Genomic DNA, 57,671 nt, shown 5'->3' with positions numbered 1-57,671 from the left:
TGTGTCGCACAATCACCAGCTGCATATACATCTTGCACATTCGTCTGCATATATGCATTTACCTCGATGGCCCCTTTATGATTTGTACGTATGTTCGTTCCTTCAAGAAAATCAGTATTCGGCTTCACTCCGACAGATACTAAAACAAGATCCGCTTTATACGTACCTTTATCCGTTTCAACTGCTTCTACTCGTTCATTCCCTTTGAACGCTTTTACATTTTCATTCGTTAAAATTTCAATATGATGTTTATCTGCTTCTTTATGTATATACTCCGCCATATCCGCATCATAAATCGTACCGATATGATCATTTCGCTCAATCATTCTTACTTTCTTACCAAGTTCGACGAATGTTTCTGCCATTTCCAGTCCGATTGCACCACCTCCAATAATCGTTACATCTTCAACTTTACTCGTTTCTAGCGTTTTTAATATGCGCTCAGCATCAGGAATTGTTTTTAAAAGATGAACACCTTGTAATTCCCGTCCCTCCCATTCTGGCATAACAGGACGCACTCCAGTCGCAATTAATAATCGATCATATGGAAATTCAAAGACATCTTTCGTCTTCGTATGCTCTGCATACACCATTTTCTTTTCCGTATCTACTTTCGTTACTTCATGACGCACTTTCGCATCAATTCCATATTTCTCACGAAACGTCTTCACGTTGCGCGCGATTAACTTTTCAGTTGAAGCGATAGCACCACTAATGACATACGGTAATCCACACTGAGCGTATGAATAAATTTCACCTTTTTCTAAAGTTACAACATTTGCATTTTCATCGTTTCTAACAATTTGCATAGCTGCACTCATACCAGCTGCATCTCCGCCAATAATGACATAGTTCACTTTACCACTCCTTCTTTTTTACATATTCTTTACGTTTTCCATATTTTATAGAAATAACACCTACTTCCATTGTAAAGAAAGAGAATTTCATCTTCAAATTTGGTGCACAAACTTATGTATGAATAGGTAACTGTCGTGTCTTATAAACAACATGTTTAATATGCTATAACAGTAACTATTGAAAGTAGGTGAAACATACATGTGCGCTGGTCTTCTCGCTCAGTTTCCAGAGGAACCGAAAGAACCGAAAGCCGCCCTCCCGCTTGAACAAGAATTTACCGTTAATGCAACATTATACAGTGCTCGCGCTTGGTTATCAGACAATGATACTTTCTCTCAAACTATTTGGAAAGCCACTCGCTTTGCTTCTGCATCACATGCTGGTAAGTCCATCTTCCCCGTCGGTACTATTAAAGTTGTAAATGTTTCTGATGATACAATAACGGTTACTATATCATCAGAATCAGATGATGCACTCAAAATAGTCGTTCCTCCTCATTCTGAAGCTGCCTTAACGTCTAGTTCTTTATCTGATGTGCAAGCCAGTACATCCGGGGGAGCAAGTAAAGTCACATTTCTCTTTCATATCTTTTTCTCTAGGGATCCTGGTACAGCTAAATAACGATAGAAAAGGTACAGCAATATACACTGTACCTTTTTCAAGCGCTCTATTCTCTTGATTTGATTAGTTCAATATTATAAGTTTCGATATCTGTTAACGTTCCTGTAAAATAAGGATTTTCTCTATACCAAGACTGTTTTGCAAAATACGCTTGCATATCTTTCGTTTGAAAAATATGGCCATGCCTTGCATATATTTCGTTTCTAGCAATTTTCAACTGCTCTTTCGATAAATATGTTAAATCTGCGCTCGTTAATTTTCGAATATCACTATCAGGAAAGATGAAACCATTATATACATACTCAGTCGTAGGTGGCGGGGTAACATTATAAACAACTGTTTTTTCTGTACTTTTCTTTTGGAATGGAAGATTATAAGACGAAAGTGCCGTTACCGTCTCTACTTTTGTCGTTTCCCGTCCACTTTCTCCATTTCGTTCTAAATAAATCGTAGCACTTCCATCAGTCGCTACAGGCCCCCATGTAATTTCTTCTCCTGCCAGCGCTGTAACTGGTTTTTGATTTACGTACAATGTTGCACCAGGCGCGTTCGTTTGAACTGTAATATATTGACCTTGCAACGTTAAATCTACCGTTACGTTATTTTGGCTTTGTTTCATAAGTACAACCTTTTCCTCACGCAATAGTTTTACGTAGTCATTTTTATATTCTGATTGAAACACTTGATTTCCCGGAAGAAATGGCCCATATTGCTTCTCAAACTTTTTGTCATCTGTCTTATCAATTTCTTTTCCGTTCATTTTTAACGATACGTCTTTTTCATTTGTAAGCAAAGTTGTATAGTACGTCTTCGCTTTCAATTTATAGCGATCAAATATAAAGAAATACTTTCCGTCTTTCGTTAATGAAAAATCAGCTCTTTCTATTCCATCCCGTTGTTTTTCACCTTGTCTCAAGTATTCTCTTAATTCATTTACGTAAGATGGATTTTCTTTTATATATGAAAATAGAGGCGTTACGCTCTCTCTCGTTATCATAATCGATGGATCATCTGCCGTAACGATCTCAGCTAATTTCTCTCCGTCCCTCTCTTGTAAAATCGTAATCATCCGGTCTACTTGTGCCACCTGCGTATAATACGACGATCCGTACAAATACAATCCAATAATCGCTATAACAAATAGCGCTAACAGTGTAATGCCAACTTTTACACCACCGCTCATGTTCTTCTTTACTACAGAACGTCCCCTCTTCGTCCCGCAGTTTTGACAAAATTGCACACCATCTTCAAACTGAACTCCGCACTTTGTACATACCTTCATCCAGTCAACCACCTTTTCATTAGAAGCCAGTTATTCCTTGTGCTAAGGCTTGAATTATCGTGCTAATGTAAGACCAAAGTACAATGAATGTTGCAATTCCAATTAAAACATTCGCAATAATAAGTGTGTAAACGAGATCTAATCCGCCATTGGCTAGTTTTAATACCGCTACAGTTATACTAATCCCTATATAAGTTGTAGCTACCGATAATAATATCGGTAAGAAAAAGATTAATAAGAAACTAAAAAGAAAAGAAAGGACTAATATGACAATAGCCGGCGTCGCTATCGTTCCCCATATACCGAATACTTCAAGAAACGAAAAAGATGATTTCATCATCTTACCACTTACAAAAATAATAAATCCGACAAATAAAGTTAAAATTAATAAAAAGAAAAAGACCGTTATAGATTCTCCAAAAAACGTAGGAGTAGATATATCTGGTGCAAATGTTCTCGTAACTGCTGATGCTGCACTCATCATTCTATAAAAAATACATGCTCCTAAAAAACAAATAAGAATAAGACTTACAATTCCATTTCGCACTTCAATAGCGCCGCTTTTCATAATCGCTGTCGGTGCTTGTAATGCATGTTTAAAAAATTGAAAATAGCCGCTCGCAAACCGCTTCGCTTGTTCTACCGTTTCATTTGGCCCAGTTTTCTTCGCTTGTGCCGCACGTGCTTGTTCCGGCCCTTCTTCTTGACCACTACTTGCCACTACCTCTTCCGTTAACGAATGTCCACAATTCCCGCAAAATTTTGCCTCTGCTGCATTTTCTGTATGACATGACGGACATTTCATTCTCTCATCCCTCCTTAAGCATATACCATATAGGGTGTTACAAGTTCAATATATGACTTTGGACATAAAACATGACTACAAGAAAAAGATTCTGAAATCCTTCTTTCAAAAGAAATTATATATGCTAGCAATCTTGAAAAATAATGCTATTATGAAACAGAACAAATAACATTTTTAACAGATTGGATGAAAGACAATGGAATTGGTAAACTCAATTTTTCAAATATTCCTTACGAGCGTAATCCAATTATTTTCTTTAATTGGCGTTATCATTGTAATTGGATTTCTATTAGGTTATTTAGAATCACTAACACGAATGTATTGGTCGAGGGCTTTCGGAAGAAAAGGATTCCTTTTAACGGCGTGGATTGGTGTTCCGATTCACGAACTTGGACATGCCATTATGTGCGTACTGTTCCGTCATAAAATTGTAGCAACGCAGTTTTTCCCAACAGATACAAGTCAAGGAGCATTAGGTTACGTACAACATCAATACAATCAAAAAAGTGTGTATCAACGAATTGGGAATTTCTTCATCGGCATCGGGCCTATTATTTCTGGTATTACTGCATTAATCCTTTTAATGCGCTATTTCGTACCAGAATCATATTTTTTATTTAATACAACTCTCGAAAAAACGATTGCTTCTACTTCTATTAATGTAGAAATGATCCAAAACATGCTCTTATCGACGTTTGTATTATTGAAAAGCTTATTTACAATCGGCAATTTATTGAATCCTTCCTTTTGGTTATTTTTATTTATCGCCATTTGTATTTCCGCACATATCGCTTTAAGTAAACCAGACATTAAAGGATCAATAGACGGAGTTATCGTCATGTTTATCGTTTTATTTTTATTCAACATCATAGCGGGACTGTTTCAATACGACAGTAACCAGCTAATTGGACAGGTTATGAAATATAATATGTATCTCATTGCGTTTTCTAGTGTAGCACTGCTTTTCTCTTGTCTTTCTACACTCGTTAGTTTTTCGTTTTATAAAATAAGAAGAGGGCGTTCTTTTTGAACGCCCTCTTCTTATTAATTATTCCCCTTATAATCACAATGCTCAACAGGCACACGAGCATGCCCTTCTTCATCGGTACACCATGACTGTGATTGGAATGCAAGAAAGATACCAATCCATTCTTCTTCCTTTTCAAAGTGAATGAGTATCCCTCCGTCTTGCCATATGCCATTATCACCTTTCCATTTCTCTACATTCCCTTGATTCATGTGAATATCATGTATACCGTTTCCTGGTTTGAAATGAAAATAGGAATCTGGTGTATTTTCTTCTGGTCCCCATCTTTCACCAAACGCGTAAATAATCGCTTTTTCTTCTATCGCTCGCTTTATATAACGTTCTATTTTTTCGTTTAAATCATTATCTGCTCCTGCTTTTTCGGGAGGCAAAGGAATCATTTGTTTTGAATCAAATAGATTTCCTCTTACATAATCTAAAGCCACTTTCGGTTCATTGTTTTTTATTTCTGTAAAACCGAATGGTAATGTCGGTAAAATATGAATTGCTTCTGATTTAATATTGTTACTCGCAAAATATAAAACTTCTGACGGATAACTTTGCGATTTTACGTTAATTGCAATACGATAATCTACTCCTACTTCATCTTGTAAATGAACTTGATAATGAGGTGTTTTCCCTTTTCCAATCTTTGATTGTATAACTGTACCTTTTAACACACCGTAGTTTTTTAGGGGCATACATTTCATCTCCTATTCATTTAGTAGAAGCTATTCATATTTAAATCATTATCCACTCATAAAAAAAATCCTCCTATGTTAGGGGGATTTTTAATTTCTCAACATATACCAAACAATAACCTCTACCACTACAAGTAAAACCGCACCAAAGATCATTAACGTCGTCTTCTTTAATAGTTCATTTTCACGGTAAGGGATATTACATAAGTAAGCACCTAATGTAATCCGTGATGGACAAGCGATTGTCGCTACTGATGATGCGGTGTTTTGAAGTGTTGTGACATATTGCCACGGGAGTGCTACGTTTTGTGCGGTTTGCATTTGTAGTTTTATAAACATTGCATTTGATCCTGCGTTACTACCTGTTAAAAATCCACCAATAGCGCCAATAAACGGAGCAACAAAAACGAAAAAGCTTCCAAATGTTTCACCAGCTGTTTTTGCAAGTAATGAATGCATGCCAGATGCACCCATTAGTTCTGAAATGGCGATAAACATTGTCGTTGTAATAGCAAATGGAATCCATTGTTTGATCGTTTGTGAGAATGATTGTTTAATAATATTAGACGGGATGCGGAAGAAAATAATAGTAAATAAGCAAGTCATACCGAGCCAAAATCCTGGTGAATATAGTAACTCTAGTTTGTAAGAGTATGATTTCAAATCAAGAACCGCATATGATCTGAACAAATCATGTAATGCTGGAACGAGGCGAGAAAGTAAAATACAAACTGTTAGAAATATATAAGGGCTAATAATTTTTATAATGGATACTTCTCTCTCCGTTGCAGCCGCATGTTCTGTTATAAGATTTTGCCCACTTTTTCCTTTTAATTTAATGATAAGAAAGCCAAATGTAATCGTAACGATAGAACTTAATATCCCGGCTAGTTCAACACTTACGTACGCATTAGAAAGATATATTCCGAGAGAAAATAATAGAAAGAACCCTACTCCTTCTTTCCACTTTTCTATAACCGCTTGCCAGCCGCCAACAACGTGTAAAGAAAGAATAACGAAGTAAGCAAACATCGGAATACTTAATAGCGCTGTATTTGTACCAAGTGTTGTAAGAGGCATATTTATTAGCTGCGAACCGATAATCGTACCCGTTGCCATTGCGCCCCATGAACTAGCTAGTAAGCCGATGAATGAGAGCAGTACAGCTTGAAATGGTTTATAGCCTAGCGAAAGAAAAATAGGTGCTGCAACCATGAATCCAATACCAAATCCACTTACTGATTCAATAAGCGGGCAAATGCCAAAACACATAAGCAGCATTTGTAATAAGCGATCATGTGTGATTTCTTCTAAAAAACGTGCTACTTGATCGATGTATCCCATTTTGTTCATGAGGTGAAATAAAAAAATACCGAAAAATAAAACGTACCCGACAATAAAACAAATTAACCATCCTTTAATCGTTGCGTGCACAGTTTCACTTATCCCTAATCGAAACGTTGGCGAGAGTAAAACGATTCCGACAGACACTGCATAAGAAATTAACGAGGACCTTAATGACGTTTGTTTAAATAAAAATAAACAAATGAAAATCATCATAATTGGGATAAGCGCCAACAACATGGCCATGTTATCATCTCATTTCGTTTAAAATACAATTTTTAACTATTATATAACAGATGATATAATTTTCAATTGTTTTTACAACAGATTCAAAAAAGGAACCAAACGGTTCCTTTTCATTCACTCCCATTTTCTATTATCCTGAAAAACTGTCTGCTTTCCGACTATTTCTTTCAACACAACAAACACAATGTAAGTACATATTGCTTGCAATATAATATTCCAAAATTTCATTAATGTAAATGAATGAATCCGTAGAAATAATTCGTTTAATAATACAATCGAAACGATACTAAATAATTCTATACTAATTGAAAATAGACATATTTCTAAAATAGACTGTTCTTGAATGCGATTTAAGTTGGAAAAGATGAATACATATCCTAAAAATAGAGCCATTAACTCTATTTTTGTCATGCTAATTAGCCAAGCGTATAGCGGTACAGTTAAAAATAGATATAGTAGTTTACGTCTTAGCATGCCTTCTCTCCCCTTTAATTATATGTATTTTCTGTATATTTTAACATTTATTACGCAAAACAAAAAGAAGAGACTACGCCTCTTCTTTTTGTTTTGTTGCATATATTAATTCACATATTTCTTCTCGCTTTTCATTTTCTAAAAGCTCAATGATCTTACTTCCAACGACAACGCCGTCGCATATTGTAACCATTTCTTCTACATGTTCTTTTGTTGAGATGCCGAATCCAGCGACTACTGGTAAGTTGACGTGTGATTTTACTTTTTCTAAGTAACTATGAATCTCCTCTTTAAAATTTTGACGTACTCCTGTTACGCCCGCTACTGTAACGGCGTATACGAATCCTTCTGATTCACTCGTAATTTTTTTGATTCGCTCAATTGGGCTCGTTACGGTAACGAGTGGAATTAAAGCGATATTCGCCTCTCGAAGGAGCGGCGCAATAATATCTTGTTCTTCATACGGTAAATCTGGAACGATGATGCCGTCTACACCCGCTTCTAAGCATCTCTCAATGAATTGTTCTTTTCCGAATGCGAGTACTGGATTTAAATATGTCATGAGTACAAACGGAATTTGTACTTCTTTCCTTACCTCTATCAATGCTTGAAAAATGCCTTTTACTGTTACACCGCCATCTAGCGCTCGTTTCCCTGCTCTTTGAATCGTTGGACCGTCTGCAACTGGATCTGAAAACGGGATGCCAATTTCAACGATGCTCGCTCCCGCTTCATCTAAAAAACGAATTCTTTCTTTTAATTTTTCAAGACCACCATCTCCGCCCATTACGTACGGAATAAATGCTTTCTTACCACTTTCAAACGCTGCTTTAATTTTTTCTACTCCCATTTTTCACACCTCTTCCATATAACGTTTTATACTCTCTACATCTTTATCGCCGCGGCCAGATAAACAAATGACAAGTCCCTCATCTTCCTTCATTTTCGGAGCTAATTTTAATGCGTATGCGACAGCATGTGAACTTTCTAACGCTGGGATAATGCCTTCTTTTCTCGTTAATAATTGAAATGCTTCTAATGCTTCTTCGTCTGTTATCGAATGATAAGAAACGCGGCCAATATCTTTTAGCAAACTATGTTCTGGACCAACACCTGGATAATCAAGTCCTGCTGAAATAGAGTGAGCTTCTTGAATTTGTCCTTCTTCATTTTGTAGAAGATACATCATCGATCCGTGTAAAACGCCGACGCTTCCTTTCGTTAAAGTCGCTGCATGCTTTTCTGTATGAACGCCTTTTCCAGCTGCTTCTACGCCGTAAAGAGTGACTTCTTCATCGTGTACGAATGGATAAAACATTCCCATCGCATTACTACCACCACCAATACAAGCAACGACTGCTTCTGGTAACTTTCCTTCTAACGCCTCATATTGTTTTTTCGTTTCATTTCCAATTACACTTTGGAAATCACGGACAATTTGCGGGAATGGATGTGGTCCGAGAACAGATCCCATAATGTAGTGCGTATCATGCACATGTGAAACCCAGTAACGAAGCGCCTCGTTTACCGCATCTTTTAATGTACCGCTACCTGCCGCTACACTTTCTACTTTCGCTCCGAGTAATTCCATTCGGAACACATTTAATTTTTGACGTCTTACATCTTCTTCTCCCATAAAAATGACGCATTCTAATCCGAGAAGAGCACATACAGTAGCTGTTGCGACTCCGTGTTGTCCAGCTCCTGTTTCAGCGACAACTTTTTTCTTGCCCATTCGTACCGCAAGAAGCGCCTGACCAATTGTATTGTTAATTTTATGAGCCCCTGTATGATTCAAATCTTCACGTTTTAAATAAATCTTTGCACCTCCGCAATACTCCGTCATATTCTCAGCGAAATAAAGCGGTGTTTCTCTTCCGACATACGTTTTTAAATAATGATTTAATTCCTTTTGAAATGCTTCATCTTCCATCGCCTCTTTATACGCTTCTTCTAGTTCTAATACAGATTGCATTAACGTTTCTGGAACGTATCGTCCTCCATATATACCGTAGTGACCTTTTTCATCTGGATATGCGTAATTCATTTGGAACACTCCTTCGCTTTTTTAATAAATTGTTTTATTTTCTCTACATCTTTCTTTCCTTCCGTCTCTACTCCGCTACTTACATCAACCATATATGGTCGAACAGTTTGAATTGCTTCTTCTATATTAAGAGCGTTTAATCCACCAGCTAATATCGTTTTCTCTCGTAATTCTTTTGGCATATACCCAAGTAATTCCCAAGAAAATGTCTTTCCATTTCCTCCGTGAAACTTTTCCTTCGGGCTATCAAATAATATATAATCCGTTTCATACCCTTGGGCGTTTTTCATATCACTCTCTGAAGTTACTCCTAGCGACTTTATAGACGGAATATTCAATCTTCTAATTTGATAATTGTCTTCATCCCCATGTAGTTGTACATGTGTTAACCCGCACTCATCTGCAATTTTCTGGATCACTTCTACTGATTCATTTACGAAAACACCGATTTTTAACACGTTGGCTGGAAGCTCCTGAATGATTTCTTCCGCTCTCTTTGGAGTGATTTTCCGCTTACTTTCTGCAAAAACAAATCCGAGTGCATCTGCTCCGTATTCGCAAGCACGTTTTGCTGTTTCCATATCAGTGATGCCGCAAATTTTCACTTTCATATGTTCACCTTACAATCTTCAAAAAAGGTACGAATAGAAGATGATGTCATAAGTGCTTCTCCAACTAATACACCTTTTGCTCCAGCTCTTTTAACACGGATAATATCCTCTTTTGAATGAATCCCGCTTTCGCTAATCCAAAGTAATTTCTCCTCATTTAATCGTTTTCCAAGCTTTTCTGTTTGGCCTAAATCGACTTCGAATGTTTTTAAATTACGGTTGTTAATACCGATAACGTGTGGATTTAATTCGATTGCAATTTCTAATTCCTCTTCATCATGAACTTCAACAATTGCTTCTAATCTTTTTTCTCGTACATAGCTATATAGCTCTTTTAATTTCTCTTTCGTTAAAGCTGCTACAATTAATAAAATAATATCTGCGCCAGCTTCATATGCTCTATCAATTTGAATCTTATCGATTATGAAATCTTTACATAAAAGCGGAATGTTACTTTCTTCTCTTGCCGTTTGTAAATCATGAAACGACCCTTTAAAAAATTGACCGTCTGTTAAAACAGAAACTGCTCCTGCGCCACATTCTTCGTATGTTTTCACTTGTTTTCGTACATCAACGTGTAAATTGATATCTCCTTTTGATGGTGACGCTCGCTTTACTTCTGCAATAACAGTAAACTGCTGTAATGCTTCTACGAGTGAATGTGTCTTTCTTTTTGCTTTTACTGGTGTATATATTTCACATAACTCCGCAACTTCCTTTTTCTTCTGTTCTACAATTTTATCTAAAATCGTCTCCACTTTAGTTCACCCTTTCTAATTTTTCGTTGCTTGCTGCAATTAATAAATTTAATTTGGCTAATGCTTTTCCAGAGTCAATGCTATGTGCCGCGAGTTTAATTCCTTCTTCAATCGTTTCCGTTTTTCCATTTGCGAAAAGAGCTAGACCTGCATTTAATAAAACGGTATCGCGGTAAACACTCTTTTCTCCGCTCAATACGCCGACTGTAATCTTTGCATTTTCTTTCGAATCCCCGCCTCTAATCTCTTCATTGTTCACTATTGAGAAACCGTATTTCTCAGGTTCAATACTCGTTTCTACTATTTCATTATCTTTTAAAAGAACTACGTGATTTTCCCCTTGTAATGATGCTTCATCTAAAAAACCACTTCCATTTACGACAAGCGCTTGTTTCCGGCCTAACTTTTGTAATACTTGTGCAACTGGTAATAACATATCTCGTTTATAAATACCCACAAATTGTGTTTCTAAATTCACTGGATTTGTTAAAGGGCCAATTAAATTAAAGATCGTCGGAACATTTAATTCTTTTCTTATTTTCATAATGCGCCTTAATGCTGGATGCATCGCTGGTGCAAATAAGAAGGCAATGCCCACATGCTCTAATAAATAATCAATTTCGTTTGGCGTACTACTAATATTTACACCGAGTTCTTCTAATAAATCTGCACTTCCTGTTTTACTAGAAACAGCGCGATTACCATGTTTTGCAACCTTTACACCTGCGCCTGCCAGTACGAATGCTGATGTTGTGCTAATATTAAACGTTTGGGCACCGTCACCACCTGTCCCGCAATTGTCCATCGCGCCTTGTATATGGTTCGAAAATGGTAATGCCTTTTCACGAAGAGCTCGAACGAGACCGTATATTTCTTCTGCTGTTTCACCTTTCGCTTTCAGTAATACTAAAAAAGCTGCAATTTCACTTTCCAATATGTTTTCATTTAATAAAAGAAGCCCTGCTTTATACATTTCCTCTTCTGTTAAATGTTGCCCCTCCACTAATTTACGAAGATAGTTATTCATACTCTTTCCTCCTCTTTCACTTCGCCTAAAAAGGCATGTATTAACTTTCCGCCTTCTTCTGTTGCGATTGATTCCGGATGAAACTGTAATCCGAAGAGCGGATAATAATTGTGACGAACTGCCATTATTTCTCCGTCGTCCATCGCTGTCGCTAATATGTCAAAACACTCTGGCAAGCTCGTTTGCTCTGCAACAAGGGAATGATAGCGCATTGCTGTTAGCGGCTGCATCACATATGAAAAGATTGACGTTCCGTTATGTTTCACACGCGATGTTTTTCCGTGTCTAATACGTTCTGCTCTAACAATGTCTCCTCCAAATGCAGCTATGATCGCTTGGTGACCAAGACAAATCCCTAATATAGGAACGTTCTTATAAAAATGACCGATGACGTCGATACAAATGCCAGCATCCTCTGGTTTTCCTGGTCCTGGTGAAAGTACAATTCCTCTTGGATTCATCTCTTCTAACTGTTCTATCGTTATTTCATCATTTCTTACAACTACAATTTCTTCTTCATGTTCGCCTAACAGTTGGTACAAGTTATATGTGAACGAATCGTAATTATCGATAAGTACAATCATTTCATTACCTCCAAAAGCGCTCTCGCTTTATTTAATGTTTCTTCATATTCAGCTACTGGATCTGAATCGTAAACGACTCCTGCTCCTGCCTGAACATATGCTTTTTCATCCTTTACGACCATCGTTCGGATGGCGAGCGCCATATCAAGATTTCCTGAAAAACTAACGTATCCAACTGCACCAGCGTATACATTTCTTTTTTCATTCTCTAGTTCATTTATAATTTCCATCGCTCTAATTTTCGGAGCTCCAGAAACCGTCCCTGCTGGTAAGCAATACGCTAACGCATCAAATCCGCTCATTTGTTTTCGCAATGTTCCGTAAACTTCAGATACAATGTGCATAACGTGAGAGTATTTTTCTACTTTCATATATTTATCTATCGTAACCGAGCCAATTTCGCTCACTCTACCAATATCGTTTCGCCCAAGATCTACAAGCATCATATGCTCTGCTCGCTCTTTCTCATTGCCTAACAGTTCTTTTGCGATTTCCTCATCTTCCCTCTTCGTTTTCCCTCTTGGTCTCGTACCAGCAATTGGATTCGTCATCACTTTATCCTCCCTTACTGATAGTAAACTTTCCGGCGAAGAACCGAGTACAACATAATCTTGGAAATCGATATAAAACATATATGGTGATGGATTTGCAATTCGAAGTTTTCGATATAACGCGAATGGATCACCAATACATTCACTTTGTAAACGCTGTGACAGTACGACTTGGAATATATCTCCCGCTCTTACATATTCTTTGGCCATTTCTACCATCTCACAAAACTCTTTTTCCGTTATAGAAGAAGTGAATGATAATGTGGATGGTATTGCATTTACTTCAGCTTCTTCTCCTTGTAGCACTTCTTCTTTGTATACTCGTAGTCTTTCGTATACTTCCTCATAATTTGCTGAATCATCTTCCCTGCATACATATACAAACGACAACTTTTGGCGTAAATGATCGTAAACGATAAACTCACGATATAGTAAAAGGTGTACTTCCGGAATATTTAATGGGTCGTGTAAATCCGCTCCAATGTTTTCATACTGCCGAATGACATCATATCCAATATAACCAACTGCTCCTCCGCAAAATGGAAATGGACTGTCTACTTGTGATGGTGCAACTACTTCTTCTAACACTTGTAGTACGTTACCTTGTAACTTTTCTGCGCGGTCGAAAATCGTTCGTTCCACTTCCGTACCAACGCTTTTCACTTCTCCATAAGGATTACATCCTAAGTAAGAATAACGCCCTTTATCTTGATGAAGCTGTGAACTTTCTAATAAGAATTTCTTCTTCCCTTTCATACGTCTATATAAAGAAATTGGCGTAATGCTATCTCCTTCTTCTTCAGTGATTACTAAAAATGTCTTTCTCTCTCTTTTTTGTTTTATAAATTCTTCTTTCGTCATCATGTCCTTCACCTCGCCCTGAAAAATAAAAAAGTCCTCTACATATCGAAAATATGTAGAGGACGATAAATATACCGCGGTACCACCTCGTGTTGGATGCAAAAGCATCCCGCTTTGTTCAGGTACAAAATTTATACCTTATCCTTGTAACGGCGGAACCCGGGTTGCCTACTGAATATAATTGTTCAGCATACCTCTCGTAAGCCCATTCCGTATATGGCACCGTACCGGGCTCCCACCTATTCCCGGCTCTCTGTAACGTCTCCAATATACGTACTCTTCTTACTTAAACGATTTCATTTATTTAATTTTTTATACACAAAAAGGGAGTACTCATCCTATAGAAAGGACGGGTACTCCCGTGGTGCCACCTTTATTCGTTACAAATGTAACGCACTTTACCGTATCAAAAACAATACGTGTCTCTTGTATCGATGAGATCATGTCGCCAAAGCCTACTTCTTTCGTTTCGGTTTGGAAGCTCCGAAGCCCATTCCACATCAATTCCATACTGATTCGCACCAACCATCAGCTCTCTGACATGTTCATCATGTGTACTCTTCTTCATCAACGCTTGCATTTTTTTAAGTTGCACTCATTATAGACCTGAATTTTTTCACAAGTCAATACTTTTTTAAAAATTTTATTTTTCTTTCCTTTCAATATTATATTGACAAAACAACCTCTTTTTATGTAAATATAATAAATACTCTATTAAAAATAAGGTTTTTTGTATGAATATTATATATTAAAAAAGTAAAATGACGCCAAAAAACGCTTACATTTCTGAAAATTCGTATTTCTATATGGATTTTTCAGAATAATCATGATAGATTATAAAGTGAAACTTTAATCAGTGGGGGGTGTTCATCCCCACTGATTATTAGTTGAACCAATCGGGCATTTACGGGCAGTTGATCTCCCACCTAACTTCCTTGCACAGCCAATTTTAAGGTGGGAGTTTTACTACCCGTTAATGCGGGATAAATATGCATAACGCATCAAAAGACATGACAAAAGGAAGGGGAACTATATGAGTACGCAGATGTTAACTTTAACTTCAATCTCTATCTACATGCTCGGGATGTTAGTAATTGGCTATTTCGCCTATAAACGAACGTCCAACTTAACAGATTATATGCTTGGCGGGCGTACACTAGGACCCGCAGTAACGGCATTAAGTGCTGGAGCATCCGATATGAGTGGTTGGCTTTTAATGGGATTACCAGGTGCAATGTTTAGCGTTGGATTAAGTAGTAGTTGGATTGCGATCGGCCTAACACTAGGCGCATACGCAAACTGGCTTTATGTTGCTCCTCGCTTACGTACCTACTCAGAAATTGCAAATAACTCTATTACTATTCCAGAATTTTTGGAACACCGTTTCCACGACAAATCTCATATGCTACGTTTAGTATCTGGACTTGTTATTATGATTTTCTTTACTTTCTATGTAGCTTCAGGATTAGTTTCAGGCGCTGTATTATTTGAAAATTCATTTGGCATGAACTATCATGTTGGATTATTCATTGTAGCAGGCGTTGTTGTAGCTTACACATTATTTGGTGGTTTCTTAGCAGTAAGTTGGACAGACTTCGTGCAAGGAATCATTATGGTAGTTGCTCTTATTCTTGTTCCTATCGTAACAATTATGAATTCGAACGGACTTGGACCTGCATTTGATACAATTCGATCTGTAGATCCAACACGTCTAGATATTTTTAAAGGTGCCTCTACTTTAGGAATGATTTCTCTATTCGCATGGGGCCTTGGTTATGTCGGACAACCTCATATTATCGTACGCTTTATGGCAATTTCTTCTGTAAAAGAACTTAAAAGCGCACGAAGAATTGGTATGAGCTGGATGATTTTCTCTGTTGTTGGAGCTATGTTTACTGGTCTTATTGGTATTGCTTACTATTCACAACAAGAGTTAACATTATCTAACCCAGAAACAATTTTCCTTGAACTTGGGAAAATTTTATTCCACCCACTTATTACTGGATTTTTATTAGCCGCTATTTTAGCAGCGATTATGAGTACAATCTCATCTCAGTTACTCGTTACTTCTAGTGCCGTAACGGAAGACTTATATCGTACATTCTTCAAACGTTCTGCATCTGATAAAGAACTTGTATTTGTCGGTCGTATGGCTGTACTTGTTATTGCATTAGTTGGGTGCGCTTTAGCGTTTAAACAAAATGATACGATTTTAGCTCTTGTTGGATACGCTTGGGCTGGTTTTGGTTCTTCATTCGGACCTGCTATTTTATTAAGCTTATATTGGAAACGTATGACGAAATGGGGCGCGCTTGCTGGTATGATTTCTGGTGCCGCTACAGTCATTATTTGGACTCAATTCAAATTCTTAAAAGATTTCTTATATGAAATGATTCCAGGTTTTGCTATTAGTTTACTAGCCATCGTAATTGTTAGTTTACTAACACAACCTTCAAAAGAAGTTGAAGAGCAATTTGAGGATTTCGAAAAACAACATCGTCATAATTTATAAAAAAATCTCTGCTGTTATCGTAACAGCAGAGATTTTTTACAGTTCGACAATCTTCTTATCAAATTTAACAAATTCTTTATGTTTCGTTAAATTTAACATAACACTACTCCTTTATAGTATGAGTATCAGCACTTATACAGAAAGGGGACTCCAAAATGTTAGCAGCTTTCCAGCAACAACAAACACGAAAATTTTCACCTATCACAAATACTTCTGCGTCTTGTTTAAACATGCAACCTAACCCGCCTAAAATTTCAATTGCTCCTTCTGTTATTTCAGTCATCGGTGTTCATATGGAAAAACATAAATTAAAAATAAAAACGGGACAAAACATTGTGTTAGCAGCTTCCATTTTGCCAATACAAGCAACGAATAAAGAGCTTATTTGGTCAAATATGAATTCTGATATCATCACCATATATCCAAAAGGTGACACCGTGACGATTACTGGAAAAAGTGCAGGTAAAGCAGTCGTAATTGTCACAACTGCTGAAGGCAAATTCCGTGACCTATGTGTCATTCATGTACAACCTTATATGACAAATCCAAAGTAAAAGAGTGGCTTCATAGCCACTCTTTTACTTGATTTCAATATTTAAGTTTTTACTTTTTACAAGGTTAATAAATTATTCTTTATTTCTTGGAGAAATAATTTCTGTTTTATGTGTATCGTAAACAATTTCAAGTCGGTCAAATGATAATGCATGAGCTGCTATTGGATTTTTCGTATTTGAAATTTGTTTTATATCTCTTATAAATATACGTTTTGTAACGAGACCCGATCTAATTGTAATTATTTCTTCCCCGGCAATATATTTTGCCAAAAACCAACTCCAGCTAAACAACATTGCTAATGGAATTGTAAAAAGCAAAAGAAAATATTCTCTCCCTACAAAAATTGTCGCAAAATAAGCACCAAAAACAATGAAAACAAGTGGATATAACCATGTATCTTTTTTTGATGGAAATTCGATTTCCATCCCCCTTCTATGCCCATATTTCTATAAAACAAAAAGAGAAGTATCACAACTTCTCTTTTCTCCCCTAACACTATAATTCCTGTGTATACACCGGCTCGTTTACGACGTTTTTTGCTGTACGTTTTTGTTGCTGCAGTAAGAAAACAGATACACCAAACAATACGAGCATGCTACCGATAATTTGCATTGCATTTAATTTTTCTCCAAGTAAGAAGAACGCAAGTATAGATGCTCCAACAGGTTCTCCTAAAATACTCATTGAAATTGTCGTTGCATTTACATAATTTAACAGCCAATTATTAATTACATGTGACACTGTCGGCACAACCGCAAGTAAAAGAAAAACGGTCCAATCCCATTTCGTATAACCTGTAAAAGGTACTTGTAATATGACATTATAAATCCCCATAAAAAGACCTGCGAACGCAAAGACTGTAAAACTATAAATCCAGTGTGATACTTTCTTTACTGTCGTTTGCCCGATAAATAAATAACCGACAACTGCTATTACACTTAGAAAGGATAATATGTCTCCATAAATTGCTTGCTTACTTAACCCTAAATCTCCCCAACCAATGCACATTACCCCTAAAATAGCGATTCCCATCGTTGCAATGGCTGAATATGTTGTTCTTTCTTTAAACAGAAAAAAACCTCCAACTAAAGATACGATCGGTTGAAGTGCCAAAATAATTGTTGAACTAGCAACTGTTGTATGCTTTAAAGATTCAAACCATAAAAGAAAATGAAGTGCTAAAAAGAAACCAGATCCAATTAAAAAGCCCCAATCTTTCATTTGAATCCTATTAAATTCCTCTCTTTTTTTCCATACGATAGGCAGCATAATAAGTACGATAATCCATAAGCGGTACATACTTAATATTGAAGATGGTGCTGAGGACATCTTTACAAAAACTGCTGCAAAGGAAATGGCAATTATAGAAATAGCCAATGGTAGTGCGATTGATTTTTCTTGTTTCAAATCCTGTCTCCCCTCTCACCTGTCAAAAATCCCACTTCATTATATCCGTTTTCTTTCGTAACTTAAATACTAATTTTTTAGATTCTTCGTACCATTATGGTAAAATAGAAATTAAGGCGCCAATTAGTGAATATTTCTTTCCTTTTCACTACAAGCGTCGCTCTTACAATCGTTACAGTAAATTTTTATTTAGGGGGATCTACATGAGTCAAACAATAGGGAGAATTGAAGAAATTTCATTTTATAGCGCATCACTTCAAGAAGACGTTACACTTCTCGTTTATTTACCTGTAAATTACACACCACTGCACAAACATACAGTTGTAATTGCACAAGATGGTAGAGATTATTTTCAGCTCGGTAAAGCGCACCGTGTAATTGAGCGCCTTCGTGAAACCGAAGAAATTGACCGTACAATTATTGTCGGTATTCCATATAAAAATGTACATGATCGTAAAGAAAAATATTTCCCAAATGAAGTGAAAAATGCTGCATATATTCGTTTCCTTGCTCATGAACTTGCACCATACATTGATGAAAATTATCCAACGTACCAAATGGGAAAAGGTCGTGTTTTAATTGGTGATTCTCTTGGCGGAACAGTTTCCTTTATGACTGCACTTATGTATCCGCATACATTCGGTAAAGTCGTTATGCAATCACCATTTGTGGATGAGACAGTGATGAACTTAGCAAAAGAATTCAAAGATCCACAGGCGTTAGAACTGTATCACGTCATCGGTACAGAAGAAACGGCTGTAAAGCGTACTGATGGACAAGTATCGGATTTCGTAGGGCCGAACCGTGAGTTAAATAAGCTTCTTACGGATAGAAATTTCATCACGCATTACGAGGAGTTTGAAGGCAATCATACTTGGAAATATTGGCAAACTGATTTACCGAAAGCCTTCTCTCATATTCTAGCAATGAAATAATAGAGAGCAGTATTCAGAATAATTTGATATAATAGATAAAGAGATTTATTTATCTCAAAATCTAACTAGACTTACAAAGGGAGGAATTGGAACATGAAATTAGGCATTGTAATTTTTCCATCTAAAATGATTCAAGATAAAGCGAACGGATTGCGTAAACGTTATGACCCGCACTACGCATTAGTTCCACCACATATTACATTGAAAACACCCTTTGAGGCGCAAGATGAACAATTAGAGTCGATTGTAAACGAATTACATACAATCGCAAGTAAAACGAACCCTTTCACCCTTCATGTTGGGAAAGTTGGTTCATTCGCACCTGTTAATAACGTCCTTTACTTTAAAGTAGAAAAAACACCTGAACTTACTTTCTTAAATGAAGAAATGCATAGCGGGTTATTCACGCAAGAACGCGAATATGCTTTCGTACCTCATTTAACAATCGGACAAGGCTTATCAGATGCAGAGCATGCTGATGTTTTGGGCCGATTACGTATGAAAGATTTCTATTACGAACAGCCAATTGATCGTTTCCATCTTCTATATCAATTAGAAAATGGAACATGGACTGTACACGAAACATTCCGTCTTGGAAAGGGGAACAACTAATTTGCACGCACAGATTGTACAAACGGACGAACAACTAAGAGATGCATTCTCTGTACGTAAACAAGTGTTTGTAAATGAACAACGTGTCTCTGCTGAAGAAGAGTACGATGAGTTTGAAGAAACTTCCACACACGTTGTTATATATGACAATGATGTTCCAGTTGGTGCTGGACGTTTTCGCACCCTTGATGGTATAGGAAAAATGGAACGCATTTGCGTGTTAGGTTCCCATCGTAAAAAAGGTATCGGAAAAATTGTTATGGATGCGCTTGAAGCGTATGCAAAGGAAAATTCGTTACCGAAATTGAAACTTCATGCTCAAACACATGCTGAAGATTTCTATAAAAAACTTGGATATGTAACAAGTTCTGATGTATTTATGGAAGCAAATATCCCGCACGTCATAATGATAAAAGAATTGTAATTTGAAAGCAGGAGGTGACCCCTCCTGTTTTTTTACATTGCTATTTTCTTTTTCTTCCGCTAAAGTTAAATGTTGATGCTATAGTTTTGAAGGTGAACATATGACACAAGAAAAATTTTCACAAAAATCGTTAACACACGCTGATATTCCGCGTGCGACATATCATATTCCGAAAACATCTACCCATTTAATTATGGAAGAAGATGTAGATGCGGCTTATTTCCGCGCTCTAGAACAACAAAATGTTTTTTTAAACGAAAAACAATTAGAAGCTGTGCGCACAACAGAAGGTCCTGTTCTTACACTAGCTGGTGCCGGAAGCGGGAAAACATCTGTTTTAACAACTCGCGTTGGTTATTTAGTAAATGTAAAACAAGTTCATCCACGAAATATTTTATTACTTACATTTACACAAAAAGCTGCTGAAGAAATCCGAAGTCGTGTTGCGAAGTTACCAGGTATGAACCATGCAGCAAGTAGCTACGTAGTTGCTGGTACATTCCACTCTGTTTTCTTAAAATTGCTTCGTAGTCAAGGGTATAATCAACAAATTTTAGCAAATGAAAAACATAAACAAATTATGATAAAGAAAATCTTAAAAGAATTGCGTTTAAAAGACGATTACGATGCTGAAACGATGCTCGCGATGATTTCACTTGAAAAAAACAAATTAAATCGTCCGAAAGATGTAAAAGCGAAAACACCAGTGGAACAAGAATTTAAAGAAGTATATGAACGTTTTGAAGAGGTAAAACAACGATACAATTATATTGATTTCGATGACATCTTATTGGAAACATATTATATGTTAGAAAATAATGCTCCTTTACTAACTCAATTACAACAACGTTTTCACTACATTGAAGTAGATGAGTTTCAAGATACATCCTATGCACAATATGAAATTGTAAAATTGTTAGCCACGCCAAGAAATAATTTGTTCATCGCAGGTGATGATGATCAAGCAATTTATGGCTGGCGAGGGGCAAGTCACCAAATTATTTTATCTTTTCCAAAAGAATTTGATAACACAACAATTATTGCACTAAATACGAATTATCGATCCAATCCCTTTATCGTCGGGCTTGGAAATGAAGTTATAAAATTAAATCAAGAACGTTTTGATAAAGAGCTATACTCCGTTCGCGAGGAAGGTGTACAACCTTTTTATGCACGACCTGCTACGACTCTTGATGAAGCAAATCAAATTTTACAGCTCATTCAAGAAAAAGTAGATAGCGGTGACCGAAACTATAAAGATTTTTGTTTACTGTATCGCACACATTCTGTAAGTCGTTCGTTACTTGATCAGCTTACCATTCATAAAATCCCGTTTATTAAACACGGGGCGAGCCAATCATTTTATGAACATTCTTTAATTAAGCCTGTATTAGATCATTTAAGACTCGTGATTGAGCCGTTTCGGCTAGAATCACTTTCAAACATATTGCCGACGATGTATATCGGACGTGATGATTGTATTTCATTTATTGAACGTGAACAATGGAAATATGGTGAGGGACGCTTCCCTTCTCTTCTTCATTTCTTACTATTAAATCCAAGCTTAAAACCTTTTCAAGTGAAAAAGGTAAATGAGCGCATCGATTTTATTAAGTTTATTAAAGAATTAGAACCGAAAAAAGCATTAAAAGAAATTATTCATGGTAAAGGAAAATATTTAGAGTACTTACAAAGTAACGATCGTTCTTCCTTTACGATGCATAAAGACATACAAGAAGAAATGTTGGAAGAATTAATGGAGTCTGCAACTCGTTTCACCGATATTCCAGCTTATTTACAATTTATCGACGAGGCGATTCAAGGTCAAAAAGAAATGGAAGCATTAAAAACAATGCCGCAAAAAGATGCCGTTTCACTTATGTCAATCCATAACGCAAAAGGCCTTGAATTTCCATGTGTCTTTTTACTTGGAGCGAGTGATGGAATCCTGCCCCATACTTCTTCTTTAAAAGATGCAAATGATCGTATTACGGAAACTTCTGAAGCGTTAGAAGAAGAACGCCGATTACTGTATGTCGCCATTACACGTGCAAAAGAAGAACTTTACATTTCTTCTCCGCAATTTTTCAGAGGAAAGAAATTAGATATATCTCGTTTTTTATATACTGTGCGAAAAGATTTACCTGAAAAGACATCCACTAAATAAGGATGTCTTTTTTTATATCACGTTATGTACATCCCTCCTATATAAATTCCCTGTTTTTATCGTGAGAATTAACGTAATATCAGCCATATCCCACTCATATTGTAATAGTGTATGTCAGAACTCACGAGAAGGAGTGAACATAATGAGCTGCAATTGTAACGAAGACCATCATGAACATGATTGTGATTTCAACTGTGTATCTAATGTCGTTCGCTTTATACATGAACTGCAAGAATGTGCAACGACAACATGTGGATCTGGTTGCGAAGTTCCATTTTTAGGAGCACATAACACTGCATCAGTAGCGAATACACGTCCTTTTATTTTATACACAAAAGCCGGAGCACCTTTTGAAGCATTTGCACCATCTTCAAGCCTTACTAGTTGCCGATCTCCAATTTTCCGCGTAGAAAGTATAGATGATGATGACTGTGCTGTATTACGTGTATTAACTGTAGTATTAGGTGATAACTCACCCGTACCACCTACTGATGACCCAATTTGTACGTTTTTAGCTGTACCAAATGCAAGATTAGTATCAACCTCTACTTGCATTACTGTTGATTTAAGTTGCTTCTGTGCTATTCAATGCTTACGCGATGTTACAATTTAAAACTAAATAATGAGTTAAGTATGGATTGGGTGGCAGATAATTCTGCCACCCAATCCATGCTTAAAGAGTATTATTATGTAAATTTCTTAAAATTGGGAACTTGTCTAGAACATAGAACCTGTCCTTTTCATTAACTGAAAGTAGAAACAGATAAAGGAGTGAAAAACATGTTCTCTTCTGATTGCGAATTTACTAAAATTGATTGTGAGGCAAAGCCAGCTAGTACACTACCTGCCTTCGGTTTTGCTTTCAACGCGTCTGCACCTCAGTTCGCTTCACTATTTACACCACTACTATTACCTAGCGTAAGTCCAAACCCAAATATTACTGTTCCAGTAATAAATGATACAGTAAGTGTTGGAGATGGCATTCGAATTCTACGAGCTGGTATTTATCAAATCAGTTATACATTAACGATTAGTCTTGATAACGCACCTGTAGCACCAGAAGCTGGTCGTTTCTTCTTATCATTAAATACGCCAGCTAACATTATTCCTGGATCAGGTACAGCGGTTCGTTCTAACGTTATTGGTACTGGTGAAGTAGACGTATCCAGCGGTGTTATTCTTATTAACTTAAATCCTGGTGACTTAATTCAAATTGTACCAGTTGAGTTAATTGGAACTGTAGACGTCCGTGCAGCAGCATTAACAGTTGCACAAATTAGCTAGTAAAAAGCGGTATTTCTAATACAGAAATACCGCTTTTTATATGTATAATAAAAAACACTCACAGTAACATGAGTGTTTCATTCTTCATATTGTTTTATTGTGTTCTTCTTTTTCCCACAATTACATCCCTTTTTCTTCACAAATCCTTGTTGTTGCAATTGTTCTTGATATGCCTGTTGTTGTGCATGGTGCTGTTGCTGTATTTGATACCACTGCTGCAGGTCATATGAATTTTGCCTTGGATTATTGCTCACAGCAAACATCTCCTCTACTGTCAATTCTGTCTATTTACTATATGAACAACTCTTTATTTCCGTTCCCTCATTCTTTTAAACTCCGCTTTTTCTCTTATTATGAAAATATATTATTCTCCCATAAAATATCCTGTAATCGTTTCAATGATTGCTGCTGCTCCTGCAATAGCCAATAATGCAAGTAACGGCTCCGCAACAATAGGAATCCAATTATATAAAACTAATAAAAAAGCACTAACCCATACACCTGTACACCAATAACAGCTTAATAATTCGCCAATCCACTTTCTTAATCCTTTACCTTTCACTTTTGTAAACGTTGATACACTTCCATCTGGCTCCGTAATCTCTAATTCATCAATAAATGGTCTTCGCAAAAAGGCTGTAATTTTATCATAAACAATTAAACGAGTGAGCCTAAAGGCTGCTAACGCGAAAATAAAAAATAAAAGCCAGCTTGTAAACAGCATAATTCCACCTTCCCTTATCCTCTTTCGCCTATTTAAAAAAAAAGGTCTTGAGATTGTGACCAAATCTCCTCGACTCCAATATCTTATTAATGTAAATACAAACAAGAAGATAAGGAGTGACATTAATGAGTTGTAACGAAAATAAACACCATGGCTCTTCTCATTGTGTAGTTGACGTTGTAAAATTCATCAATGAATTACAAGATTGTTCTACAACAACGTGTGGATCTGGTTGTGAAATTCCATTTTTAGGTGCACACAATACTGCATCAGTAGCAAATACACGTCCTTTTATTTTATACACAAAAACTGGAGAACCTTTTGAAGCATTTGCACCATCTGCAAGCCTTGTTGGCTGCCGATCTCCAATTTTCCGTGTGGAAAGTGTAGATGATGATAGCTGTGCTGTACTACGTGTATTAAGTGTAGTATTAGGTGATAGCTCTCCTGTACCACCTACTGATGACCCAATTTGTACGTTTTTAGCTGTACCAAATGCAAGACTAGTATCGACATCTACTTGCATTACTGTTGATTTAAGCTGTTTCTGTGCGATTCAGTGCTTACGCGACGTTACTATCTAATGTGAAGTGAACTAAAAAACTATTGGGGTGGTAGAAGCTTTCTACCACCTTTACATATTTAAAAGCCGGCCATACTAATCGATTGGATATCATCTATAGACAACCTAATATCTCTCATACTATTTTGCGGCATAATAGATACGATGCCATTACGATACGATATGATTGATCCAACATAAGAAACTGTAGCTGTTTTTATTCTACACCTTACTTTCGGAATGTAATGAGGGCGGTTTAATAAAAAATGAATTTTTTCATCATTATTCATATCCTTAAATGATTTATTATACGGGACGGTTCTTACCTGCTCTTGCTCTTCTTGTTCTTCTTGTTCTTCTTTTTCCTCTTCTTCTATTTTTCCTTCCACTTGCTGTTCTTCTTGCTTCTCTTCTTGTTGTTCTTGTTCTATTACCTCTTCCACAGCACTACTTACAATATTTTCTTGTCTATTACTTTTTTCTTTTTGATCTTCATTTTCAAAGTTTGTCAGGATAATCCTTTTTATTTTCGGTGCAGCAAGTTCTAAACTTACTTGCGTAATATATAACAACGGTTTTCCAACTGTTGAACTTTTATTTTTATTCTTCACACTCGTCCCTCCCACTTCCATACGTAGCTGAATAAATCGTGTACTATTATAGTTATATTCATCACGTGGCAAGAACTTTCGTTAAAAATCGTTCTTTCTAAGAACAAATAAAAAGGACAATCTCAGCATTTAGAGATTGTCCTTTAAAAATTAATATTATATTTATCCTAGGATATGATACCCTGAATCAACGTGAATGTTTTCTCCTGTTACACCGCGTGCTAAATCACTGAATAGGAATACTGCTGTATCGCCAACTTCTTCTTGCGTTGTTGTACGACGAAGTGGTGCGCGCTCCTCAATTTCTCTTAAGATTGAGTTGAAATCGCCTACACCTTTTGCAGATAACGTACGAATTGGTCCTGCAGAAATAGCGTTGACGCGAATACCATGTTGACCTAAATCGTTCGCTAAATATTTCACGCTCGCTTCTAATGAAGCTTTCGCAACACCCATAACGTTATAATTTTTCACAACGCGCTCGCCGCCAAGATATGTTAACGTTAAAATATTTCCGCCTTCTGTCATTACTTTCTTCGCTTCTCTTGCTACAGCTGTTAAAGAGAATGCACTAATATTTTGTGCAAGTAAAAATCCATCGCGAGAAGTATCTACAAATTCACCTTTTAAGTCATCGCGATTTGCAAAAGCAATACAATGTGCTACACCGTGAATAGTACCTACTTCTTGTTTAATTGTTTCAAAACAAGCTGTAAGTTCCTCATCATTCGTTACATCACAAGGTAATACAAGTGATTCTTGCCCTTCTAATGTGTCCGCTAATTCACGAACGTTTCTTTCTAAACGTTCTCCTGCATATGTGAAGATTAATTTTGCACCTGCATTATGCAAAGAGCGAGCAATTCCCCATGCAATACTTCTTTGGTTCGCAACGCCCATAACAACAAATGTTTTCCCTTGTAATAGTTCCATGATATATCCTCCCAGAAATACTTATACTTGTTATTAGTACCTGATACTATAATTATAGTAACATAAAACCGCTTAAAGGCAAACAAAAAAGTCATTAACAGAAATTTGTTAATGACTTTTGGTTTCTATAAAAAAGCGCTCTAATCCTTCTTCCCAAGACGGCATTTGTAAAAAACCATTTAATCGTAGCATGTTATGTTGAAAGATAGAATATTTGGGCCTTGCAGCCGCAGCTCCGAATTCTTCCGTTGAAACAGGTAATACATTCACTTTCATATTGGCGTACGAAAATATTTTTTGTGCAAATTCAAACCAAGAGCATGAACCTCTGTTTGATACGTGGTATGTACCGTATAAAGAAGTATGAATGAGCTTATTAATAACCATATTTAAATCCGCCACATACGTAGGAGAGCCAACTTGATCCGCTACAACAGATATTTCATCTCTTTCTTTTCCTAATCGTATCATCGTTTTTACGAAATTATTTCCATATTTACCATATAGCCACGATGTGCGAACGATAAAATATTTATTATGTAACTCTTTGACGAACTGCTCCCCCGCATACTTAGAGGCTCCATATATATTTACCGGAGCAGGACTATGAAATTCATCGTACCCCTCTGGTCTGGCGCCTTGAAATACATAATCAGTACTAATATAAACTAGCTTCGCCCCTACTAATTGTGAAGCGACCGCTACATTTCGAGCTCCAATTGCATTTATTCTATATGCAAGATCCTGTTCTTTCTCTGCATGATCTACTTTCGTATAGGCAGCACAATGAATAATTATATGTGGTTTTATTTCTTGTACCACTTGTTGTATTCGGGATATATTTGTGACATCTAGTAACTTTTTATCAAATGCATATATATCATATTCTTCAGAGTTTAACTCTTCAAATAGTTGCTTTCCTAATTGGCCGTTTGCTCCTGTTATGATAACCCTCTCTTTCATTTAACATGCCCCTTACTAATCTTTTAGTGGTTTCCACCATTCCTTATTCTTTTCATACCATTTCACCGTCTCTTGTAATCCTTGTTGAAATGTATATTTCGGTTCCCAATCAAATTCATTCTTCATTTTCTCTGCATCAATCGCATAACGACGATCGTGCCCTAAACGATCTGTAACATATTCAATATCTTTTTTTGTTTTTCCTAAAAGAGTAATAATTTGTTCCACAACTTCTACATTTGTTTTTTCATTATTTCCACCTATATTATATACTTCTCCTACACGTCCCTTATGCAGAACAACGTCAATCGCACTGCAATGATCCGTTACATGTAACCAATCTCTTACATTTAAACCATCACCATATAACGGTAATTTTTTTCCTTCCAGTGCATTCGTAACCATTAATGGAATTAATTTCTCGGGATACTGGTACGGCCCATAATTGTTAGAACAACGCGTTACTATAACTGGTAATTGATATGTTTTATAGTAAGATAGAGCTATCATGTCCGCGCTCGCCTTACTTGAAGAATATGGACTATTTGGAGCTAACGGCGTTGTCTCTGTGAACTTCCCTGTTTTTCCTAAAGAACCATACACTTCATCTGTTGACACTTGCACAAGTTTTATATGCGAATATTTTTTAACTAGTTCTAATAAAGTGACCGTCCCAATTACATTTGTATCATAAAAAGGAATCGGATTTTCAATACTACGGTCCACATGTGATTCAGCTGCAAAATTTACAATCACTTGTACGTCTCGCTCTTTTATGACGTGTTCTAATAGCTCTCCATTTTGAATTTCTCCTTTTACAAAAGAGTAATTCGGGTGATCCTGAAGAGATTTTACATTATTTAAATTCCCGCTATATGTTAATGCATCGTAATTAATAATTTTATATGTTTCATAACTTTGTAGCATGTAATGAACGAAATTACTTCCAATAAATCCAGCCCCACCTGTTACTAATATATTCATAAACAACTCTCCTACTTAAAAACTATCTTCATATTCCTCTAGTAATGGCAATATCCGGTCCTTATCGGACAATATGGGATCTGTTACCGGCCAAGGAATTGCTAAATCTTTATCTTCCCAAAGTAATCCAGAGTCATGCTCTGCACTATAATATTCATCTACTTTATACATAACGATAGTATGCGGGACAAGCGTGCAAAAACCATGGGCAAATCCTTTTGGCACTAGTAATTGCCGATGGTTATCTGCACTTAAAATATACCCTTTCCATTGTTTAAATGTTGGTGATTTTTTTCGCAAATCAACGATAACATCATAAATTGCTCCTTGCATAACTTGAATGAGTTTCGTTTGTGCTTTCGGTTTTTTTTGAAAGTGTAGCCCCCGTATCGTTCCTGCCTTAACCGAATAAGATACGTTATCCTGTACAAATGAATACGTAATCCCTAATGTTTCTAGCACCTGCTTATTATAGCTCTCTGAAAAAAAGCCACGCTCATCTCCAAATAACCTCGGTTCTAACAATTTTGCATCGGTAAAATTTGTTTCTATAACTTTCATATTCTCACCTATTCTCCGTTAAACTGTTTCCCAAAGTTAATATCCTGTGCTAACGTATTCGCCTTTTGAAGAGAAGCATGAGTTCCAGCATCAGTCCACCAACCGCTCATTTCATTATAAGTAAGTACCCCTCGTTTTAAATACCAATTATTTATATCTGTAATTTCAAGTTCTCCCCGTGCAGAAGGTTTTAATTCTTTTATATAAGAAAAGACTTTCGAATCATACAAATAAATTCCCGTAACAGCATAAGAACTTTTCGGCTCTTTCGGCTTTTCTTCAATTTCAACTATTTTTCGGTTTTGAATATGTGCTACGCCAAATCTTTCGGGATCTTCTACAGATTGCAATAGTACTTTCGCACCTTCTTTTTGATTTGCAAACTCTTCAACATACGGAAGAATATCATCTGAGAAAATATTATCTCCTAATATAACTACCATACGATCATTCCCGACGAAATCTTCACAAAGCCCTAACGCCTGTGCGATCCCGCCCGCTTTATCTTGCACACGATACGTAAAGGACACGCCAAATTCATGACCACTTCCTAAAAAGCTAACAACATCCCCCATATGCTCTTTACCTGTAATAATCATAATATCTGTAATATCGCATTGTTTTAGTTTATATACCGCATGATAAATCATCGGATACCGCCCAACAGGAAGTAAATGTTTATTCGTTACTTTCGTTATTGGATATAATCTCGACCCAGTACCACCTGCTAAAATAATTCCTTTCACTCTGCATCTCTCCTTTATGATGGAGATAATATATCTTTGTAATGTTCTACAAACACTTTCCGGTACTTCTCATATGTATCCGCATCAAACTCATCCCCGTTGTAATGAATACACCATAAATTTGCTTGATTTGGGATACCGATTAAATAACCAGCCCTTTGAAATTCTAAAGATTGTGACACATCATAAAAGTGAAACCCTTGAAATAAATCTTCTCGCCACGGAATATCATACTGCGTTGCCATAAATAAACCATCAATTGCCTGAACTGACAAAAATGGTTGATTACCATAAAAAACCTGATCCAAATTTAATAATTGATAATTCCGTCTTCTATATTCAATCACTTTCCCTACTAAATTTTTCCCTTCCCACCATATCCCGTTATTCGGTAAAAACTGAGCCCCAGCGACCCCTATTAAACCAAGCTTTTCATTTTCTTCAAAAAGAGATATAAGTGTATAAAACATATCTCGATTAATAAGATATGTATCTTGATGTATATACACTTTGTATTTCGCTGGATATGAAAGGGCTCGGTTATATGCACTTGCCATACTTTGTGCATCTCGTATCGGAAAAATTTGTACAGCGTAACCAGGGGGAACAAAAATGTTTCTTATTTGGCTCTCACATTGTTTAAAAAGCTCCTCATTATTTACACAAACAACGACTAATATTGTATGATCTTTCATTTTTGTCCCCCCTTTATTCTTCCTTATTTACATCTGCCATATAGTGTTCTACAAATATTTTTCGATACTTTTCATAGTTCGTCATATTCACATCAAAATGATAATGGATGCACCAAGCATCGCGCTGTACTGGTACACCGACTGTATATCCTGCTTTTTTAAATTCAAATGATTGAGATACATCATAAAAATCAAATCCGTCAAATAAGTCTTCTCGCCACGGAACATCATATTGTGTCGCCATTAATAAACCGTCAATACATTCTACAGGAATAAATGTTTTTGATTCATGATACGGTTGTTCTAAACTTGCCATATAAAACAAATCATTCATATAACCAATGACCTTTCCTACAATTCCACGCCCTTCGTTCCATACACCAGTTGGAGGAACATATTGCGCTCCAACCATCCCAATCATACCAAGGTGTTCATGTTCCTCAAATAATTGAAGTAATCCATATAAAAAAGCTCTATTTATAATAAAAACATCTTGATGTAAATACACTTTATACTTCGCTGGATGCGAAATAGCTTGATTGTATCCACTCGTCATACTTTTCGCATTTCGAATCGGCATAAATTGAACAATATACCCTGGAGGTACTAACAATTGCAATATATGTCGCACGCAGTTTGCATACAATTTCCGATCATTTATACATGTAACAAATAATATTGTTTTGTCTGCAGCACTCATAATTGTGATTTTTCAGCTTCAATAATATACTGAAATACAACTGTCTCAGCCATGAAGCCACTTCCAAGACGATATTTTTTACAAATTCCATACAACTCCTCAATAAGCGGCTCATACATTTTATGATCAACATATACACGATCTACTTTACTAATAACATATCCTGCTTTTAAAAACATTCTTAGCATTTCATTAAATGTAAAGAAACGAATATGTGTTTTATCTAATAAACCATATTCTGTATACGTCCAATTTCCGGCAAGTAAGGGCGCTAATACTGAAATATGAGCAACGTTTGGTATACTTGCTAAAATCACACCATTTTGCTTTATATATGGCTTAACCTTTTCAATCACAGCCCATGGATCAAATAAATGCTCTAATACATCTCCAAATAGGATGCAATCAAATTGCCCCTCCTCATAAGGAAGATCTATTTTTTCTATATCCCCTAAAATAACATGATCTAGTATTTCTTTCGCTTTTTCTGCAGCCTCTGGAAATGCCTCAATTCCTGATACACGTGTACCGTTTTCTTTAATAGCTGCTCCCAATGCACCGCTCGAGCAACCAATATCAAGAACTTCTTTCCATTCCTTTTTTATATGCTTTAATAAATTCGGATTCGCTGCATTATAATAATGCTCGGATTTTTCTTCATATAAAGAACTTTTTTCGCGATTCATTTCACACACTCCTTATGCAAATTGAATTAGAAATATAAATCTCATATGAATTCTATAAAGTGTAGTTTTTGTTCATCCCCCACTGATTATTAGCCCGCAAATAGCAGTATAAAAATTTTTATCTATATTGGTTACGTTACTGATACTCTAATATATAACCAATCTATTAGAGTTAGAATAACGATAAATCATTTCTAAAAAAACGAAACCTATTACGCTTTATATGGTTTATCAAAAACTCCCCGAAAATATTTACGGTTATATTCAATTGCAGCATTATTCGGAACATAAGAAGCTGCTAATTCATTGTAATAATATGCTTTATCCTGCTCTCCTAACCTGCTATAACAAATACACATTTGTAAATAGGGTAGCCATGTGTAGCTAGCTGGACTATGGAAAGGACTTTCCGTTGCCATTGGTACTTCCGTTGCAAGTTTAAACCAAAATATCGCTTCATTATATTTTTCTTGTTCCATATATATATATCCTATTCTTGTACAATTCTCTCCTCTAGGGACGTCATACCGAAACGACTTCACACAAGATTCAATTGCCTTCTCCCACATTCCGAGCTTCGCATAGCAATCTCCTAACTTACCACATGCATAAATTTTTTCTTCATACCATCCTTCGTCCTGATTAAGAAATGTTTCATAAAGAAGAACTGCATCATCATATTTTTGGTTATCCATAGATTCATTTGCGTAATAAAATAAATCCCTCGGACTCAATTCTTCCCCTGCAGCTACAGTGTTTTGAAAAATTCTCAAATTACGATCTGTTACTTTTTTTTCTTTTTTATGCGTAATAGCAACATTACTACTAAAAACCTCACCAGAAATAGCTAAATACTCGTGAACCTTTCCAAACCATTGAAATTGTTTTTCACGTTTTACAAGTCGATTTCTTTTTGTACAATATAAAGGTTTCCCGTTAGAATCCATTGCAAGGTGATAAGGCATCGAAACGGCATCAATTTTAGGATCTAATTCTCTTTTTAAAAGTTTCAACGCTTCTTGAGCATCTTCTAATAATACGTCATCTGCATCTAGCCACAATATATACTCTTGCGTCGCTTTTGAAAAAGAAAAATTTCTTGCTGCTGCAAAATCATCAATCCACTGGAAATCATATATGTTAGAAGTGTATTTCTCTACGATTTCTTTCGTTCGATCGACGGAACCTGTATCAACTACTATAATTTCATCCACAATTTTTTCAACTGTGTCTAAACAACGGGCTATTGTCTCCTCTTCATCTCGAACAATCATACATAAACTAATTGTAATTCCTTGCTTGTTCAACATAATCACCCTCTTCCAAATCAATCATATGTTATACCTATACTAAACTTTCCATTTTTTTAAATTGTTCAAGTAGTTTAAGATTTCTTTTCAATAATTCAAATGTCCGTGTCATTTTCTTTCGGTTTTGCATCTACTATATAATGAACGCTTTATGGAGGTGAATTTATGTCAAATAATAATTATTCAAATGGATTAAATCCCGATGAATCTTTATCAGCTAGTGCATTTGACCCTAATCTTGTAGGACCTACATTACCACCGATACCACCGTTTACCCTTCCGACTGGGCCGACCGGGCCGACTGGACCGACCGGACCTACAGGGCCGACTGTACCTACGGGGCCAACTGGACCTACGGGACCAACTGGTGACACTGGGGCTACTGGACCTACGGGGCCGACTGGTGACACTGGGGCTACTGGACCTACGGGGCCGACTGGTGACACTGGAGCTACTGGACCTACGGGGGCTACTGGACCTACGGGGGCTACTGGACCGACTGGACCAACTGGACCATCCGGACTAGGACTTCCAGCAGGACTATACGCATTTAACTCCGGTGGGATTTCTTTAGATCTAGGAATTAATGATCCAGTACCATTTAATACTGTTGGATCTCAGTTTGGTACAGCAATTTCTCAATTAGATGCTGATACTTTCGTAATTAGTGAAACTGGATTCTATAAAATTACTGTTATCGCTAATACTGCAACAGCAAGTCTATTAGGAGGTCTTACAATCCAAGTGAATGGAGTACCTGTACCAGGTACTGGATCAAGTTTAATCTCACTCGGAGCACCTATCGTTATTCAAGCAATTACGCAAATTACGACAACTCCATCATTAGTTGAAGTAATTGTTACAGGGCTTGGGCTATCATTAGCTCTTGGCACGAGTGCATCTATTATTATTGAAAAAGTTGCTTAATTTTTTACTTAGCAGTAAAACTGATATCAGTTTTACTGCTTTTTCAATTTCAAATTCAATCATGAAACATTCAGTACCTACATAATCATATTGTTGTATGACATTTTGCAGGAGGCACAAATATGGAAAGTAAATCTGCTGTTCAGCTTTATCTCGAATTGCTAAAGAAGACAATTTTATTTGAAATATGGTTAGAATATGAGGCATACTTACCCGCATCTCTACATATTTCGAAAGAACTAGAATTCGAACCAGTTACAGTCCCTCTCCCTTTATTCATTAAGCAATATGCCGAAAACCATAACTTAAAAATTGTAAAACCAAATGTCTCAAAAAGTGAACGTCATGATGGAATGGATTGGCCAAGAGCAGCACATAGCATGATTGGTCGAGAACGTATGAACCAATTACAAGAGGCGATGGAAACCGTTGTTCGTGAAAATATAGAAGGTGATTTTATTGAAACAGGTGTATGGCGCGGAGGATCATGCATTTTTATGAATGGGTTTTTACAAGCAAACAACATTACGGATCGTAATGTGTGGGTCGCAGATTCATTTGAAGGTTTGCCAGCACCGAATCTAGAACAATATCCAAAAGATTACGGTGATTATTTACACACATTCGATTACTTACGCGTCTCTTTAGAACAAGTACAAGAGAATTTCAAAAAATATGATTTACTAAATGATCAAGTGAAATTTTTAAAAGGTTGGTTTAAAGATACTTTACCAACAGCACCAATTGAAAAAATAGCAATTGCACGGCTTGATGGTGATATGTACGAATCCACCATGGATGGTCTCATGAACTTATATGATAAAGTTTCTAAAGGTGGCTATATAATTATCGATGACTACGGGTTACCACCATGCGCTGAGGCTGTGACAGACTTTAGAAAGCAACGAAATTTAAAAGCCCCTATTACTAAAATTGATGTATTTGGCGTTTATTGGAGAAAAGAATAAAAAGATTTAATCTATAGGAGATCCCATTTTCACTCATCCTTCTCTCACTTCTAACCCAACAAAATATTTTTTTCGGAATCTCCTTACATATAACAATTGTTTTCCTGTCTTCTCTCACTACAAATTGAAAATTTCATTAATAGAGTTACTGCATATTCTCACACAAGAAAGGGGTATACTCATGAGCGAATTTAACAAAGAAATGACTTTACTCCCCCCTCCTGAACTCGTCCAATATGTAGGTGGCGACTTCAAAAAGGTTGGAAAAGAGTTCCTAAAGCATTTTATTCAAATTGGCGCTTTAAAATCAAATGAAAAAGTATTGGATGTAGGCTGCGGCGTCGGCCGAATGGCTGTACCATTAATGAATTACTTAAATGATGATGGAGCGTATTATGGATTTGATTTGTTTAAAGATGGAATTACTTGGTGTCAAAATAACATTTCAACTATGCGTAATAATTTTCACTTTGAACATGTTGACATATACAATCAATTCTATAATCCGGAAGGAAAAGAAGATGCCTCTCAATATCGTTTTCCCTATGAAGACGGAACATTCGATTTTATCTTTTTAACTTCTGTATTTACGCATCTTCTCCCAAAAGAATTAGAACATTACGTATCTGAAATTGTACGTGTATTAAAAAAAGACGGGAGATGTTTCATTACATTCTTTCTTATAAACCCTGAATCGTCTTATTATTTAAATGCAGGACAAAGTACATTAGGTTTTTATCATCGAATTGAAAATTGCTACGTTGTAAATAAAGATATTCCGAATTTCGCAGTTGCTTATCCGGAGACAGATATTTGCAATTTATTGAATAAGTACGACCTAGAAATAATCAATAAGCCGCATTACGGCTTATGGTGCGGCAGACATGAATATACAAGTTACCAAGATATTGTTCTTACAAAAAAAAGCTTCTGAAAGGAAGTTATGTATGATGAATGAAAAAAATCCACCTCTCGTTTCCATCCTTATTCCCACTTATAATCGGCCTCATTATTTCAAAATTGCTCTAGAAAGTGCATTGGCACAAACTTATTCAAATATTGAAATCATCATCGGAGATGATAGTACAAATGATGAAACAGCAACTTTAATACGCGAACAATACTTACCAAATTATAAAAATATAACATATATTCGAAATACCCCTACTCTAGGACAATTTCACAATGACCTTATGCTCATAGAAAAATCAAATGGTGAGTATATAAACTTTTTAATGGACGATGACGTGTTTTATAAGCATAAAATACAAAAAATGATGGCCTATTTTGAGCAAGATTCCAATAAAAATCTTGCTCTTGTTACTTCTTATCGAGTACGTATTGATGATTATGGAAATCTAATAGGTGATTCCCACCCAACACAAAGGTTATATAGTGAAGACACCCCATTAAACGGGATATTTTTAGGTAATTGGATGTTAAAGGGCGGGCACAACATTATCGGTGAGCCTACGACTACTTTGTTTCGAAAAAAATTACTCACTGAACCTTTTGGCACCCTTAAAGAGCGACAATATTCTTGTAGTGTTGATATGGCCTCATGGATTTCTTTACTTTCTAAAGGAAATGCAATATACATTTCTGAGCCTTTAAGTCAATTTCGCTACCATGCTGGACAACAAATACACAATAAGCTCCTTCAAGGTTGTGAAGATTTCACACACCTTGTTATAACAGCAAAAGAATATGGCTTTTTACAAAATACTATGGACTATAGAGCAGCTCTACTTAGTGCTTACCAATGGTGTAAAAGTTCCTTAAAATACTATCTTCATCAACTAGATATTTTTCCTGACGCACATGTACGTCTTTCCCATTGTTTGGATATAATTATTAAAGAGTTAAACAATTAAACTACTTTGCAAAATTAAAAGTGTATGGACTATATGTGAATCATTCGTATAGTTCATACATTCTTTCTCATACTATAAAGTGAAACTTTAATCAGCCCTCACCAATCGGGCTTTTACGGGCAGTTGATCCCCCACCTAACTTCTTCGCTTTCCCTGAATTTTGAGGCGGGGGTCTTACTGCCCATTAATGCGGGATAAAATCCATTACTATAAAGAGCAGTAGAAAGGAATACCTACATTGAAAGATCCAAATTCTCAATATCAAATAGACTACTTATTACTATTTATTTTATTTGCCATTGGGATTGTTAGTTGTTGTGCTATTGCAAGTGCACAAGCCTCTTTACCTCCATTTTTACAAAACGTCAATTTTGTACTAAAGCAAATCCAATGGTATTTCATTGGATTTATAGCCATTGGTGTTATTATGATTATCGACTTCGATCGTTATCAAAAAATTGCTTGGTATTTATACAGCTTTGCAATGGTACTACTTATTGGACTAGAACTTCAAGTACCAGGTGCCGTTACAATTAAAGGCGCTACCGCTTGGTACAGGCTCCCAGGTATCGGAAATTTTCAGCCTTCTGAAATTATGAAATTGTTTTTAATTATCGTCATTGGACGAATTATAGCAAATCATAATGAGAAATATTTTTCCCAAACGATACATGACGATTTTTTATTACTTGGAAAAATATTTGCGACAAGCTTGCCACCACTACTACTTATTGCAAAAGAACCAGATTTAGGAAACACAATGGTCATTTCAGCGATGCTTGCAGCAATGATACTAGTTTCTGGCATACGATGGCGTTTTATTTTCGGATTAGTTTCAGCTACTTTCGTGGCTGGATCTACATTAATATATATTTTTTTTACTCACACAGATTTTTTTAAAGCACACATTTTAAAAGAATATCAATTAAATCGCTTCTACGGATGGTTAGCACCTTACAAATATGATGCACAAGGCTATCAATTAAGACAAGCATTCTTAGCGACTGGATCCGGAGAAATGCAAGGAAAAGGATGGGAAAATGGACAAGTATATTTTCCAGAACCCCATACAGATTTTATTTTCACTAATGTCGCTGAACAATTTGGATTTCTAGGCGCAAGTGTCATTATTTCACTTTTTTTCTTACTCATTTTCCGAATGATTCATATCGCTTTAGAAAGTAATGACCCTTTCGGTAGTTACATTTGCGCTGGTACAATCGGAATGTTTACTTTCCAAGTATTTCAAAATATCGGGATGACAATTGGATTACTTCCCATTACAGGGATAACATTACCTCTTATGAGCTACGGAGGCAGTTCACTACTTACATACATGATTGCGATTGGATTCATTTTAAATGTTCGCTCAAGAACGAAAATCTTTATATTTAAATGAACAACATAAAACCGCTATATTTTATCTCTATCCTTTTTTAGATATACTAATGAAAAATACGATGGAGGTTTAAATATGAAATATGACATTATAGGAGATATTCATGGATGCTTCCAAGAGTTTCAAAATTTAACGGAGAAGCTAGGATATAACTGGAGTAGCGGTCTACCAGTTCACCCTGACCAACGTAAACTTGCATTCGTTGGCGATATTACAGACCGTGGTCCTCATTCATTACGTATGATTGAAATTGTATGGGAACTTGTCATACATAAAAAAGAAGCTTATTACGCTCCTGGAAATCACTGTAATAAACTATATCGATTTTTCCTTGGGCGTAATGTAACAGTCGCTCACGGACTTGAAACAACTGTTGCTGAATATGAGGCACTTCCTTCTCATAAGCAAAACATTATAAAAGAAAAGTTTATCACTCTTTATGAACAATCACCGCTCTACCACATACTAGATGAAAAAAGAGTAATCGTATGTCACGCTGGAATTCGGCAAGATTACATAGGAAGACAAGATAAAAAAGTACAAACCTTTGTATTATATGGCGATATTACAGGAGAAAAGCATGCCGATGGCTCACCTGTCCGTCGCGATTGGGCACAAGAATACAAGGGACAAGCTTGGATTGTATATGGACATACACCAGTGGCAGAACCTCGATTCATCAATCAGACAGTCAATATTGATACTGGCGCTGTATTTGGTGGCAAATTAACCGGATTACGTTATCCTGAAATGGAGACTATCTCTGTCCCTTCTTCTTTACCTTTTGTAGCCGAGAAATTCCGTCCAATTTCATAACTACCTTACTTAGCGAAAGATTATCGTATTATTTAAGCAGATTTCATATAAAACTAGGTAAAGTAATTAAAAAAAGATGCAATAAAGTGCATCTTTTTTTAATTACCCTACATATAATGTCGCAGGAGGTGACAGAATGAAGAAAAAATCTTCTAAACAAAAAAGAAAATTTTCCCCTTTATATCTGCCCATGTACGGAATTAACAACTGGTGTAGTATTCGGGCTGCAGCGATAGAAGAACTGGAAGAACAAGAGTCATCAAAAAAAAGCAAAGTAAAACCAACATATGTCTCTTTAGAAAATGCTGTGATGAGCCGCATAATCGATCGCAGAAAAATAAAGATGCAACAAAAAAATAAACAGCTTTCAAATCAAGATGAACAGATACTACATTCTAACCAAACAGAAGAAAAGACGGAAGAAAATATTTCTGTAGCAGTGAATAAAGAAGTGGAACCAGAAATTCCAGCTGCTATTATAAACAAAGTAAAAAAAATAAAAGAAGCATTGGCTTCATCGAATGATATACAAATTGAAAAACCGCTCATAATTGAGACACCTACACCTGAAAATACAAAAGTTAAAAGAGGCGGCCGATATGCATATGCGGAAGGGCTTCACTCTCATGCAGAGGGCATGGCAGCACATGCGGAAGGCTTATTAACACATGCAAAAGGTTCTTTCTCTCATGCAGAAGGATCAAACTCAAAAGCAACTGGACATAGTTCGCATAGTGAGGGAAGTGAAACGACAGCAGGCGGCTCTTATTCTCATGCAGAGGGTAAACAGACGATCGCTTTAGGCGAAGCAGCACACGCAGAAGGAACCGCAACTATCGCTAACGGATCCTCTTCTCATGCGGAAGGTCATCATACATCAACAGCTCATTTTGCAGGTAGCCATATTATGGGGCGCTTCGGCACTGCAGAAGAAGCTTATTCTTGGTTTATTGCAAATGGTGTAAACGACACCGACCATAATATCGGTGCTAAATGGCTTGCCCATAATGGAGAAATGTACATTGAGGGCGCGTCTTACAATGCAAGCGGAACAGATTTTGCACAAATGTTTGAAACAGAAGATCCTACCCCTATTGATGTCGGTTATTTCGTTACATTTAGTAGCGAAGAAAAAATTCGGTTAGCTACTTCACACGATTCATTCATTTTAGGAATATCTAGTGCAACCCCTGCTCTTATAGGAAATAGCGGGGCTTTAAGTTGGCAAAAACGTTATAAAACAGATAACTTTGGAAAACGTCAATATGTATGGACGGAAACAGAAGAAATACAACCTCTTTTAAATACAGAATGGGATCCAACTTGCAAATATGTAGCAAGAAAAGATCGCGCCGAATGGCTTCCTGTCGGATTAATTGGACAAATGTTAGTACGTGATGACGGCACTTGCGAAGCACATGGATATTGTCGTCCAAATGACAATGGCATTGCTACAAAAGCCGAAAGTGGATTTTTCGTCATAAAGCGTACGGGTGAAAACCAAATTTTAATATTATTCCGCTAAGAAAAAAGGGAACAAAATTCTTTATAATATAAGAATTTTGTTCCCTTTTTAAGTATGCCGCAACACTTCTTGCATATCGCTTGGAAGCTTTATAGTAAAAGACATCTCTTTCTCTAAAATAGGATGATAAAACGTCAAAGATTTACTATGAAGTGCTTGCCGCTTCATTTCATCCCTTCTCCCTCCATATAAGCTATCACCAAGTAATGGATGTCCTATATGAGCCATATGCACACGAATTTGATGCGTTCTTCCTGTTTCAAGCTCAAGCGCTACATGTGTCTTATGATATGTACTATCAATTACTTTAAAATGAGTAACTGCCCTTTGTCCATCCTCACAAACCGTTCGCTCAATAATGCTATCAGATTTTCGACCAATTGGTGCATCAATTATTCCTTCTCGTTCTACAATCTTTCCGTGAACAATTGCTTCATACGTTCGTTTCACAGCTTTTTGTTGATGCTGCTTCGATAAAAGATGATGCACAAAACGATTTTTTGCAATAAGCATAAGCCCCGAAGTATCACGATCTAACCGTGTTACAATGTGCACTGTACTTGCAAGATGCTGCTTATCATAATGAGATAAAAGCGCATTAGCAACACTCCCTGTCGGATGTTCTCTAGACGGAATTGTTGACATGTTCGCCTCTTTATTAATGATAAGAACCGCATCATCTTCATATACAATGTATAAAGGGATATCTTCTGCCATCATCCCTTCACTTCTTTCCTCCACTGGAAAAAAGATACGTAATTCTTCACTAGCGCGCAGCTGATGACGAACACTCGCATGTTGCCCATTTACTTCAATCGCCCCGCCGTGAAACTTTATATCCGTTAAAGCGGCTTTAGAAATACCTTTCGTTTTCAAAAATTCCCTAACTAAAGTTCCCTCTTCAGCCAGCCCTATATCCCATTTCAATGTAAATCTGTTCAAATATATAACCCTTTCTATTTATCTGCAACAAACGAGTCACGAACTCGTTTCCAGAACGGGAACGGGCGGAAACGAACAAATCGTACTTTCTCGTTTGCGACGCGATACTGGATTGATTTCACATCTTGATGAACCATCGTTAAATGATCCACTGTAATTTGTAAGTTCATTCCCGCAGCTGGCTTTAACACACATGTATGATGCTTCGGCAATACAAGTGGCGATCCTACAGTACGAAATACACGATTGTTAATGGACGCCATTTCTGCAATTTGAATCGCTTCAATAGATGGGTGAATAATTGCTCCGCCAAGCGCTTTATTATACGCGGTACTGCCTGAAGGAGTAGAGATACAAAGGCCGTCTCCGCGGAATGTTTCAAAATATTCTCCGCGTATTTCTACTTCTGTTACTAATGTACCTTCTGCACTTTTTACAGTCGCCTCATTCATCGCTAAATACTGTGACTCTTTACTTCCATTCACATAGCGAATAATTACTTCTAAAAGCGGATATTCCACCACTTGGAATGGTGTTTTCGCAATCGCAATTACTAATTTCTCTACTTCTGTCGGTAACCAATCTGCATAGAAACCTAAATGTCCTGTATGTACACCAACAAATGCTGTTTCATCCAATCGATTATAATAACGATGAAACGCATATAAAAGCGTTCCATCTCCCCCAACAGAAATTACAATATCGGGTTCCTGTTCATCCATTATAAATCCAAAATCTAGCAAGTACTCTTTCATCGTGCTTGCCAGTGTATCTGATGATTTATCTCCCTTTGACATAATTGTAAATTTCATCGCCCAACACCCTTTAGTTTATGATTCGGAATCTTTCGTTTCTTGCTTTCTTGAAAAAGCCTTTTGCGCTTCTTGAATTTCAAGACGAATAGAAGACATTTCTTCATCTAATAAAAACGCCGCTTCAGCTGCACGTTGCAAGCGTATTTTAATATCTTCAGGAAAACGTCCACTATATTTATAATTTAAAGAATGCTCAATTGTTGCCCAAAAGTTCATTGCTAGCGTGCGTATTTGGATTTCTACCAATACTTTTTGTTCACCCTGAATCGTTTGAACAGGATAACTAATGACAACATGATAAGAACGATAACCGCTATCTTTCTTTTGCGTGACATAATCACGTTCTTCCACGATTTCAAAGTCATTTCGTTTTCGAAGATATTCTACAACAGGCTTAATCTCATCAACAAATTGACACATCATTCTAAGCCCAGCAATATCCTGCATATCTTCTCTCAATCGGTCTAACGGTACATTTCTCTTCTCCGCTTTATCAATAATACTTGCAACCGACTTTACCCTTCCTGTTACAAACTCAATTGGAGAATGCTCTGTTAACATTGCAAATTGAGTACGCATTCCTTTTAGTTTCACTTTCAGCTCTGCCACCGCTTGGTGGTAAGGTGCTAAAAATTCTTCCCAATTTCGATTCATTTCAACCACCACCAAAATCAATCCATTTGCTTATAGAAATACTTTTTCTACAGCAGTTACTAGTTCTTCTCCGTAATTTGCATTACCTTCAATATTTTCAACTAAATATTCTACTTCTTCTTTTAATCCTTCTAATTCCATTTCAATGTCATTCACGCGAACGAACATAACCACATCGTTATTCATCGCTTCATGCATTGCTTCCCAGCATGTGTGCGGAATACTTACATAAATGAAAGATGATTCGTTTTCTAAGATATATAAAAATGATAAATTGTCTGAGTCTACAAGTACGTGATTACGCGCACTTAACTCCTTTACCTCTATTTCACTATTTTCCGCACAAAAAATAAGAGCATTCTCTCTCTTTTCTACGCTCTTAACTTGGATTTTATTTTGCATGCTCTAACTCCTCCATCTCAACTTCCTGTCTTACTTAACAGTATTATTGTATCATAACATGGACGCAAACAAATAAAACATTGAACCAAATTTATGAAAAAGCGATAATGTGTAAAGAATTATTTTTCAAAAGGAGATTATACAATGACACAAGAAATTGAAATTGAATTCAAAAATATCGTTACAAAAGAAGAATTCGATACATTATGTAAATCGTTTTCTATTGAAGCATTTACAAAACAAGTGAATCACTACTTTGAAACACCTGACTTCTCGTTAAAAGAAGCTGGCTCTGCACTTCGTATTCGTCATAAAGGAGAAACTTATACGTTAACGTTGAAACAACCTGCAGAAATCGGTTTATTAGAAACGCATCAAGTCGTAACAGAATACGAAGCAAAAATGATGATGGAAACAAACACAATCATTCAAGGAGCAGTAGTAGATCAATTACATAAATTACAAATTCCTGTTTCTGCTTTAACATATATGGGTAGTTTAACAACAGAAAGAGCAGAAACATTATTTAAAGGCGGAACGCTTGTCTTTGATCATAGTTTCTATTACAATCACGATGATTATGAAATTGAATTTGAAGTGCAAGATGAAGAAACAGGAAAAGCTGCATTTATTCATTTATTAACGCAACATAACATACCTGTTCGTCATACAAATAACAAAGTAAAACGCTTTTTTCTTGCCAAACAAAACAAAGCACGCTAAAGTGAAAATTCCACTAGTGAATATGTTTCACTAGTGGATACATCTCACTAAAAAAGTTTACACCCGTAGAATAAGCAAAGAATCTTTGAGAAAGCTGTTTATTTGCCCTCTCGAACATTCCATTGCTACAATAGATATACATTTCATGGAAAAAGGAGTTTATAAAGGATGAGCAAGCAACCGATGACACCATTTGAAGCAATTGGCGGTGAACAATGCATTGCAATATTAGTAGATACATTTTATTCCTACGTCAGTAAACACCCTGACTTATCTCCCATCTTCCCGGAAGATTTAACAGAAACCGCTAGGAAGCAGAAGCAATTTTTAACACAATATTTAGGTGGTCCTAATTTGTACACTGAAGAACATGGTCATCCTATGTTAAGAGCACGCCATCTCCCGTTTGAGATTACTCCAAAACGAGCAGAAGCTTGGCTATCATGTATGGAACAAGCAATGGATGATACTGAAGTGCATGGTCATATAAGAGAGTTTGTTTTTGAACGTTTAGCATTAACCGCTCAACACATGGTTAATACTCCAAACGAAACAGGTGAAGTGTAATGGATAAGCAGGAAGCAAAGCATATAAATATGCCATCTCCTTCCGCATGCGAGCATAAGTCTGTAGAAGCATATTTATTTATTGATCCACTTTGTAAAGATTGCTGGGAAATTGAGCCTTTTATTATTAAACTATGGCTTGAATACGGAAAATACTTCTCTATTCGTCATATCGTAACAGGAAAAGTGGATGGAACGAACGCTTCCTCACACAAATGGAATAAACCTGCTAATATTCGATTTGTGTGGGAAAAGACAACAAGTTTACAAGGTTTTTCATGTGATGGAAAGGTACATATGCAAGAAGCATCGTCAACACCATATTTAGTTTCGATGGCAATTAAGGCAGCGGAGTTGCAAGGCCGAAAAGCAGGTTCGAAGTTTTTGCGAAAACTCCAAGAATACATCTTCCTTGAAAATGTATCAAACCCTGACTGCGAACTATTACTTGCATGTGCGAAAGATAGCAATATTGATGTAGAAGAATTTAAAAAAGACCTACATTCTGCTAGTGCAAAAAAAGCTTTCCAATGTGACTTGAAATTCACGAATGAGATGCATATTACAGAAATACCCTCCCTCGTCTTTTTTCATGCGAACTCAGATGAAGAAGGTATTAAAATTGCTGGAAATTATTCCTACGATGTATACGTACAATTATTGAAAGAACTTGTAAAATGTGAAATTGAGCCAGAACCATTACCACCTTTAGAAGTGTTACTAGAAGCCACACAATTTATATCTTCAAAAGAAGTAGCATTTATTTATAACTGTCCGCAACAAGAAATTGAGCGCGAACTAAAAAAATTACAACTGAAACGAAAAGTGCAAATGATTGAAGTAAAATGCCAACGTTATTGGAAATGGATAGCAAAAGAAAAAGACCTGGTGTAAACACCAGGTCTTCTTCTTTACGGCTTATAAAAATATTAAAGGGGATGGGAGAAATTTTCACGTTCAAACAAAGGGGTATATGTTTGTATGTGAATTCGTTCACGCTTATTATATTACAAGATTCGACGTCAAATGACAACCCCTTTTGTCGATTTTCACACTTTTGTCACATTCTAAACGTTTTCATTTTTGAATAAGCTATAAAAAAGGTCATTTAGGGGGTTTATTTATGAAAAAATCTTATATTGCTCTTCTCTTTCTAGCTGTCATCGTTTCTTTTTTCTTGTACATCCTCTCTCTACTACAAGCTTTTCCTAAAATTATTGCCTTACCTCTTTTATTCGGAATCATCGTTATCACACTCTCTTATTTCAATTATAAAAAACGATTCAAAGGGTTTTAATTTCAAAAGTCAGCCGTAAAGCTATCCTTTCAGTTAGAAAAAACAAAGAAATCCACCCTTCTCTTCGACAAATATCGACATTGAATCTATTCAACAAAAAAGACGAGGATACAATCCCTCGTCTTTTTTCATTACTTTTCTTCAAATAATAATGCTTCTAATTCATTTAATTTCTCTTCAAATACTTGTAGCGCCTCTTTTACTGGTTCAGGAGATGCCATATCTACTCCTGCTTTTTTCAACACTTCAATTGGATAATCAGAGCTTCCTGCTTTTAAGAACTCGTTAATATAGCGTTCTACTGCTGGTTGTCCTTCTTCTAAAATCTGTTTAGATAGAGCGGTCGCTGCACTAAATCCTGTTGCGTATTGATATACGTAATAGTTGTAGTAGAAGTGTGGAATACGAGACCATTCTAAACCAATCTCTTCGTCGATTACTAAAGCGTCACCGAAATATTTCTTATTTAAATCATAGTAGATTTCCGTTAGCATATCTGGCGTAACAGCATGTCCTTCTTGTACTTTCTTATGAATAGTATGTTCAAACTCTGCAAACATCGTTTGACGGAATACAGTACCACGGAATCCTTCTAAATAATGATTTAATAAATATAGACGCTCTTTCTTATCTTCTGTCGTTTTTAATAAATAATCATTTAGAAGCGCTTCATTACAAGTAGATGCCACTTCTGCTACGAAGATGGAATAATCACCATATACGTGCGGTTGTGTCTTTCTTGTATAGTAACTATGCACCGAATGACCAAACTCATGAGCAAGTGTAAATAAATTATTTACATTATCATGCCAGTTCATTAAAATATACGGATTTGTTCCATATGCACCAGATGAATATGCCCCGCTTCGTTTTCCTTTATTCTCATACACATCTACCCAGCGATTTTCATATGCTTCTTTCAAAATACCAACATATTCATCACCAAGTACGTTTAAAGATTTTAATAAAAGGTCTTGCGCTTCTTCGTATTTCACATTCATTTTCACTTCTGGTACAAGTGGTGTATATAAATCATACATATGAAGCTCATCAAGTCCTAATGCACGCTTACGAATATCGATGTAACGGTGTAATAAATGTAAGTTATCATTTACCGTTTCAACGAGTTGATCGTATACTGCTTCCGGAATATTATTATTGCTCAGTGCAGCTTGGCGAGCAGAATCGTATTTACGAACACGCGCATTGAAATTATTACGTTTTACTGCTCCACTTAACGTACTTGCGAATGTGTTTTTAAATTTTCCGTACGTTTCATATACAGCTTTAAATGCATCTTCGCGAACACGACGATCATCACTTTCTAAAAACTGAATGTAACGACCATGTGTAATTTCTATTTCTTCTCCGTCTTCACCTTTAATAGATGGGAATTTTAAATCCGCGTTATTCAACATACCGAATGTATTGCTTGATGAACTCATTACTTCAGATGCTTCCGCTAATAAAGCTTCCTCAGCTTCTGATAATACGTGCGGGCGTTGACGTGTAATTTCTTCTAATGCATGTTCATATACACTTAAATCTCTATTTTCCTTCAAGAATGTTTGCAGTGTATCTTCTGAAATAGATAAAATTTCAGGCACAATATACGCTGTGCCACTAGATACTTGTGAATATAAATTTGTTGCGCGATCATTTAATGCTTGATACACAGAGTTTGTTGTATCTTGATCGTAACGCATATGAGCATATGTATAGAGCTTACCTAATCGCATTGAAATTTCATCTTCATATTGCAATGTCTCAAGTAAATTGTCCGCAGAATCACCAAGTTTCCCTTTAAATTCAGTTAACTTCGGTAATAGCTCCTTAATAGCTTGGAATTCTTTTTCCCATTCTGCATCTGTTTGGAAAATATCTTCTAATCGCCACGTACTTGCTTCTTCAATCTCATTGCGATCTGGTAATGTTTTCGCTTTGTTTTGTTCAGACATTCTTTAAGCCCTCCTTTAAATATCTCTACTTAAGTACAATTCGTTTTTTTCTTATGTAATTCCTTCACAATCAGTCTTTATTATATCCCCTTTTCCTTCTCTCATGTTGTACTTTGCCTCAAATAAAGATAAGGCATACGCTAAACAAGTTTCATCATATTTCATAACTTCCTCCTCTGTTTTTAACATAACGATCCCCCTTATTTTCCGGTACTTATAAGCCTCCACTTTACGTAATACACCTGTATAACATAAAAATGTCATATATTCAGTAACTGCTACTTTCCATATATGCTTTGAAAAGTACGGGAGCATACGCCTTTTCGTATACTTTTTTACATAACTACACACATATTGAATAGAAATACAATCCCCTACCGCAAGCTCACCTATACACTTCATATATAGAAATGCTTGCCATATAAATGGATTTGTTTGAAAAGCAAATGAGGATGGGAGCGGCACACCAATTTCAGAAGGAAAATTTGCTGGGGTACATTTACATTGATATAAAAAGCGTAATAGTGACTTATAATTATAATTCCAAATAGGCAAAGCATTTTTTCGAAAATAGTCCTTTCGTTGCTTCCATTCTCGGTCTAATATTTCTTTTTGGAAAGGAACAGAGGAAAAGAGTAGTTCAAAAGTAGTCGTTTCAGTTGGTAAATATATAGTATGTGAGAAAGAGACGCTTGTAGAAAATGAAGTAAGAAACGCGCATTTCATAAATGATTTTTGCTTGGAACAGAAGAAAATAAGAAATGGTTGAGGATAAGATTGTAAGGAGAAAGCCATAAGTGAGGAGAATTTCATCCAATATGCAGATTGCTTTTTCAATTGATTTCCACCAATGATCCAAATGACCGGTATACCCGCTCGCCAATACGAATATGTTCGTTTGTACAGCTGCTCTATAGAAAGGTTTGCGCATTGGTATTCAATCGCAATTTTTCTCCCTGCTCTCTCTATAAAAATATCTGGCCGTTGCTGAATCTCTGGCAGATAACGCTCTATATCTACATGAAAGTTTTGACGTTTGAACCATTTATATAACAATTCTTTACCGTGCCTATGATACATAGATTCCGCTTCATAAAAGGCAAGACATGAATCCACTTTTTTATGAGCAAAATGCCAACTTTTTTGTTTCCCTAATTTCATTTGTACTTCCTTTCCACAAGCTACACAAAAGAATCGTTCCTGTTGACGCATACGGCGCAAAAGCTCTTCATTACAATTGTAGAGTAAATGAATTTTTTCTCCGTTTTCTCTTTTAGCGATAAATATCGTAATCACACCCTTTCAGCTCCTTATATTCTACAATTTGTTACAAATTCCTTTAAAAAAGAGATGTCCCAATTTCGGACATCTCTTTTTATAATAAAGGCGATAATAACCGGTACGTTGATTCAACAATTCGTCTATGAAGACGCCTTTTATGAAAACGATCGACGTGAATTTCACTGGATTCTTCTAAATCGTCTTTAAAATCTTGAACAAGCTTTCGAATGCTATCTGTATCATATAAAAAGGCATTTACTTCAAAATTCAAATGAAAACTTCTCATATCCATATTAGCTGTCCCAATTGAAGCTAAATCAGAATCGACAATGACAACTTTACTATGAAGAAAACCTTTTTCATACTCATATATCTTTACCCCTGCATCTAAAAGCTCTGGGAAATACGATCTCGATGCGTAAAAGACAGTACGCTTATCAGGCTTACTCGGCATTAACAAACGAACATCGATACCAGCAAGTGCAGCAACCTTTAATGCGGATAAAATATCATCATCCGGAATGAAATACGGCGTTGCAATCCAAATGGATTTCCGCGCAGAAGCAATCATTGCGAAATATAAATGCTTAATTGTTTCCCACTTATTATCCGGTCCACCTGCAACGAGCTGCACGCCTCCCCAATGTTCCCCCTCAACTGCTTTCGCTTGTAAATATTCAGGGGCTAGCACAGCCTCACCAGTCATATAAAACCAATCTTGAAGGAAAATAAGCTGCAAACTTTGTACAGCTTCACCACGCAAATATAAATGTGTGTCTCGCCAAAAGCCGAAGTACTTATCCTTGCCTAAATATTCATCACCAATATTTAATCCACCTACAAATCCTTCATTTCCATCAATAATAACGATTTTTCGGTGGTTTCGATAATTAATCTTATCGTTTAAAATCGGAAAGCGCACAGGGAAGAACGGAATCATTTCGACACCTGCATCGTTTAATTCTTCAATATACGATTTTGATAATTTAAAACTTCCAACCGCATCATATAAAAAACGAACGACTACGCCCTCTTTTGATTTTTGTATTAAAATATCTTTAATTTCTGTTCCAAGCTTATCATCACGCACAATGTAATATTCCATATGAATGTGATGTTTCGCTCGTTTTAATCCATCTAAAATGGCCTGAAACGTTTCATCTCCATTTGTTAATGTTCTCGTTTCAGTTTGAAATGAAATATTTAAAGCGCCTAAGCGATCCGCTAAACGAAATAATAGCTCTTGATGCTTATGATTGCGCAAAATCCGTTCTTCGTAATCTTCATGCCCTTTATATTGTAAAAACGCCTGTTCATCAAGTAAAGCCTTCTTTTGGAACATTCTTTTTCTCCGAAAATTTTGTCCAAATAATAAATAAGCAAAGAAGCCAAATACCGGAAAAATACCTAACACAATTAACCATGTTAGTGTTTTTGACGGATGACGGTTCTCTAAGAAAATAACGCAGCCAATTAAAAACGCAGATACTGTAAATAAAATACTAATAATACCTAAAATCGAAACATCTTTTATCCCAATCACATCCGAATAAAATGCTACATCAATAAACATACGTAGTGAAACAAATAATGCGAACAATAGAAAAACAAAGAAAATCAACTTTAACGTATTTTTCATCTCTTACCTCCTAACTAAGAAAGCTTTCCTATTCTTCATATAAAAAGCCGATTTCATACTACAGAAATCGGCCTACGTTTTAGCAGGAAAATTATTGCGAATCGTTTCAAGCGCATGCTCTTTCACAATTTGTTTTCCATACTCACTTACACGATGAATTGTTAAAGTTGATTCTTCTCCATATTCTAAAATAATACTTAAAATACGATCAATTTCTTCTTCATCATGTAGCACTTCATCGAATTCCACATATACATAATAGCGGTTCTCAAATGAATACAGCTCATCTTTTATATCTTCAAAGATAAGACGATGACTTAATGAAATGACATCTTCAAAATCATTAAATTTAATTAAAAAGCCAAACGTACCATCTTCATTAAAGGTTGTTCCTGTTTGTTCTTCTACCTCTTCGACTAACTCTTGCTGGAATAATGATTCGATGCCTTCATCTAGAGGAATATCTATAATTTTGTCTACCCCTATCGGTAGTTCCAGCTTTTGCCCGTCCTTTGAAAGCTCTGCTTTCGTGACAAGTACTTCAATCCCTTTATCGACTGCTTGCACTTGAATCCATAACGGTCCATCAATAAAGAAATCGTCATGATCACGAGCTTCGTCCATCATCTCCCAAAAGAGCTCTTCACTTCGTTCGCGATCATACCAAATTTCTTCACGATTAAATCCTCTATCCTCTATATCAATGTACGTAATAAAAAATTTCATCGTATGATCATTAATTCTTTCAATATCCAAAATACAACTCTCCCTTCCTGCTTAGAATTGTTATGAAGGGATTCCCCACTCATATGACAAATCAATAGATTCTTGTACTCTCATTTTATGATAAGATTCTCCAGAATGGAAATAAAATCGATTTATTTTACAAAAATAGTTATATGCCTATCTTTACTCGATCAACTACATAAATATATTATTATAGCGATTTCTTACTTACAAAAAATTTGGACATACATTTCCACATTCCCCCGTACACTGTAATAAAGTGAAACTTCTATTGGAAGAGATTACTTAACAACAACTTTCTTCATCACATACATATAGTTCGCTTATTAAAACATCATAAATGGAGGCAGACGAATGGACTTAGAGTTTTTAACATCAGTACTAATGATTGTCGGTATCGATGTTGTATTAGGTGGTGACAATGCAATCGTCATCGCACTAGCTAGCCGAAACTTACCTGAATCGAAACGAAATAAAGCCATTTTGATCGGTACTCTTTTAGCAATCGTACTAAGAATTGTCCTTACTATACTAGCTGTCTATTTACTGGACATTCCATTTCTGCAACTTATCGGGGGCGTTTTACTTACATTAATCGCAGTAAATTTATTAACTGATAATAGCAACGATCTTTCTTCTATTCAAGGAAAAACAACTTTATTTCAAGCGGTGCGTACAATTGTATTCGCGGACCTTGTTATGGGGTTTGATAATGTTATTGCCATTGCAGGTGCAGCTCACGGGAGATTTTTACTCGTCATAATCGGCTTACTCATTTCTATTCCGATTATTATTTGGGGTAGCAAACTTATTTTAATACTTATGGAACGATTTCCATTCCTCATTTATTGTGGTGCAGCGATTCTTTCCTATACTGCAGGAAAAATGGTTACACATGAAGACAGACTTGCAACCTTTTTTCATAACAACCCAAGTTTCACTGCAAGCATTCCTTATTTGTTCATTTTCACTATTTTATGCATCGGCTTTATCGTACAACAAGTTCGATTACGCAATGTGAAACATTAAAAAAACCTTCTACTATATAATAGGTAGAAGGTTTTCATATTATTATAATTAATTTACAAGACGTTGTGCTTCACGTAATTGGAACGTTCTTACTGTACGTGGTAAGAAACGGCGAATTTCGTCTTCGTTGTAACCAACTTGAAGGCGTTTCTCGTCAATCATAATTGGACGACGTAAAATCCCTGGATAGTCACGAATCATCTTATATAAATCTTGAAGTGGTAAAGACTCTAAGTTTACATTCAATTCTTGGAAAACTTTCGAACGAGTAGAAATAATCTCATCCGTTCCGCTTTCTGTCATACGTAAAATCTCTTTAATTTCCTCAATCGTTAATGGATCTGAGAAAATATTACGTTCTGTATAAGGAATATGATTTTCCTCTAGCCATAATTTCGCCTTTCTACAAGACGTACAGCTTGGAGAACTATATAATGTTACCATACAAAGCTCACTCTCCTTAAAGAGTACAAATTCTGTACTAAATACAGTTTTAATTTCTAACTTCAGCAATTTTTCGCGATAACTTGTCTTATTAAAAAGTACAAAAATCGCATTTCATGTAAGCAACAACTTATAATAAACAACAATTACTTTTAATAAGTAACTTCTATAATCATTATACAATAGATCTTGCAAGAAATATACAGTAAATTTCCTGCTAGTTGAGAAAACTCTTCCGTGTATTCCACTGCTATGTAACATGATTACGCTCACTTCAGCTGTACTTGAACAATAACTTTCAACCCTTTTACTACTCACTTCCCATAGATTTTTCATATAATATATAGTTATTTATCTATAATCTTTCCTATGAAAAAGAGAACGTTTTCTTACTTTTTCGTGATAAATCAATTAAGAAATGTAAGACTATACAAATGAGAACGAAAAGGAACGTTTGTTCTCATTTTAACAAACATTCCCCCTCCTGTCTACAAGATTTCTAAAGTAAACCGAAAATTTTTCTGACATTTCTTTCTTTTTTATTTTTTATCTCATACAATAAACATACAGACAGGCAAAGGGGGAGTTTGCAAATGATTGCTTTTTTTATTGATTTTATTACGGTTGCTGCCCTCATCATCGGAATAACAGCATTGATTGGTGTCATTACAAATAGCATTGGTGAAAAGCTCTTTGGTGGAAAAGAAAAAATGAAGTTTGTTAACAAAAGTTTGGATGTACAATCCGGCTGGAACGAAGTTGGCGGAAAAGGCATTTATAAGAAACGAACGTATTAAAAAAAGCAGGTGGTTAGCCTGCTTTTTTTATTTTCCTACGGACGCCCACTTAAAGCTTAAATCTCCGCCATATTTATGGTTGTACATATCTTTAATTGTTTCTCTTTGTAAGTATGCTCTACCACGTTGATATACTGGAACGATTGCAGCGTCATCAAGTAACATTTTTTCTGCTTCTAATAAGTTTTTCCAACGAGCATTTACATCGCTTCCATCTTTTTTCGCCTTCATAATGATTTCATCGTATTTTGGATTAGAGTACTTCATCTTATTTTGTGACCCATCTGTTACAAACATATCAAGATATGTAATTGGATCTGGGAAGTCCGCACTCCATCCAGAGAATGACATGACATAATCGCCCGCATCTTCTAATTTTAGTTTTTGTGCGAATGGTTGTTGTTTAATCTTTACTGTTAAACCTGGTAAATTCTTTTCTAATTCACCTTTTAAATATTCACCAGTTTTCTTTGATAACTCTACATCTTCATTTAATAATTCTAATTCGATTTCATTTTTACCAAGTTCTTTTTTACCAGCTTCCCAATATTTTTTCGCTTCTTTCGCGTTTGGTTTTACAATATCCCCGTTTACAGCACGGAAATCTTTTTTATCTGGTCCTTTAATGAAGTTATCAGGAATTAATCCTGTCGCTGGCTTAGAACCGTTATTTAATAATGTATCCACGAATGGCTTACGGTCAAAAGCAAGTGAAATTGCTTTACGAATATTTTTATTTGCTAAAGCTGGATCTTTTTGATTTAAACGAAGGAAGAACACAGATGTATCTTCTACTGTTTGGAAATCTGGTTTTCCTTTATATTTATCAATAAACTCCGCTAATAACGACGCTCGATCAATTGCATTTGTTTCATATAAGTTAATTGGCGTAGATGTATCTTTTACAATATTAAAGTTTACTTCCTCAATCTTCACTTCTTTATTGTCCCAATATGACGCGCTCTTTGTCATTTTAAAGCTACGTTCATGTTGCCAATCACTTAATGTAAATGGTCCGTTATAAAGCGTTGTATTCGCTTCCAAACCAAACTTCGTACCTTGCTCTTTCACAAACTTTTCATTCACAGGATAGAAGATTGGATATACCATTAAATCTACAAGGTATGGAATGGTATTATCTAATTCCACTTCTAATGTATAATCATCAATCGCCTTTACCCCTAATTGATCCGGACTCATCTCTTTTTTATTAATTTTCTCTGCATTTTTTATATCATACATAATGTACGCTGATTTCGCAGCTGTATCTGGGTTAATCGCTCTTTGCCATGCGTATACGAAATCTTTTGCCGTCACAGGCTCACCATTTGACCATTTTGCGTCTTCACGTAATTTAAATGTATATTTTTTACCATCTTCTGATTTTTTGAATTCCTTCGCTACACCAGGAACTAGCTTATCATCTTTTCCTAAACTGTATAAGCCTTCCATCGTATTAGTCATTACTCTTGAAGAAACTGCATCAGCTGATAATGCTGGATCCATCGTTGGTATTTCTTGCATTTCAATTAAGTTAATAACTTGCTTTGCGCCGCTTTTCCCGCTATCCCCTTTTGCGTTCGCTTGCGGTTCATCTTTTTGATAGCTACATGCCCCTAACATCATGCTCATCGCTACTGTTGATGCTACAAAAACTGGTATCTTTTTTTTCATACTTCCACCCTCCAAAAAAAATGTTAACCCTTTCATTTTCAAACAGAAAGAAATATATATATGTTCTAATAATTCATATTATACACACAAATATATTTTTTGTATATTTATATTTCTATTTTATTAAAATTTTCCGTTTTAAAATATATCTTTGTAAACGTTTTATATTACCGATAATCCTTACTAAAGTACTGAAAATAATTATTTTTATATTTTTCTAAATTATCAGAGAAAAACAAATTTTATATTTTATAATACTTTATGCATAATTATCCCACCCTTTTTAACATAAAATAGCAGACCCTTCATATTAAAAATATGTAGGCTAAAATGAGTGCAAAGGTTAAGAAAGTATGTTACGATACATTTTGCTAAAAATAGATATCGGTAAAGAGGGGACGGACATGACAGCAATTCAGGCAAAAAATGGACCGACAGAGAAATTAAGTTTATTCTTATTAACATGGCCTATTTTTCTAGAAGTTTTTCTTTTTATGTTAATGGGGATCGCTGATACTTTCATGTTAAGTGCATTATCAGACGATGCTGTATCTGGGGTTGGTGCAGCGAATCAATATCTTCATATTGCGATTTTGGTATTAGAAGTCATCGGGAACGGCGCTGCTATCGTTGTATCTCAATACCTCGGTTCCAAACGCTTTATGGAAGCATCTAAAATATCAGCATTAGCCGTCACATTAAATTTAATAGTTGGGCTCGTTATAAGTGCTGGTTTTCTTTTATTTTCGAAACATATGATGCTCGCAATGAACTTACAAGGCGATGTACTAACGTATGCGCAAAACTACTTATCTATCGTCGGAGGAGCCATCTTCCTACAAGCTATTATTAACTCATTAGCCGCAATTATCCGTGTACACGGTTTTACAAAGCAAGCGATGTTTATTTCACTCGGAATGAATATGATTCATATCGCTGGAAACTACGTACTCATTTTCGGGAAATTTGGTTTCCCTGAGCTCGGTGTACAAGGGGCTGCAATTTCTTCTGCTATCAGTCGATTGATCGCACTTATTGTTTTCTTCTGGTTACTATACCGCGTTATGGAATATCGTGTAAAATTACAATATTACTTCACTTTATCCAAAGAATACATTGGGAAAATTTTAAAAATTGGCATTCCATCTGCATTTGAACAAGTGATGTATCAAGCTTGTCAAATCGTCTTCCTTTATTACGCAACGTACTTAGGAACGGAATCATTAGCTGCTAGACAATACGCTACTAACATTTCCATGTTCACTTATTTATTTGCAATTGCAATTGGTATGGGAACAGCCATTATTATCGGCCGCCTCGTTGGTGGTGGCGAAAAGGATGAAGCATACGAACGCTTGTGGAAAAGTGTAAAATGGGCAATTGGTGTAACTTTATGTATGGTCGCTCTCGTTATTACATTCCGTACACAATTAATGGGACTGTTTACAGATAATCCGCACATTATCGGGTTAGGCGCAAGTGTTCTTTTACTAAGTGTACTACTTGAAACGGGACGCACGATGAACATCGTCATCATTAATTCGCTTCGTGCAGCTGGTGATGCAAAATATCCTGTTTTAATCGGTGCATTTTCTATGGTGTTAATGAGTTTACCACTAGGTTACTTTTTCGCCTTTCATTTAGATATGGGGCTCGTTGGTATTTGGCTAGCGATCGCCATCGACGAATGGACACGTGCCATAATTATGTTCTTCCGCTGGAAAAGTAGAGCGTGGGAACGTTATGCACTTGTTAAACCCGAGGAGCAAGAAGAGAATATTTCTGTTCAAGTTCAGTAATTTTGCATATGGATATCACTAATGGTACATGAGATTTATCCTAGCGATTCTTTAAATATATCAACTGACCGACAAATGTATAAAATTCTTTTATATAGTAGAAAAAGAGCCATCCTTCCATAATGAAGTGCACCCCAATTGTTAGACACAGTCTAACAATTGGAGGTGCATTTTTTATGGCTAAATTTTCTTCAAAAGAAAAAATCCAAGCGGTGAAACGATATTTA

At 36.0% G+C, this 57,671-nt stretch carries 63 protein-coding genes and 2 other annotated features (1 of these 65 running past the window's edge); of the genes, 25 read left to right on the top strand and 38 right to left on the bottom strand.

Annotated features, from left to right (window positions below):
* Nucleotides 1-857, bottom strand: partial view of an FAD-dependent oxidoreductase gene (locus MR143_RS19900; RefSeq protein WP_001110237.1) — the 5' portion only. 478 nt of this gene lie to the left of the window's left edge; only the first 857 of its 1,335 coding nucleotides appear in the window; the start codon lies at nt 855-857; the stop codon falls past the left edge of the window.
* Between the two features lie 199 nt (nt 858-1,056).
* Here MR143_RS19900 and MR143_RS19895 point away from each other — a divergent pair, with 199 nt between their 5' ends.
* The gene (locus MR143_RS19895; RefSeq protein ID WP_000332396.1) at nt 1,057-1,479 is read left to right on the top strand and encodes a hypothetical protein; all 423 of its coding nucleotides are present in this window, start codon (nt 1,057-1,059) and stop codon (nt 1,477-1,479) included.
* A 46-nt stretch (nt 1,480-1,525) separates the two neighbouring features.
* Here MR143_RS19895 and MR143_RS19890 read toward each other — a convergent pair whose 3' ends face one another.
* Together MR143_RS19890 and MR143_RS19885 are read right to left on the bottom strand one after the other, a co-directional pair.
* Nucleotides 1,526-2,761 carry a TcaA 3rd/4th domain-containing protein gene (locus tag MR143_RS19890; RefSeq protein WP_000861667.1) on the bottom strand — a complete coding sequence of 412 codons (1,236 nt, stop codon included), beginning with the start codon at nt 2,759-2,761 and terminating at the stop codon, nt 1,526-1,528.
* A gap of 19 nt (nt 2,762-2,780) precedes the next feature.
* Nucleotides 2,781-3,566, bottom strand: coding sequence for a zinc ribbon domain-containing protein (locus MR143_RS19885; RefSeq protein ID WP_000650093.1), 786 nt, complete (start codon nt 3,564-3,566; stop codon nt 2,781-2,783).
* A 196-nt stretch (nt 3,567-3,762) separates the two neighbouring features.
* Here MR143_RS19885 and MR143_RS19880 point away from each other — a divergent pair, with 196 nt between their 5' ends.
* Complete coding sequence (locus tag MR143_RS19880) at nt 3,763-4,596, top strand: hypothetical protein (RefSeq protein WP_000424502.1); 834 nt, start codon at nt 3,763-3,765, stop codon at nt 4,594-4,596.
* A 14-nt stretch (nt 4,597-4,610) separates the two neighbouring features.
* Here MR143_RS19880 and MR143_RS19875 read toward each other — a convergent pair whose 3' ends face one another.
* From MR143_RS19875 to trpE, 10 genes are all read right to left on the bottom strand, one after another.
* The gene (locus MR143_RS19875) at nt 4,611-5,294 is read right to left on the bottom strand and encodes a DUF2278 family protein (RefSeq protein ID WP_001128581.1); all 684 of its coding nucleotides are present in this window, start codon (nt 5,292-5,294) and stop codon (nt 4,611-4,613) included.
* Nucleotides 5,295-5,384: 90 nt separating this feature from the next.
* Nucleotides 5,385-6,884 carry an L-lactate permease gene (locus MR143_RS19870; RefSeq protein WP_199717706.1) on the bottom strand — a complete coding sequence of 500 codons (1,500 nt, stop codon included), beginning with the start codon at nt 6,882-6,884 and terminating at the stop codon, nt 5,385-5,387.
* Between the two features lie 114 nt (nt 6,885-6,998).
* The gene (locus MR143_RS19865; RefSeq protein WP_000946131.1) at nt 6,999-7,358 is read right to left on the bottom strand and encodes a DUF4029 domain-containing protein; all 360 of its coding nucleotides are present in this window, start codon (nt 7,356-7,358) and stop codon (nt 6,999-7,001) included.
* Nucleotides 7,359-7,431: 73 nt separating this feature from the next.
* Entirely contained in the window at nt 7,432-8,208 is a 777-nt protein-coding gene (gene trpA / locus MR143_RS19860) for a tryptophan synthase subunit alpha (RefSeq protein WP_000537841.1), read from the bottom strand.
* A 3-nt stretch (nt 8,209-8,211) separates the two neighbouring features.
* Nucleotides 8,212-9,405 (bottom strand): tryptophan synthase subunit beta, encoded by a 1,194-nt coding sequence (gene trpB / locus MR143_RS19855; protein WP_001105002.1) that lies wholly within the window; start codon nt 9,403-9,405, stop codon nt 8,212-8,214.
* Nucleotides 9,402-10,016, bottom strand: coding sequence for a phosphoribosylanthranilate isomerase (locus MR143_RS19850; RefSeq protein WP_000865119.1), 615 nt, complete (start codon nt 10,014-10,016; stop codon nt 9,402-9,404). The genes trpB and MR143_RS19850 overlap by 4 nt, the downstream gene beginning before the upstream one ends.
* The gene (trpC, locus tag MR143_RS19845) at nt 10,013-10,774 is read right to left on the bottom strand and encodes an indole-3-glycerol phosphate synthase TrpC (RefSeq protein WP_000447789.1); all 762 of its coding nucleotides are present in this window, start codon (nt 10,772-10,774) and stop codon (nt 10,013-10,015) included. The genes MR143_RS19850 and trpC overlap by 4 nt, the downstream gene beginning before the upstream one ends.
* Nucleotide 10,775: 1 nt before the next feature.
* Nucleotides 10,776-11,801 carry an anthranilate phosphoribosyltransferase gene (trpD, locus tag MR143_RS19840; protein WP_001067349.1) on the bottom strand — a complete coding sequence of 342 codons (1,026 nt, stop codon included), beginning with the start codon at nt 11,799-11,801 and terminating at the stop codon, nt 10,776-10,778.
* Nucleotides 11,798-12,385: an aminodeoxychorismate/anthranilate synthase component II gene (locus MR143_RS19835; protein ID WP_000636316.1), complete on the bottom strand. Its 588-nt coding sequence runs from the start codon at nt 12,383-12,385 to the stop codon at nt 11,798-11,800. Before MR143_RS19835 ends, trpD begins: the two co-directional genes overlap by 4 nt.
* Nucleotides 12,382-13,800: an anthranilate synthase component I gene (gene trpE / locus MR143_RS19830; RefSeq protein ID WP_002181772.1), complete on the bottom strand. Its 1,419-nt coding sequence runs from the start codon at nt 13,798-13,800 to the stop codon at nt 12,382-12,384. Before trpE ends, MR143_RS19835 begins: the two co-directional genes overlap by 4 nt.
* Nucleotides 13,801-13,852: 52 nt before the next feature.
* Nucleotides 13,853-14,097, bottom strand: a binding site (T-box leader).
* Between the two features lie 42 nt (nt 14,098-14,139).
* Nucleotides 14,140-14,377, bottom strand: a binding site (T-box leader).
* Between the two features lie 453 nt (nt 14,378-14,830).
* Here trpE and putP point away from each other — a divergent pair.
* Nucleotides 14,831-16,309, top strand: coding sequence for a sodium/proline symporter PutP (gene putP / locus MR143_RS19825; RefSeq protein WP_000107210.1), 1,479 nt, complete (start codon nt 14,831-14,833; stop codon nt 16,307-16,309).
* A 155-nt stretch (nt 16,310-16,464) separates the two neighbouring features.
* Complete coding sequence (locus tag MR143_RS19820; protein WP_000878730.1) at nt 16,465-16,863, top strand: Ig-like domain-containing protein; 399 nt, start codon at nt 16,465-16,467, stop codon at nt 16,861-16,863.
* Nucleotides 16,864-16,935: 72 nt separating this feature from the next.
* Here the strand turns inward: MR143_RS19820 and MR143_RS19815 are convergent, their stop codons facing one another.
* On the bottom strand, nt 16,936-17,283 hold the full coding sequence (locus MR143_RS19815) for a PH domain-containing protein (protein ID WP_046945139.1): 348 nt from the start codon (nt 17,281-17,283) through the stop codon (nt 16,936-16,938).
* A 76-nt stretch (nt 17,284-17,359) separates the two neighbouring features.
* Nucleotides 17,360-18,271 (bottom strand): DMT family transporter, encoded by a 912-nt coding sequence (locus MR143_RS19810; protein ID WP_000806939.1) that lies wholly within the window; start codon nt 18,269-18,271, stop codon nt 17,360-17,362.
* A gap of 203 nt (nt 18,272-18,474) precedes the next feature.
* Here MR143_RS19810 and MR143_RS19805 point away from each other — a divergent pair, with 203 nt between their 5' ends.
* The 6 genes from MR143_RS19805 (at nt 18,475) to exsF (ending at nt 23,693) form a co-directional block, all read left to right on the top strand.
* Nucleotides 18,475-19,206, top strand: a complete 732-nt coding sequence (locus tag MR143_RS19805; RefSeq protein ID WP_000084011.1) for an alpha/beta hydrolase — start codon at nt 18,475-18,477, stop codon at nt 19,204-19,206.
* Nucleotides 19,207-19,299: 93 nt separating this feature from the next.
* The gene (locus tag MR143_RS19800; protein ID WP_000765863.1) at nt 19,300-19,818 is read left to right on the top strand and encodes a YjcG family protein; all 519 of its coding nucleotides are present in this window, start codon (nt 19,300-19,302) and stop codon (nt 19,816-19,818) included.
* 1 nt (nt 19,819) lies between these two features.
* Nucleotides 19,820-20,242, top strand: coding sequence for a GNAT family N-acetyltransferase (locus MR143_RS19795; RefSeq protein WP_000543304.1), 423 nt, complete (start codon nt 19,820-19,822; stop codon nt 20,240-20,242).
* A gap of 100 nt (nt 20,243-20,342) precedes the next feature.
* A complete protein-coding gene (locus tag MR143_RS19790; protein ID WP_000191198.1) occupies nt 20,343-22,409 on the top strand; it encodes an ATP-dependent helicase in 2,067 nt (688 codons plus the stop codon).
* Nucleotides 22,410-22,551: 142 nt separating this feature from the next.
* Nucleotides 22,552-23,022 carry a spore coat protein CotY gene (cotY, locus tag MR143_RS19785; protein ID WP_001277698.1) on the top strand — a complete coding sequence of 157 codons (471 nt, stop codon included), beginning with the start codon at nt 22,552-22,554 and terminating at the stop codon, nt 23,020-23,022.
* A 167-nt stretch (nt 23,023-23,189) separates the two neighbouring features.
* A complete protein-coding gene (gene exsF, locus MR143_RS19780; RefSeq protein WP_000492936.1) occupies nt 23,190-23,693 on the top strand; it encodes an exosporium protein ExsF in 504 nt (167 codons plus the stop codon).
* A gap of 77 nt (nt 23,694-23,770) precedes the next feature.
* On the opposite strand, the gene MR143_RS19775 is transcribed toward exsF, so the two are convergent.
* Both MR143_RS19775 and MR143_RS19770 read right to left on the bottom strand, forming a co-directional pair.
* Complete coding sequence (locus MR143_RS19775; protein WP_033672524.1) at nt 23,771-23,956, bottom strand: hypothetical protein; 186 nt, start codon at nt 23,954-23,956, stop codon at nt 23,771-23,773.
* A 101-nt stretch (nt 23,957-24,057) separates the two neighbouring features.
* Nucleotides 24,058-24,417, bottom strand: coding sequence for a DUF1360 domain-containing protein (locus MR143_RS19770; RefSeq protein ID WP_000899662.1), 360 nt, complete (start codon nt 24,415-24,417; stop codon nt 24,058-24,060).
* 125 nt (nt 24,418-24,542) lie between these two features.
* Here MR143_RS19770 and exsY point away from each other — a divergent pair, with 125 nt between their 5' ends.
* Nucleotides 24,543-25,001, top strand: a complete 459-nt coding sequence (gene exsY, locus MR143_RS19765) for an exosporium assembly protein ExsY (protein ID WP_001277741.1) — start codon at nt 24,543-24,545, stop codon at nt 24,999-25,001.
* 58 nt (nt 25,002-25,059) lie between these two features.
* Here exsY and MR143_RS19760 read toward each other — a convergent pair whose 3' ends face one another.
* From MR143_RS19760 to MR143_RS19715, 10 genes are all read right to left on the bottom strand, one after another.
* On the bottom strand, nt 25,060-25,611 hold the full coding sequence (locus MR143_RS19760; RefSeq protein ID WP_080029703.1) for a spore coat CotO family protein: 552 nt from the start codon (nt 25,609-25,611) through the stop codon (nt 25,060-25,062).
* Nucleotides 25,612-25,752: 141 nt separating this feature from the next.
* The gene (gene fabI / locus MR143_RS19755) at nt 25,753-26,523 is read right to left on the bottom strand and encodes an enoyl-ACP reductase FabI (RefSeq protein ID WP_000421886.1); all 771 of its coding nucleotides are present in this window, start codon (nt 26,521-26,523) and stop codon (nt 25,753-25,755) included.
* A 108-nt stretch (nt 26,524-26,631) separates the two neighbouring features.
* Entirely contained in the window at nt 26,632-27,486 is an 855-nt protein-coding gene (rfbD, locus tag MR143_RS19750; protein ID WP_000664658.1) for a dTDP-4-dehydrorhamnose reductase, read from the bottom strand.
* A 15-nt stretch (nt 27,487-27,501) separates the two neighbouring features.
* Complete coding sequence (gene rfbB / locus MR143_RS19745) at nt 27,502-28,470, bottom strand: dTDP-glucose 4,6-dehydratase (RefSeq protein ID WP_001024172.1); 969 nt, start codon at nt 28,468-28,470, stop codon at nt 27,502-27,504.
* Between the two features lie 15 nt (nt 28,471-28,485).
* The gene (rfbC, locus tag MR143_RS19740) at nt 28,486-29,031 is read right to left on the bottom strand and encodes a dTDP-4-dehydrorhamnose 3,5-epimerase (RefSeq protein WP_000864167.1); all 546 of its coding nucleotides are present in this window, start codon (nt 29,029-29,031) and stop codon (nt 28,486-28,488) included.
* 8 nt (nt 29,032-29,039) lie between these two features.
* Nucleotides 29,040-29,777: a sugar phosphate nucleotidyltransferase gene (locus MR143_RS19735; RefSeq protein WP_000676158.1), complete on the bottom strand. Its 738-nt coding sequence runs from the start codon at nt 29,775-29,777 to the stop codon at nt 29,040-29,042.
* A gap of 14 nt (nt 29,778-29,791) precedes the next feature.
* A complete protein-coding gene (locus MR143_RS19730; protein ID WP_000651519.1) occupies nt 29,792-30,472 on the bottom strand; it encodes a glycosyltransferase family protein in 681 nt (226 codons plus the stop codon).
* Between the two features lie 13 nt (nt 30,473-30,485).
* On the bottom strand, nt 30,486-31,172 hold the full coding sequence (locus MR143_RS19725) for a glycosyltransferase family protein (protein ID WP_001271182.1): 687 nt from the start codon (nt 31,170-31,172) through the stop codon (nt 30,486-30,488).
* On the bottom strand, nt 31,169-31,858 hold the full coding sequence (locus MR143_RS19720; protein WP_001078429.1) for a class I SAM-dependent methyltransferase: 690 nt from the start codon (nt 31,856-31,858) through the stop codon (nt 31,169-31,171). The genes MR143_RS19725 and MR143_RS19720 overlap by 4 nt, the downstream gene beginning before the upstream one ends.
* Nucleotides 31,859-32,070: 212 nt before the next feature.
* Complete coding sequence (locus MR143_RS19715) at nt 32,071-33,168, bottom strand: glycosyltransferase (protein ID WP_000932906.1); 1,098 nt, start codon at nt 33,166-33,168, stop codon at nt 32,071-32,073.
* Nucleotides 33,169-33,333: 165 nt separating this feature from the next.
* Between MR143_RS19715 and MR143_RS19710 the strand changes: the two genes are divergently transcribed.
* The 7 genes from MR143_RS19710 to MR143_RS19680 all read left to right on the top strand — a co-directional run bounded on the left by MR143_RS19710 (nt 33,334) and on the right by MR143_RS19680 (nt 40,677).
* Nucleotides 33,334-34,095: a BclA C-terminal domain-containing protein gene (locus MR143_RS19710; RefSeq protein WP_242280896.1), complete on the top strand. Its 762-nt coding sequence runs from the start codon at nt 33,334-33,336 to the stop codon at nt 34,093-34,095.
* A gap of 122 nt (nt 34,096-34,217) precedes the next feature.
* On the top strand, nt 34,218-35,063 hold the full coding sequence (locus MR143_RS19705; RefSeq protein ID WP_000444379.1) for a TylF/MycF family methyltransferase: 846 nt from the start codon (nt 34,218-34,220) through the stop codon (nt 35,061-35,063).
* Between the two features lie 181 nt (nt 35,064-35,244).
* A complete protein-coding gene (locus MR143_RS19700; RefSeq protein ID WP_001288764.1) occupies nt 35,245-35,997 on the top strand; it encodes a class I SAM-dependent methyltransferase in 753 nt (250 codons plus the stop codon).
* A gap of 13 nt (nt 35,998-36,010) precedes the next feature.
* Nucleotides 36,011-36,937 (top strand): glycosyltransferase family 2 protein, encoded by a 927-nt coding sequence (locus MR143_RS19695; protein WP_002163893.1) that lies wholly within the window; start codon nt 36,011-36,013, stop codon nt 36,935-36,937.
* Nucleotides 36,938-37,175: 238 nt separating this feature from the next.
* On the top strand, nt 37,176-38,336 hold the full coding sequence (locus MR143_RS19690; protein WP_000654688.1) for an FtsW/RodA/SpoVE family cell cycle protein: 1,161 nt from the start codon (nt 37,176-37,178) through the stop codon (nt 38,334-38,336).
* A gap of 75 nt (nt 38,337-38,411) precedes the next feature.
* Nucleotides 38,412-39,152: a bis(5'-nucleosyl)-tetraphosphatase PrpE gene (gene prpE / locus MR143_RS19685; RefSeq protein ID WP_000872696.1), complete on the top strand. Its 741-nt coding sequence runs from the start codon at nt 38,412-38,414 to the stop codon at nt 39,150-39,152.
* A 136-nt stretch (nt 39,153-39,288) separates the two neighbouring features.
* Nucleotides 39,289-40,677 carry a peptidase G2 autoproteolytic cleavage domain-containing protein gene (locus tag MR143_RS19680; RefSeq protein ID WP_000730522.1) on the top strand — a complete coding sequence of 463 codons (1,389 nt, stop codon included), beginning with the start codon at nt 39,289-39,291 and terminating at the stop codon, nt 40,675-40,677.
* Between the two features lie 48 nt (nt 40,678-40,725).
* On the opposite strand, the gene MR143_RS19675 is transcribed toward MR143_RS19680, so the two are convergent.
* From MR143_RS19675 to MR143_RS19660, 4 genes are read right to left on the bottom strand one after another with little or no spacing between them, the layout of a single operon-like run.
* The gene (locus MR143_RS19675; protein ID WP_001079123.1) at nt 40,726-41,619 is read right to left on the bottom strand and encodes an RluA family pseudouridine synthase; all 894 of its coding nucleotides are present in this window, start codon (nt 41,617-41,619) and stop codon (nt 40,726-40,728) included.
* 14 nt (nt 41,620-41,633) lie between these two features.
* Nucleotides 41,634-42,431 (bottom strand): NAD kinase, encoded by a 798-nt coding sequence (locus MR143_RS19670; protein ID WP_000673181.1) that lies wholly within the window; start codon nt 42,429-42,431, stop codon nt 41,634-41,636.
* A gap of 18 nt (nt 42,432-42,449) precedes the next feature.
* Complete coding sequence (yjbM, locus tag MR143_RS19665; RefSeq protein ID WP_001081482.1) at nt 42,450-43,088, bottom strand: GTP diphosphokinase; 639 nt, start codon at nt 43,086-43,088, stop codon at nt 42,450-42,452.
* Nucleotides 43,089-43,118: 30 nt separating this feature from the next.
* Nucleotides 43,119-43,490, bottom strand: coding sequence for a UPF0738 family protein (locus MR143_RS19660; protein ID WP_001180003.1), 372 nt, complete (start codon nt 43,488-43,490; stop codon nt 43,119-43,121).
* Nucleotides 43,491-43,634: 144 nt separating this feature from the next.
* Between MR143_RS19660 and MR143_RS19655 the strand changes: the two genes are divergently transcribed.
* The 4 genes from MR143_RS19655 (at nt 43,635) to MR143_RS19640 (ending at nt 46,076) form a co-directional block, all read left to right on the top strand.
* A complete protein-coding gene (locus MR143_RS19655; RefSeq protein ID WP_000191124.1) occupies nt 43,635-44,213 on the top strand; it encodes a CYTH domain-containing protein in 579 nt (192 codons plus the stop codon).
* Between the two features lie 168 nt (nt 44,214-44,381).
* Nucleotides 44,382-44,780 carry a globin domain-containing protein gene (locus tag MR143_RS19650; protein ID WP_000043384.1) on the top strand — a complete coding sequence of 133 codons (399 nt, stop codon included), beginning with the start codon at nt 44,382-44,384 and terminating at the stop codon, nt 44,778-44,780.
* On the top strand, nt 44,780-45,673 hold the full coding sequence (locus tag MR143_RS19645) for a ClpXP adapter SpxH family protein (protein ID WP_000360646.1): 894 nt from the start codon (nt 44,780-44,782) through the stop codon (nt 45,671-45,673). Before MR143_RS19650 ends, MR143_RS19645 begins: the two co-directional genes overlap by 1 nt.
* A 229-nt stretch (nt 45,674-45,902) precedes the next feature.
* Complete coding sequence (locus tag MR143_RS19640) at nt 45,903-46,076, top strand: hypothetical protein (protein ID WP_000750355.1); 174 nt, start codon at nt 45,903-45,905, stop codon at nt 46,074-46,076.
* A gap of 131 nt (nt 46,077-46,207) precedes the next feature.
* Here the strand turns inward: MR143_RS19640 and pepF are convergent, their stop codons facing one another.
* From pepF to mecA, 4 genes are all read right to left on the bottom strand, one after another.
* Nucleotides 46,208-48,034 (bottom strand): oligoendopeptidase F, encoded by a 1,827-nt coding sequence (pepF, locus tag MR143_RS19635; protein ID WP_000003359.1) that lies wholly within the window; start codon nt 48,032-48,034, stop codon nt 46,208-46,210.
* A gap of 51 nt (nt 48,035-48,085) precedes the next feature.
* Nucleotides 48,086-49,330: a competence protein CoiA gene (locus tag MR143_RS19630; protein WP_199717710.1), complete on the bottom strand. Its 1,245-nt coding sequence runs from the start codon at nt 49,328-49,330 to the stop codon at nt 48,086-48,088.
* Between the two features lie 79 nt (nt 49,331-49,409).
* Nucleotides 49,410-50,954: a cardiolipin synthase gene (locus MR143_RS19625; protein ID WP_000799199.1), complete on the bottom strand. Its 1,545-nt coding sequence runs from the start codon at nt 50,952-50,954 to the stop codon at nt 49,410-49,412.
* 72 nt (nt 50,955-51,026) lie between these two features.
* Nucleotides 51,027-51,710 carry an adaptor protein MecA gene (mecA, locus tag MR143_RS19620; RefSeq protein WP_000350719.1) on the bottom strand — a complete coding sequence of 228 codons (684 nt, stop codon included), beginning with the start codon at nt 51,708-51,710 and terminating at the stop codon, nt 51,027-51,029.
* A 345-nt stretch (nt 51,711-52,055) separates the two neighbouring features.
* Between mecA and MR143_RS19615 the strand changes: the two genes are divergently transcribed.
* A complete protein-coding gene (locus tag MR143_RS19615) occupies nt 52,056-52,730 on the top strand; it encodes a TerC family protein (protein ID WP_000362616.1) in 675 nt (224 codons plus the stop codon).
* A gap of 48 nt (nt 52,731-52,778) precedes the next feature.
* Here MR143_RS19615 and spx read toward each other — a convergent pair whose 3' ends face one another.
* On the bottom strand, nt 52,779-53,174 hold the full coding sequence (gene spx / locus MR143_RS19610; protein ID WP_000258267.1) for a transcriptional regulator Spx: 396 nt from the start codon (nt 53,172-53,174) through the stop codon (nt 52,779-52,781).
* A gap of 593 nt (nt 53,175-53,767) precedes the next feature.
* On the opposite strand from spx, the gene MR143_RS19605 reads away from it, so the two are divergent.
* Entirely contained in the window at nt 53,768-53,971 is a 204-nt protein-coding gene (locus MR143_RS19605) for a hypothetical protein (protein ID WP_000559969.1), read from the top strand.
* A 27-nt stretch (nt 53,972-53,998) separates the two neighbouring features.
* Here the strand turns inward: MR143_RS19605 and MR143_RS19600 are convergent, their stop codons facing one another.
* Complete coding sequence (locus tag MR143_RS19600) at nt 53,999-55,645, bottom strand: peptide ABC transporter substrate-binding protein (protein ID WP_242280895.1); 1,647 nt, start codon at nt 55,643-55,645, stop codon at nt 53,999-54,001.
* A gap of 353 nt (nt 55,646-55,998) precedes the next feature.
* Between MR143_RS19600 and MR143_RS19595 the strand changes: the two genes are divergently transcribed.
* Nucleotides 55,999-57,444, top strand: a complete 1,446-nt coding sequence (locus MR143_RS19595) for an MATE family efflux transporter (RefSeq protein WP_002163890.1) — start codon at nt 55,999-56,001, stop codon at nt 57,442-57,444.
* A gap of 40 nt (nt 57,445-57,484) precedes the next feature.
* On the opposite strand, the gene MR143_RS19590 is transcribed toward MR143_RS19595, so the two are convergent.
* A partial coding sequence (locus MR143_RS19590; protein WP_242280894.1) for a hypothetical protein occupies nt 57,485-57,671 on the bottom strand: 187 nt, incomplete at its 5' end.

The organism is Bacillus cereus group sp. BfR-BA-01347 (genome assembly GCF_022663835.1).
Lineage (GTDB): Bacteria > Bacillota > Bacilli > Bacillales > Bacillaceae_G > Bacillus_A > Bacillus_A thuringiensis_K.
This window is presented reverse-complemented; position numbering and strand designations above follow the sequence as displayed.

Excerpts from the sequence above, each read along its gene's own strand:
- MR143_RS19895 (WP_000332396.1), top strand. The coding sequence starts at position 1,057 with ATGTGCGCTGGTCTTCTCGCTCAGTTTCCAGAGGAACCGAAAGAACCG.
- MR143_RS19890 (WP_000861667.1), bottom strand. The coding sequence starts at position 2,761 with ATGAAGGTATGTACAAAGTGCGGAGTTCAGTTTGAAGATGGTGTGCAA.
- MR143_RS19885 (WP_000650093.1), bottom strand. The coding sequence starts at position 3,566 with ATGAAATGTCCGTCATGTCATACAGAAAATGCAGCAGAGGCAAAATTT.
- MR143_RS19880 (WP_000424502.1), top strand. The coding sequence starts at position 3,763 with ATGGAATTGGTAAACTCAATTTTTCAAATATTCCTTACGAGCGTAATC.
- MR143_RS19875 (WP_001128581.1), bottom strand. The coding sequence starts at position 5,294 with ATGCCCCTAAAAAACTACGGTGTGTTAAAAGGTACAGTTATACAATCA.
- MR143_RS19870 (WP_199717706.1), bottom strand. The coding sequence starts at position 6,884 with ATGGCCATGTTGTTGGCGCTTATCCCAATTATGATGATTTTCATTTGT.
- MR143_RS19865 (WP_000946131.1), bottom strand. The coding sequence starts at position 7,358 with ATGCTAAGACGTAAACTACTATATCTATTTTTAACTGTACCGCTATAC.
- trpA (WP_000537841.1), bottom strand. The coding sequence starts at position 8,208 with ATGGGAGTAGAAAAAATTAAAGCAGCGTTTGAAAGTGGTAAGAAAGCA.
- trpB (WP_001105002.1), bottom strand. The coding sequence starts at position 9,405 with ATGAATTACGCATATCCAGATGAAAAAGGTCACTACGGTATATATGGA.
- MR143_RS19850 (WP_000865119.1), bottom strand. The coding sequence starts at position 10,016 with ATGAAAGTGAAAATTTGCGGCATCACTGATATGGAAACAGCAAAACGT.
- trpD (WP_001067349.1), bottom strand. The coding sequence starts at position 11,801 with ATGAATAACTATCTTCGTAAATTAGTGGAGGGGCAACATTTAACAGAA.
- MR143_RS19835 (WP_000636316.1), bottom strand. The coding sequence starts at position 12,385 with ATGATTGTACTTATCGATAATTACGATTCGTTCACATATAACTTGTAC.
- trpE (WP_002181772.1), bottom strand. The coding sequence starts at position 13,800 with ATGATGACGAAAGAAGAATTTATAAAACAAAAAAGAGAGAGAAAGACA.
- putP (WP_000107210.1), top strand. The coding sequence starts at position 14,831 with ATGAGTACGCAGATGTTAACTTTAACTTCAATCTCTATCTACATGCTC.
- MR143_RS19820 (WP_000878730.1), top strand. The coding sequence starts at position 16,465 with ATGTTAGCAGCTTTCCAGCAACAACAAACACGAAAATTTTCACCTATC.
- MR143_RS19805 (WP_000084011.1), top strand. The coding sequence starts at position 18,475 with ATGAGTCAAACAATAGGGAGAATTGAAGAAATTTCATTTTATAGCGCA.
- MR143_RS19800 (WP_000765863.1), top strand. The coding sequence starts at position 19,300 with ATGAAATTAGGCATTGTAATTTTTCCATCTAAAATGATTCAAGATAAA.
- MR143_RS19790 (WP_000191198.1), top strand. The coding sequence starts at position 20,343 with ATGACACAAGAAAAATTTTCACAAAAATCGTTAACACACGCTGATATT.
- cotY (WP_001277698.1), top strand. The coding sequence starts at position 22,552 with ATGAGCTGCAATTGTAACGAAGACCATCATGAACATGATTGTGATTTC.
- exsF (WP_000492936.1), top strand. The coding sequence starts at position 23,190 with ATGTTCTCTTCTGATTGCGAATTTACTAAAATTGATTGTGAGGCAAAG.
- MR143_RS19775 (WP_033672524.1), bottom strand. The coding sequence starts at position 23,956 with ATGTTTGCTGTGAGCAATAATCCAAGGCAAAATTCATATGACCTGCAG.
- MR143_RS19770 (WP_000899662.1), bottom strand. The coding sequence starts at position 24,417 with ATGCTGTTTACAAGCTGGCTTTTATTTTTTATTTTCGCGTTAGCAGCC.
- exsY (WP_001277741.1), top strand. The coding sequence starts at position 24,543 with ATGAGTTGTAACGAAAATAAACACCATGGCTCTTCTCATTGTGTAGTT.
- MR143_RS19760 (WP_080029703.1), bottom strand. The coding sequence starts at position 25,611 with ATGGAAGTGGGAGGGACGAGTGTGAAGAATAAAAATAAAAGTTCAACA.
- fabI (WP_000421886.1), bottom strand. The coding sequence starts at position 26,523 with ATGGAACTATTACAAGGGAAAACATTTGTTGTTATGGGCGTTGCGAAC.
- rfbD (WP_000664658.1), bottom strand. The coding sequence starts at position 27,486 with ATGAAAGAGAGGGTTATCATAACAGGAGCAAACGGCCAATTAGGAAAG.
- rfbB (WP_001024172.1), bottom strand. The coding sequence starts at position 28,470 with ATGAATATATTAGTAACAGGTGGGGCTGGATTTATTGGAAGTAATTTC.
- rfbC (WP_000864167.1), bottom strand. The coding sequence starts at position 29,031 with ATGAAAGTTATAGAAACAAATTTTACCGATGCAAAATTGTTAGAACCG.
- MR143_RS19730 (WP_000651519.1), bottom strand. The coding sequence starts at position 30,472 with ATGAAAGATCATACAATATTAGTCGTTGTTTGTGTAAATAATGAGGAG.
- MR143_RS19725 (WP_001271182.1), bottom strand. The coding sequence starts at position 31,172 with ATGAGTGCTGCAGACAAAACAATATTATTTGTTACATGTATAAATGAT.
- MR143_RS19720 (WP_001078429.1), bottom strand. The coding sequence starts at position 31,858 with ATGAATCGCGAAAAAAGTTCTTTATATGAAGAAAAATCCGAGCATTAT.
- MR143_RS19715 (WP_000932906.1), bottom strand. The coding sequence starts at position 33,168 with ATGTTGAACAAGCAAGGAATTACAATTAGTTTATGTATGATTGTTCGA.
- MR143_RS19710 (WP_242280896.1), top strand. The coding sequence starts at position 33,334 with ATGTCAAATAATAATTATTCAAATGGATTAAATCCCGATGAATCTTTA.
- MR143_RS19705 (WP_000444379.1), top strand. The coding sequence starts at position 34,218 with ATGGAAAGTAAATCTGCTGTTCAGCTTTATCTCGAATTGCTAAAGAAG.
- MR143_RS19700 (WP_001288764.1), top strand. The coding sequence starts at position 35,245 with ATGAGCGAATTTAACAAAGAAATGACTTTACTCCCCCCTCCTGAACTC.
- MR143_RS19695 (WP_002163893.1), top strand. The coding sequence starts at position 36,011 with ATGATGAATGAAAAAAATCCACCTCTCGTTTCCATCCTTATTCCCACT.
- prpE (WP_000872696.1), top strand. The coding sequence starts at position 38,412 with ATGAAATATGACATTATAGGAGATATTCATGGATGCTTCCAAGAGTTT.
- MR143_RS19680 (WP_000730522.1), top strand. The coding sequence starts at position 39,289 with ATGAAGAAAAAATCTTCTAAACAAAAAAGAAAATTTTCCCCTTTATAT.
- MR143_RS19670 (WP_000673181.1), bottom strand. The coding sequence starts at position 42,431 with ATGAAATTTACAATTATGTCAAAGGGAGATAAATCATCAGATACACTG.
- yjbM (WP_001081482.1), bottom strand. The coding sequence starts at position 43,088 with ATGAATCGAAATTGGGAAGAATTTTTAGCACCTTACCACCAAGCGGTG.
- MR143_RS19660 (WP_001180003.1), bottom strand. The coding sequence starts at position 43,490 with ATGCAAAATAAAATCCAAGTTAAGAGCGTAGAAAAGAGAGAGAATGCT.
- MR143_RS19655 (WP_000191124.1), top strand. The coding sequence starts at position 43,635 with ATGACACAAGAAATTGAAATTGAATTCAAAAATATCGTTACAAAAGAA.
- MR143_RS19650 (WP_000043384.1), top strand. The coding sequence starts at position 44,382 with ATGAGCAAGCAACCGATGACACCATTTGAAGCAATTGGCGGTGAACAA.
- MR143_RS19645 (WP_000360646.1), top strand. The coding sequence starts at position 44,780 with ATGGATAAGCAGGAAGCAAAGCATATAAATATGCCATCTCCTTCCGCA.
- MR143_RS19640 (WP_000750355.1), top strand. The coding sequence starts at position 45,903 with ATGAAAAAATCTTATATTGCTCTTCTCTTTCTAGCTGTCATCGTTTCT.
- pepF (WP_000003359.1), bottom strand. The coding sequence starts at position 48,034 with ATGTCTGAACAAAACAAAGCGAAAACATTACCAGATCGCAATGAGATT.
- MR143_RS19625 (WP_000799199.1), bottom strand. The coding sequence starts at position 50,954 with ATGAAAAATACGTTAAAGTTGATTTTCTTTGTTTTTCTATTGTTCGCA.
- MR143_RS19615 (WP_000362616.1), top strand. The coding sequence starts at position 52,056 with ATGGACTTAGAGTTTTTAACATCAGTACTAATGATTGTCGGTATCGAT.
- spx (WP_000258267.1), bottom strand. The coding sequence starts at position 53,174 with ATGGTAACATTATATAGTTCTCCAAGCTGTACGTCTTGTAGAAAGGCG.
- MR143_RS19605 (WP_000559969.1), top strand. The coding sequence starts at position 53,768 with ATGATTGCTTTTTTTATTGATTTTATTACGGTTGCTGCCCTCATCATC.
- MR143_RS19600 (WP_242280895.1), bottom strand. The coding sequence starts at position 55,645 with ATGAAAAAAAAGATACCAGTTTTTGTAGCATCAACAGTAGCGATGAGC.
- MR143_RS19595 (WP_002163890.1), top strand. The coding sequence starts at position 55,999 with ATGTTACGATACATTTTGCTAAAAATAGATATCGGTAAAGAGGGGACG.